At 71.7% G+C, this 57,671-nt stretch carries 48 protein-coding genes, 1 tRNA gene and 3 pseudogenes (1 of these 52 running past the window's edge); 28 read left to right on the forward strand and 24 right to left on the reverse strand.

Going from position 1 to position 57,671, the window contains the following annotated elements:
- The 5 genes and pseudogenes from F1721_RS08785 to F1721_RS08805 form a co-directional block, all read right to left on the reverse strand.
- Positions 1-814, reverse strand: a pseudogene (locus F1721_RS08785) (Fe-S oxidoreductase); the annotation flags it as partial.
- A 107-nt stretch (positions 815-921) separates the two neighbouring features.
- A complete protein-coding gene (locus F1721_RS08790) occupies positions 922-1,428 on the reverse strand; it encodes a pyridoxamine 5'-phosphate oxidase family protein (RefSeq protein WP_170301415.1) in 507 nt (168 codons plus the stop codon).
- Entirely contained in the window at positions 1,395-2,705 is a 1,311-nt protein-coding gene (locus F1721_RS08795) for an MFS transporter (protein WP_246154568.1), read from the reverse strand. Before F1721_RS08795 ends, F1721_RS08790 begins: the two co-directional genes overlap by 34 nt.
- Positions 2,706-2,887: 182 nt before the next feature.
- Positions 2,888-4,354: an MFS transporter gene (locus F1721_RS08800; RefSeq protein ID WP_246154634.1), complete on the reverse strand. Its 1,467-nt coding sequence runs from the start codon at positions 4,352-4,354 to the stop codon at positions 2,888-2,890.
- Positions 4,355-4,359: 5 nt separating this feature from the next.
- Positions 4,360-5,991, reverse strand: a complete 1,632-nt coding sequence (locus F1721_RS08805) for an amidohydrolase (RefSeq protein WP_150066104.1) — start codon at positions 5,989-5,991, stop codon at positions 4,360-4,362.
- Between the two features lie 303 nt (positions 5,992-6,294).
- On the opposite strand from F1721_RS08805, the gene F1721_RS08810 reads away from it, so the two are divergent.
- The 3 genes from F1721_RS08810 to F1721_RS08820 all read left to right on the forward strand — a co-directional run bounded on the left by F1721_RS08810 (position 6,295) and on the right by F1721_RS08820 (position 10,525).
- On the forward strand, positions 6,295-7,944 hold the full coding sequence (locus F1721_RS08810; protein ID WP_211840391.1) for a sigma-54-dependent Fis family transcriptional regulator: 1,650 nt from the start codon (positions 6,295-6,297) through the stop codon (positions 7,942-7,944).
- Between the two features lie 307 nt (positions 7,945-8,251).
- Complete coding sequence (locus F1721_RS08815; protein ID WP_150066105.1) at positions 8,252-9,361, forward strand: NDMA-dependent alcohol dehydrogenase; 1,110 nt, start codon at positions 8,252-8,254, stop codon at positions 9,359-9,361.
- A 279-nt stretch (positions 9,362-9,640) separates the two neighbouring features.
- Complete coding sequence (locus tag F1721_RS08820; protein ID WP_150066106.1) at positions 9,641-10,525, forward strand: PstS family phosphate ABC transporter substrate-binding protein; 885 nt, start codon at positions 9,641-9,643, stop codon at positions 10,523-10,525.
- A gap of 27 nt (positions 10,526-10,552) precedes the next feature.
- On the opposite strand, the gene F1721_RS08825 is transcribed toward F1721_RS08820, so the two are convergent.
- Positions 10,553-11,344, reverse strand: a complete 792-nt coding sequence (locus tag F1721_RS08825) for a universal stress protein (RefSeq protein ID WP_150066107.1) — start codon at positions 11,342-11,344, stop codon at positions 10,553-10,555.
- Positions 11,345-11,449: 105 nt separating this feature from the next.
- Positions 11,450-12,547, reverse strand: coding sequence for a 3-deoxy-7-phosphoheptulonate synthase (locus tag F1721_RS08830; RefSeq protein ID WP_150066108.1), 1,098 nt, complete (start codon positions 12,545-12,547; stop codon positions 11,450-11,452).
- 502 nt (positions 12,548-13,049) lie between these two features.
- On the opposite strand from F1721_RS08830, the gene F1721_RS08835 reads away from it, so the two are divergent.
- A tRNA-Sec gene (locus F1721_RS08835) sits at positions 13,050-13,142 on the forward strand.
- Between the two features lie 18 nt (positions 13,143-13,160).
- Here F1721_RS08835 and F1721_RS08840 read toward each other — a convergent pair.
- On the reverse strand, positions 13,161-13,805 hold the full coding sequence (locus F1721_RS08840) for a TetR/AcrR family transcriptional regulator (protein ID WP_150066109.1): 645 nt from the start codon (positions 13,803-13,805) through the stop codon (positions 13,161-13,163).
- 65 nt (positions 13,806-13,870) lie between these two features.
- Between F1721_RS08840 and F1721_RS08845 the strand changes: the two genes are divergently transcribed.
- Positions 13,871-15,370 (forward strand): monooxygenase, encoded by a 1,500-nt coding sequence (locus F1721_RS08845; protein WP_150066110.1) that lies wholly within the window; start codon positions 13,871-13,873, stop codon positions 15,368-15,370.
- Between the two features lie 20 nt (positions 15,371-15,390).
- On the opposite strand, the gene F1721_RS08850 is transcribed toward F1721_RS08845, so the two are convergent.
- A complete protein-coding gene (locus F1721_RS08850; RefSeq protein ID WP_150066111.1) occupies positions 15,391-16,644 on the reverse strand; it encodes a C39 family peptidase in 1,254 nt (417 codons plus the stop codon).
- A gap of 276 nt (positions 16,645-16,920) precedes the next feature.
- Between F1721_RS08850 and F1721_RS08855 the strand changes: the two genes are divergently transcribed.
- Positions 16,921-17,841, forward strand: coding sequence for a glycoside hydrolase family 16 protein (locus tag F1721_RS08855; protein WP_211840392.1), 921 nt, complete (start codon positions 16,921-16,923; stop codon positions 17,839-17,841).
- Positions 17,842-17,881: 40 nt separating this feature from the next.
- On the opposite strand, the gene F1721_RS08860 is transcribed toward F1721_RS08855, so the two are convergent.
- Complete coding sequence (locus F1721_RS08860) at positions 17,882-18,505, reverse strand: TetR/AcrR family transcriptional regulator (protein ID WP_150066112.1); 624 nt, start codon at positions 18,503-18,505, stop codon at positions 17,882-17,884.
- Between the two features lie 112 nt (positions 18,506-18,617).
- On the opposite strand from F1721_RS08860, the gene cysD reads away from it, so the two are divergent.
- The 6 genes from cysD to F1721_RS08890 are packed head-to-tail and all read left to right on the forward strand — an operon-like array spanning position 18,618 to position 24,954.
- The gene (gene cysD / locus F1721_RS08865) at positions 18,618-19,514 is read left to right on the forward strand and encodes a sulfate adenylyltransferase subunit CysD (RefSeq protein ID WP_150066113.1); all 897 of its coding nucleotides are present in this window, start codon (positions 18,618-18,620) and stop codon (positions 19,512-19,514) included.
- Entirely contained in the window at positions 19,514-21,364 is a 1,851-nt protein-coding gene (cysC, locus tag F1721_RS08870; protein WP_150066114.1) for an adenylyl-sulfate kinase, read from the forward strand. Before cysD ends, cysC begins: the two co-directional genes overlap by 1 nt.
- Before the next feature lie 56 nt (positions 21,365-21,420).
- Positions 21,421-22,578 (forward strand): DUF1214 domain-containing protein, encoded by a 1,158-nt coding sequence (locus F1721_RS08875; protein WP_150066115.1) that lies wholly within the window; start codon positions 21,421-21,423, stop codon positions 22,576-22,578.
- Entirely contained in the window at positions 22,575-23,720 is a 1,146-nt protein-coding gene (locus tag F1721_RS08880; RefSeq protein WP_150066116.1) for a sulfotransferase family protein, read from the forward strand. The genes F1721_RS08875 and F1721_RS08880 overlap by 4 nt, the downstream gene beginning before the upstream one ends.
- On the forward strand, positions 23,717-24,499 hold the full coding sequence (locus tag F1721_RS08885) for an SDR family oxidoreductase (RefSeq protein WP_150066117.1): 783 nt from the start codon (positions 23,717-23,719) through the stop codon (positions 24,497-24,499). Before F1721_RS08880 ends, F1721_RS08885 begins: the two co-directional genes overlap by 4 nt.
- Positions 24,496-24,954, forward strand: a complete 459-nt coding sequence (locus F1721_RS08890) for an SRPBCC domain-containing protein (RefSeq protein ID WP_150066118.1) — start codon at positions 24,496-24,498, stop codon at positions 24,952-24,954. Before F1721_RS08885 ends, F1721_RS08890 begins: the two co-directional genes overlap by 4 nt.
- Positions 24,955-24,970: 16 nt before the next feature.
- On the opposite strand, the gene F1721_RS08895 is transcribed toward F1721_RS08890, so the two are convergent.
- The 3 genes from F1721_RS08895 to F1721_RS08905 form a co-directional block, all read right to left on the reverse strand.
- Positions 24,971-26,062, reverse strand: a complete 1,092-nt coding sequence (locus F1721_RS08895; protein ID WP_150066119.1) for a hypothetical protein — start codon at positions 26,060-26,062, stop codon at positions 24,971-24,973.
- Positions 26,063-26,431: 369 nt separating this feature from the next.
- Entirely contained in the window at positions 26,432-26,950 is a 519-nt protein-coding gene (locus F1721_RS08900; RefSeq protein ID WP_150066120.1) for a hypothetical protein, read from the reverse strand.
- A gap of 55 nt (positions 26,951-27,005) precedes the next feature.
- Positions 27,006-28,154: a lactonase family protein gene (locus F1721_RS08905; RefSeq protein WP_150066121.1), complete on the reverse strand. Its 1,149-nt coding sequence runs from the start codon at positions 28,152-28,154 to the stop codon at positions 27,006-27,008.
- A 268-nt stretch (positions 28,155-28,422) separates the two neighbouring features.
- Between F1721_RS08905 and F1721_RS08910 the strand changes: the two genes are divergently transcribed.
- Together F1721_RS08910 and F1721_RS08915 are read left to right on the forward strand one after the other, a co-directional pair.
- A complete protein-coding gene (locus tag F1721_RS08910; protein WP_150066122.1) occupies positions 28,423-29,538 on the forward strand; it encodes an SPFH domain-containing protein in 1,116 nt (371 codons plus the stop codon).
- Positions 29,539-29,560: 22 nt separating this feature from the next.
- Positions 29,561-30,643 carry a TFIIB-type zinc ribbon-containing protein gene (locus F1721_RS08915; protein ID WP_150066123.1) on the forward strand — a complete coding sequence of 361 codons (1,083 nt, stop codon included), beginning with the start codon at positions 29,561-29,563 and terminating at the stop codon, positions 30,641-30,643.
- A 7-nt stretch (positions 30,644-30,650) separates the two neighbouring features.
- Here F1721_RS08915 and F1721_RS08920 read toward each other — a convergent pair whose 3' ends face one another.
- Positions 30,651-31,463 (reverse strand): methyltransferase domain-containing protein, encoded by an 813-nt coding sequence (locus F1721_RS08920; RefSeq protein WP_150066124.1) that lies wholly within the window; start codon positions 31,461-31,463, stop codon positions 30,651-30,653.
- Between the two features lie 75 nt (positions 31,464-31,538).
- Here F1721_RS08920 and pdxR point away from each other — a divergent pair, with 75 nt between their 5' ends.
- On the forward strand, positions 31,539-33,017 hold the full coding sequence (pdxR, locus tag F1721_RS08925) for a MocR-like pyridoxine biosynthesis transcription factor PdxR (RefSeq protein ID WP_150066125.1): 1,479 nt from the start codon (positions 31,539-31,541) through the stop codon (positions 33,015-33,017).
- 8 nt (positions 33,018-33,025) lie between these two features.
- Here pdxR and uvrA read toward each other — a convergent pair whose 3' ends face one another.
- Entirely contained in the window at positions 33,026-35,461 is a 2,436-nt protein-coding gene (gene uvrA / locus F1721_RS08930; RefSeq protein WP_150066126.1) for an excinuclease ABC subunit UvrA, read from the reverse strand.
- A gap of 436 nt (positions 35,462-35,897) precedes the next feature.
- Here uvrA and F1721_RS08935 point away from each other — a divergent pair, with 436 nt between their 5' ends.
- Entirely contained in the window at positions 35,898-36,656 is a 759-nt protein-coding gene (locus tag F1721_RS08935) for a S1 family peptidase (protein WP_246154571.1), read from the forward strand.
- A gap of 54 nt (positions 36,657-36,710) precedes the next feature.
- Here the strand turns inward: F1721_RS08935 and F1721_RS08940 are convergent, their stop codons facing one another.
- Positions 36,711-37,460, reverse strand: a complete 750-nt coding sequence (locus F1721_RS08940) for an IclR family transcriptional regulator (RefSeq protein ID WP_150066128.1) — start codon at positions 37,458-37,460, stop codon at positions 36,711-36,713.
- A 92-nt stretch (positions 37,461-37,552) separates the two neighbouring features.
- Here F1721_RS08940 and F1721_RS08945 point away from each other — a divergent pair, with 92 nt between their 5' ends.
- From F1721_RS08945 to F1721_RS08970, 6 genes are all read left to right on the forward strand, one after another.
- Complete coding sequence (locus F1721_RS08945) at positions 37,553-38,716, forward strand: pyridoxal-phosphate-dependent aminotransferase family protein (RefSeq protein WP_150066129.1); 1,164 nt, start codon at positions 37,553-37,555, stop codon at positions 38,714-38,716.
- 21 nt (positions 38,717-38,737) lie between these two features.
- A complete protein-coding gene (locus F1721_RS08950) occupies positions 38,738-41,689 on the forward strand; it encodes an FAD-binding and (Fe-S)-binding domain-containing protein (RefSeq protein WP_150066130.1) in 2,952 nt (983 codons plus the stop codon).
- A gap of 103 nt (positions 41,690-41,792) precedes the next feature.
- Positions 41,793-43,076: an SLC13 family permease gene (locus F1721_RS08955; RefSeq protein WP_150066131.1), complete on the forward strand. Its 1,284-nt coding sequence runs from the start codon at positions 41,793-41,795 to the stop codon at positions 43,074-43,076.
- Between the two features lie 219 nt (positions 43,077-43,295).
- A complete protein-coding gene (locus F1721_RS08960; protein ID WP_150066132.1) occupies positions 43,296-43,493 on the forward strand; it encodes a hypothetical protein in 198 nt (65 codons plus the stop codon).
- A 251-nt stretch (positions 43,494-43,744) separates the two neighbouring features.
- Positions 43,745-46,045: a molybdopterin cofactor-binding domain-containing protein gene (locus F1721_RS08965; protein WP_150066133.1), complete on the forward strand. Its 2,301-nt coding sequence runs from the start codon at positions 43,745-43,747 to the stop codon at positions 46,043-46,045.
- Positions 46,046-46,095: 50 nt separating this feature from the next.
- On the forward strand, positions 46,096-46,572 hold the full coding sequence (locus tag F1721_RS08970; RefSeq protein WP_150066134.1) for a (2Fe-2S)-binding protein: 477 nt from the start codon (positions 46,096-46,098) through the stop codon (positions 46,570-46,572).
- A 52-nt stretch (positions 46,573-46,624) separates the two neighbouring features.
- Here the strand turns inward: F1721_RS08970 and F1721_RS08975 are convergent, their stop codons facing one another.
- The 3 genes from F1721_RS08975 to wrbA form a co-directional block, all read right to left on the reverse strand.
- On the reverse strand, positions 46,625-47,242 hold the full coding sequence (locus F1721_RS08975) for an alpha/beta hydrolase (RefSeq protein WP_150066135.1): 618 nt from the start codon (positions 47,240-47,242) through the stop codon (positions 46,625-46,627).
- Positions 47,239-48,225: a ring-cleaving dioxygenase gene (locus tag F1721_RS08980; protein ID WP_150066136.1), complete on the reverse strand. Its 987-nt coding sequence runs from the start codon at positions 48,223-48,225 to the stop codon at positions 47,239-47,241. The genes F1721_RS08975 and F1721_RS08980 overlap by 4 nt, the downstream gene beginning before the upstream one ends.
- Positions 48,226-48,316: 91 nt before the next feature.
- Positions 48,317-48,928 carry an NAD(P)H:quinone oxidoreductase gene (gene wrbA, locus F1721_RS08985; RefSeq protein WP_150066137.1) on the reverse strand — a complete coding sequence of 204 codons (612 nt, stop codon included), beginning with the start codon at positions 48,926-48,928 and terminating at the stop codon, positions 48,317-48,319.
- A 209-nt stretch (positions 48,929-49,137) separates the two neighbouring features.
- On the opposite strand from wrbA, the gene F1721_RS08990 reads away from it, so the two are divergent.
- Positions 49,138-49,611 carry a carboxymuconolactone decarboxylase family protein gene (locus F1721_RS08990; RefSeq protein WP_150066138.1) on the forward strand — a complete coding sequence of 158 codons (474 nt, stop codon included), beginning with the start codon at positions 49,138-49,140 and terminating at the stop codon, positions 49,609-49,611.
- Between the two features lie 402 nt (positions 49,612-50,013).
- Positions 50,014-50,943, forward strand: a complete 930-nt coding sequence (locus tag F1721_RS08995; RefSeq protein WP_246154573.1) for an RNA polymerase sigma-70 factor — start codon at positions 50,014-50,016, stop codon at positions 50,941-50,943.
- A gap of 60 nt (positions 50,944-51,003) precedes the next feature.
- On the opposite strand, the gene F1721_RS09000 is transcribed toward F1721_RS08995, so the two are convergent.
- Both F1721_RS09000 and F1721_RS09005 read right to left on the reverse strand, forming a co-directional pair.
- A complete protein-coding gene (locus tag F1721_RS09000) occupies positions 51,004-51,957 on the reverse strand; it encodes a hypothetical protein (protein ID WP_150066139.1) in 954 nt (317 codons plus the stop codon).
- Between the two features lie 335 nt (positions 51,958-52,292).
- Complete coding sequence (locus F1721_RS09005; RefSeq protein WP_150066140.1) at positions 52,293-52,490, reverse strand: hypothetical protein; 198 nt, start codon at positions 52,488-52,490, stop codon at positions 52,293-52,295.
- Positions 52,491-52,777: 287 nt separating this feature from the next.
- Between F1721_RS09005 and F1721_RS09010 the strand changes: the two are divergent.
- From F1721_RS09010 to F1721_RS09020, 3 genes and pseudogenes are all read left to right on the forward strand, one after another.
- Positions 52,778-52,987: pseudogene (locus F1721_RS09010) on the forward strand (ArsR/SmtB family transcription factor); the annotation flags it as partial.
- A gap of 11 nt (positions 52,988-52,998) precedes the next feature.
- Positions 52,999-53,241 carry a methyltransferase domain-containing protein gene (locus F1721_RS09015; protein WP_150066141.1) on the forward strand — a complete coding sequence of 81 codons (243 nt, stop codon included), beginning with the start codon at positions 52,999-53,001 and terminating at the stop codon, positions 53,239-53,241.
- Positions 53,242-53,307: 66 nt separating this feature from the next.
- A complete protein-coding gene (locus F1721_RS09020) occupies positions 53,308-54,486 on the forward strand; it encodes an MFS transporter (RefSeq protein WP_150066142.1) in 1,179 nt (392 codons plus the stop codon).
- 40 nt (positions 54,487-54,526) lie between these two features.
- Here F1721_RS09020 and F1721_RS09025 read toward each other — a convergent pair whose 3' ends face one another.
- Entirely contained in the window at positions 54,527-55,288 is a 762-nt protein-coding gene (locus F1721_RS09025; protein WP_150066143.1) for a hypothetical protein, read from the reverse strand.
- A 267-nt stretch (positions 55,289-55,555) separates the two neighbouring features.
- Between F1721_RS09025 and F1721_RS09030 the strand changes: the two genes are divergently transcribed.
- Entirely contained in the window at positions 55,556-56,413 is an 858-nt protein-coding gene (locus F1721_RS09030; RefSeq protein WP_150066144.1) for an alpha/beta hydrolase, read from the forward strand.
- Between the two features lie 3 nt (positions 56,414-56,416).
- On the opposite strand, the gene F1721_RS09035 is transcribed toward F1721_RS09030, so the two are convergent.
- Together F1721_RS09035 and F1721_RS09040 are read right to left on the reverse strand one after the other, a co-directional pair.
- The gene (locus F1721_RS09035) at positions 56,417-57,169 is read right to left on the reverse strand and encodes a thioesterase II family protein (protein WP_150066145.1); all 753 of its coding nucleotides are present in this window, start codon (positions 57,167-57,169) and stop codon (positions 56,417-56,419) included.
- Positions 57,166-57,671: pseudogene (locus F1721_RS09040) on the reverse strand (thioester reductase domain-containing protein) (its annotated part continues 5,755 nt past the right edge of the window); the annotation flags it as partial. The gene F1721_RS09035 and the pseudogene F1721_RS09040, both read right to left, overlap by 4 nt.

Raw genomic sequence — 57,671 nt, forward strand, 5'->3', positions numbered from 1 at the left:
CCTCGAAGTCCAGCGGCTTGCCCGCCGACATCATCGGCCTGACCGCACCCAGCGCGACACCACCGTCGTCCTCGCGCTTGAAGTAGATGTTGAAGAACGCGCTGAACCGGTGCCAGGCGATGCCCATGGTGATGATCCGCGCGATGACCATCAGCCAGATCATCGCCGAGAGGATCTTGAACGCGGCGAAGACCGACACCGCCGCAGTGCTCGCGGGCAGGATCCCGCCCAGCGCGTGGGTGACCGGCGCAGCCCACACCGGGGCTTCGAACAGGCCCGAAGCCTGCTTGAACGCCCGCAGGCCCATGATGCCGATCCCTTCGAGGACCACCACGGCCTCGACGAAGTAGGCCTGCCCGAAGTTGGAGCCCAGGAACCGCGACACCCGATCCGCGCGCCGCGGGTGGTTGACCTGCCGGACCCCGATCAGCCAGAAACCGCCGAGGACCGTGCCGATCCCGAGCAGCTCGACCACCAGGTTCCACACCGGCCAGGTGCCGATCAGGGGCAGGTGGGACGGCGGGTGGAACACCTCGAAGTAGGCCTCCAGCACCGTCAGGCTCAGCCCGATGAACCCGGCCATCACCAGCCAGTGCGCGACGCCGACGTGCCCCCACTTCAGCATCCTGGTGTGGCCCAGGACCTCCACGACCACGTTCCGCAGGCGCGCCGCGACCGGGCCCGTGCGGGTCGGGTCCGGCTGGCCGATCCGGATGGACGACACCATCCGTCGAACGGTCCTGACCACCATCACCACCGCGACGACCGTCGCGGCGAGGCAGATCAGCCCCAGCACGAGCTGCAGGGCACCCATGTCACGGCCCCTCTCCTCGATGTTCTGCCGGTTGCACGTCGTCCGGAGGGGCGGAGCAGCGTTCCACGCCGATTCTCCTCACCGCTCGACACCGCAGCCAGCGGGGTTCACCGGCCGTCGTGGGAGGCGGCCGTCGTGCCGCCGAGGGGCATCGGGGGCAGGCCGAGCTTGCGGTGGTCCCAGGACCGCGTGCGGTCGACGTGCAACCGCACCGCGACGCGCTTGTGGAGCATCGTCTCCACCAGCGGCTTGACCTCCTCGCCGTACGGACCGTGGTAGCGCTCCCACATGTCCACCCCGACGGTCCAGAGCGCCTCGGCGTCGTCGACGAGCTCGGCCCGCCCTTCCATCGAGACGCCGCGCAGCACGTCGTAGGTCAGGCCGTCCTCGATGAGCACGGTGACCCTCGGGTCGCGGCGGATGTTGACCGCCTTCTGCGCCTTGGCCTTGGTCTCGAACCACAGGGTGCCGTCGACGACGGCGAACCACATCGCGACCGCGTGCGGGTGCCCGCTCGGGCCGAGCGTGATCAGCGTGGCGGTGCGCTGGGCGGACACGAAGGCGGCGATCTCCTCCGGTGTCATCTGGACTTCGGACCGCTGGTTGCGTCCCACTGCTCCCCTCCCTGCTCCGCGGGTTCGTCCCGGAGGTCCCGGCCGCGGGTCTCGGCGATCAGCAGCACCGCGGTGGTGCTGATCCCGACCGCGACCACGATGATCCAGCTCAGCGGCAGGCTCGACCCGCCGGTGGCCGCCACCAGCGCGGCGGCGGCCATCGGGGTGAACCCGGCGCCGAGCAGGCTGGCCACCTGGTAGCCGAGGGACACCCCGGTGTAGCGGACGCGGGTGCCGAACATCTCGGACAGCATCGGGGCCAGCGGCGCGTACATCAGGTTCTGGAAGACCTGGGCGATCACCAGCGCGGCGGTCATCGCCGCCACCGAGCCGGTCCCGACCAGGGCGTACATCGGGAAGGCGAAGGCGACCGCGCCGATCGCCCCGGCCAGCAGCACCCGGCGCCGCCCGACGCGGTCGGACAGCGCCGAGAACAGCGGGATGCCGACGAGCCCGGTGAGGCTGATCAGCAGGTGGGCCCGCATGATGTCCGGCAGCTCGTAGCCGAGGCCGGAGGCGTAGGCCACGCTGTGCGACCCGATCAGGGCGGTCAGCGCGAACGGGCCGATGCCCGCCGCGCAGGCGAGCAGCACCGCGCGCGGCTTCTTGAGCACCCGCACCAGCGGTACCGGCTCCCGCGCGCGGACCTTCCCGGCCGCGACGGCTTCCCGGAACAGCGGGCTCTCCACCACGCTGAGCCGGACGTAGAGCCCGAGGACGAGCAGCGCCGCGCTGGCCAGGAACGGGATCCGCCAGCCCCACGCCAGGAACTGGTCCTTGGGCAGCAGCGTCACCAGCGCCACCGCACCGTTGGACATCAGCGACCCGAGCGGTGAGCCCATCTGCATGATGCCCACCCACGCACCGCGCCGCCGCGGGTCGGCGTGCTCGATGACCATCAGCGCGGCTCCGCCGTACTCACCGCCCACCGCGATGCCCTGCACGACGCGCAACAGCACGAGCATGATCGGCGCGGCCAGCCCGAAGGTCGCGTAGGTGGGCAGCACGCCGATGAGCACGCTCGCCACACCCATCAGCACCATGCTGGTCACCAGGGCGGACTTTCGGCCGAGCCGGTCGCCGAAGTGCCCGAACAGCAGGCCGCCGAGCGGCCGCGCCACGTACCCGGCCGCGAGGGTGCCGAAGGCCGCGATCGTCGAGGCGGCCGGGTTCGACGCCGGGAAGTACAGCGTGCCGAAGACCAGCGCGGCCATCGTGCTGTAGAGCAGGAAGTCGTAGTACTCGATGACGGTGCCGAGCAGGCCTGAGACGGCCACCCTGCGCACCTGACGAGCGCGATCGCGCTCCTCCTCCGCCCCGGGAGCAACCGGTTCCCGCCCCGCCATCGGCACCACCGCTCTCCCGGGCAAACCAAGCGCTTGCTCGATGCAAGCTACGCACCCGCTCACCCCCGGTCAAGACCCGGAACCGGCCGGGCACCAACGAGATCCGCGCCCGGTCAGCCGGTCGGCGGTGCTCCGAAGCTCTGCAGGCGTCCCTGCTTGACCATGAGCAGGTGCACGCCGATCGCGCAGAGCGCGACGAAGCCCGCGATGCAGAGCATCACCTCGGTGAATCCCGCGATGATGGCCTCGCGCCCGGTGGCCCCCGAGGAGCGCAGCACGCCCACGACGATCGGCACGACGACGCCCAGCCCCAGCCCCATGCCGAACTGGCCGACCGCGGGCTTGACCGCGCCGACCGAACCCACCATCTCCGCGGGCGCGGCGGACATGATCACCGCCGACTCGGAGTTCTGCGCCCACATGATCCCGAAGCCCACGACGAACGCGCAGACGCCGAAGTACCAGGAGCCGGTGGTCGTGCGCACCAGCCCGAGCAGCAGGATGCCCAGCGCGATCGTGAGCAGGCCGCTGGTGAAGATCGTGCGGGCGCTCAGGTGCAGGCGCTTCTGCGCCTCGCCCGCCGCGAGGGTGCCGAACAGCATCCCCACCGACATCACGGTCAAGGCGATCGAGACGACGAAAGCGCTGCGGCCCAGCACGCTCTCGAGCACGGTCGGCAACTGCATCGCGATCACGCCGTTGGCGAAGTTGAACACGATCCCCACCACGCAGGCCGCGGTGAAGGCGGGCACCGCGAACAGCCGGATCGGGAAGCCGGGCTGAGCGCTGCGCGCCTCCCAGAGCGCGAACGCGGCCAGCAGCACCACCGCCAGCAGCAGACCGCCCAGCACCACGGGATTGCCCCAGCCGAGCTCGCCCGCCAGCGTGAACCCGCCCATCAGGCAGATCAGCGCCACGGCGGCGAGCGCGACGCCGACGACGTCGAAGCGCCGCGGGTGCGCCGCCCGGCTCTCCGGCACCGCCAGCGCGCCGAACGCGGTGAACGCCACGGCCAGGACCGGGATGATCAGGCAGGTGGCGCGCCAGCCCAGCGCGGCCTGCAGGGCACCGCTGCCGAGCGTGCCGAGCACGCTGATCGCCGACTGCACCCCCAACCACGCGCCGAACACCCGTGGCAGCTCCTCGGGCCGGAACAGCGTCGGCAGGATCGCCAGGCTCATGCCGAAGCTCGCCGCCGTGCTCACCCCCATCACCATGCGGCCGAACACGTAGAGCCCGGCCACCGGGGCGGTCGCGCACAGCACCCCGCCGACGGCCATGCCGAGCGTGCCGACCAGCAGCACGCGGCGTCGTCCGCGCAGGTCGCCGAGGATCCCGATCCCCAGCATGGCCGCCGCGAGCAGCAGCGTGCCGACGCTGGAGGCGAAGGACCGCACGCTCGGGTCCATGCCGAGCTCCCCGGCCACCTCGGGCAGCGCCAGCGAGTTCAGCGTGGGGTCGAGCACCTGCAGGGCGGACAGCAGCGACAGGCCGACCAGCGCGTACGCGCGCCGGTGGTGGCTGTCGGCCACCTTCACCGGCCACCGCTGCGGGACCGGCGTGTCCGGCGCGCTCGGCATCCCGCTCACCGCTGGAAGGTGCAGCGGCCGTCGAGGTAGGTCGCGCGGACCGGGATGTCGCCGATCTCCTCCGGCGGCACGGCGTGCGGGTCGGCGTCCAGGACGACCAGGTCCGCCCGCTTGCCGACCGCCAGCGACCCCACTTCGTGCTCGGCGAAGAGCTGCCAGGCGGCGTCGATCGTCTCGGCCCGCAGCGCCTGCTCGACCGTGATCCGGTGCTCCGGTCCGATGACGCGCCCGCTGCGGCTGGTGCGGGTGACGGCGACCTGGACGTTGCGCAGCGGTTCCGGCGGGGTGACGGGCGAGTCGTTGTGGAACGAGATCGGCACCCCGGCCCGCAGCGCGGCTCCCGCGCAGGTCCACGACTCGGCGCGGGCCCCGAACAGCCCGTCCACCAGCACGTCGCCCCAGTAGTACAGGTGGTCCACGAAGAGGCTGCAGGTCACGCCCAGCCGCGCGGCGCGCCGGTACTGCTCGGGGGTCATGGCACCGCAGTGCTCCAGCCGCAACCGCGCGTCCGTCCGCTCCGGGTGCGCGGCGAGCGCTTCCTCGAACACGTCCAGCACCATCTCGACCGCCTCGTCGCCGTGCACGTGGCAGGCGATCTGCCAGCCGGGCGGGAAGTAGGCCCCGACGACCTCGGTGAGCTGCTGGCGGGTGTAGTTGGTGCCGCCGCGGTGCCCCGGGGACAGCCCCATCGCGCGGGTCTGCGGGGTGTCCAGGTACGGGAAGCTGGTGGCGATGTTGCCGACCCACGGCGACCCGTCGGCCCAGATCTTGATCCCGACCTGCTGGAACATCGGTTCGTCGCGGTCCTCGCCGGGAACGACGTCCGTGCGCTTCTCGGGCACGCTCACCTCGTAGACCCGCATCCGCACCTTCGCCTCGCCGGAGCGGCAGAAGGCCTGGACGCGCTCGCGGGCGTCGCGGCGGAACCCCAGGTCCGCGACGGTGGTGATGCCCGCCCGCGCGAGCCGGTCGTGCTCGTGGCGCATCAGGGCGGCGAAGTTGTCCGCGTTCGGCGGGCGGATCGCGCCGCCGAGCACCATCGCGGTCGCGGGCGCCTCGAAGGCCGCGCCGGTGGGCTCCCCCGCGTCGTCGCGCTCGAACCGGGATCCGAACGGGTCCGGGGTGTCCCGGGTGATCCCGGCTCGCTCGATCGCCAGCGTGTTGCCCCAGGCGCTGTGCCCGCTGTTGTGCATCACCGAGAGCGGGAGGTCGGGGCTGAGCTCGTCCAGGAAGTCCCGGCCGATCGTCGGCAGGCCCTCCTGCAGCAGCGGGTCCCAGCCGAACGCCCCCACCCAGGAGCCGGGTTCGGCGGTGGCCACCGCTGCTCGCAACCGGGACAGCACCTCCTCGGCGGTCGCGCAGGTGACCGGGCGGATGTCCAGGACGTCCGGACCGGCGATCACCATCTCCAGCGTGGGATGCCCGTGCGCCTCGACGAAACCCGGCAGCACCGTCCGGCCGCCGAGCCGGACGAGCTGGGTACCCGGGCCGCACCAGCGCTTCACCTCCTCGTCCGAGCCGACCGCGGCGATCCGGCCGCCGGACACCGCGAGCGCGCTCGCGCGCGGCTGGCCGGTCGTCATGGTGAGCACGTTCCCGCCGATCAGGACGAGTTCCGCTTCGGGCATCGGCCACCTCTCCCGGTTGGAAACGCCAGCACCACCGATCCTGTCCGCCAACCGGCCCGCACGCACCCGGAACCGTTCGTCCACATAGGACCAGAAGAGCGCGCGACCCGCCCGTTCCGCAGCGTGAACCGGCGATGCGCCAGCAACGGCCACCCGGCACACCACCGCAGGTCGGAGCGGTCGGTGTCGCGCAAACGGACGCAGGGGCTTGATCCAGGTGGCGGGAGTCACACATAATCCGTCGTTAACTTCCGTTAACACGGGTGGGCCCGGCCCGCCTCCGCGCATCGCCGGGAGGACGCGGTGAACGCAAGCACTGCCCAGGCCAGCCGTGCGGTGCGCGCCGAGATCGCGTCGTCCTGGCGCCGCGCCACGCTGAGCGGGCTGCGACCGGAGTCGCCGCTGGACCGGTTGACCATCGCCGAGATCGACCCCCGCAGCAGGCTCCTGGTGGCGGCCACCCCGGTGCTGGACGAACTCGCGGTGCGGCTGACCGGCACCACCTTCTGCGTCGCGCTCGCCGACAGCGCCTGCCGGATCGTGGACCGCCGGTTCACCGACGTGCGCACCGAGCGGGCGCTGGACCGGATCAGCGCGGTCCCGGGCGCGCAGTTCACCGAGGACATCGCGGGCACCAACGCGCTGGGCACGCCGCTGGAGGTCATGCGAGGCGTCACCGTGCACGGGCGGGAGCACTTCGTCGAAGCGCTGAAGATGTTCAGCTGCTACGGCCACCCGATCCGCAACCCGGTGACCCGGCGGATCGAAGGCGTCCTGGACATCACCGGCGTGGGCCCCGAGGCGAACCCGCTGTTCGCGCCGCTGCTGCAGCGCGCCGTCGAGGACATCGAGCAGCGCCTGTGGGAGGGCGCGCGGCAGTCCGAGAAGCGGCTGCTGCAGGCGTTCCAGCACGCCACCCGGCGGCGGTGCCGGGCGGTGGTCGCCTTCGGCGACGAGGTCGTGCTGAGCAACCGGGCGGCCCTCGACCTGCTGGAGCCCTCGGACCACGCGGTCCTGCGCGACATCGCCGAGACCGCGCCCACCTCCGGCGAACTCTCGCGCGACCTGGTGCTGGGGTCGGGCGCGCCGGTCAGCCTGCGCGCGCTGAAGGTCGGCAGCGCGCCGGACGGCGTGCTCGTCGAGCTGACGCCGCGCACCCGCACCCGGGTTCCGCGCGGTCGCACCACCGGACCACGCAGGTCCACTCTGGACAGTCGGCTGGCGGAGCTGCGGGCTTGCGGCGAACCGGTGCTCATCGCCGGTGAACCGGGCTCCGGGCGCACCCGCGCCGCGCACCTCGTCGTCGGCCCCCGCGCGGACGTCCTCGACGCCGCGGACCTGGTCGTGCTGGGCGAGCGGGAGTGGGCCGAGCGGCTGGACTCGGCGACGGCGGACGCGCTGATCGTCGAGCGGATCGAGCTCCTGCCCGACGCGCTGTGCGCCCGGCTGGCCCGCAGGCTCGCGGAGCGACCGCGCGTGGTGCTCACCTCCGCCCCGCAGTCCGACCTGCCCGACGGGGTGCGCAGCGCGGCCGCGATCTGCCCGGCCCGGGTGGACCTGCCGCCGCTGCGCAACCGGGACGACGAGTTCGCCGGACTGGCCCGCGCGATGCTCGCCGAACTCCGCCCCGGGGCCGATCTGCGGATCACCCCGAGCGCGCTCGAGGCGCTGATCGCGCAGCCGTGGCCGGGAAACCTGCGCGAGCTGCGCGGAGTCCTCCGGGTGACCGCCGAACACCGCACGACCGGCGACATCACCGTCACCGACCTGCCCGCCGCCTACCGCAACACCGGGCGCGGCGCGCGGCTGACCGGGCGCGAACGCGCCGAGCGGGACGCCATCGCCGAGGCGCTGCGGGTCACGGGCGGCAACAAGGTGCACGCCGCGCAGCGCCTCGGCATCAGCCGCACCACCCTGTACAGCCGGATGCGGGCCTTCGGCCTGCCGCGCTGAGGTGTGCAGAAGTTGAACAGTTGACGAGCCGCTCCGTCCGCGATCATGAGCCGGGTCACGACGACGCGAGGAGGCCGGGTGGCAGCGGTCGGAGGACGCCGAGGACCGCCGGCCGCCGCGGCGGCCGGTCGCCGGGTGCGGACGCGGGGCCCGCACCGGGCGGCCGAGCGGCTCGACGTCGGATCGGCGGGACCCTCCCGTTCGGCGGTTCCGCGCGAGCCGGTCGACGGCGTGCACTGGGAGCTGGAGCCATCGACCGCAACACCCGGACCAAAGCAGTCAACGTCGCTGTGATCGGAGGCCGGAATTGAAGACGAAGGCAGCAGTCCTGCGGGATGTCGGCAAGCCGTTCGAGATCGTCGAGCTGGACCTCGACGGCCCGCGGGAGGGCGAGGTGCTGATCAAGTACACCGCCGCCGGGCTGTGCCACTCGGACCTGCACCTCACCGACGGCGACCTGCCGCCGCGCTTCCCGATCATCGGCGGCCACGAGGGCGCCGGGGTCATCGAGGAGGTCGGGCCGGGCGTCACCAAGGTCAAGCCCGGCGACCACGTGGTGTGCAGCTTCATCCCCAACTGCGGCACCTGCCGCTACTGCTCCACCGGCAGGCAGAACCTCTGCGACATGGGCGCGACGATCCTGCAGGGCTCGATGCCCGACGGGTCCTACCGGTTCCACGCCGACGGCGAGGACATCGGCGCCATGTGCATGCTCGGCACCTTCTCCGAGCGGGCCACCATCTCGCAGCACTCGGTGGTGAAGGTCGACGACTGGCTGCCGCTGGAGACCGCGGTCGTGGTCGGCTGCGGGGTGCCCAGCGGCTGGGGCACGGCGGTCAACGCGGGCAACGTCCGCGCCGGGGACACCGTGGTCATCTACGGCATCGGCGGGCTGGGCATCAACGCCGTGCAGGGCGCGGTGCAGGCGGGTGCCAAGTACGTCGTGGTGGTCGACCCGCTGGAGTTCAAGCGGGAGAAGGCGCTGGAGTTCGGCGCCACCCACGCCTTCGCCGACGCCGACGAGGCGCAGGCGAAGATCACCGAGCTGACCTGGGGCCAGGGCGCGGACGCGGCGCTGATCCTGGTCGGCACCGTGGACGAGACCGTGGTGGCCAAGGCGACCGCGGCGATCGGCAAGGGCGGCACCGTGGTCATCACCGGGCTGGCCGATCCGGCCAAGCTCACGGTGCACGTCTCCGGCGCCGACCTGACGCTGAACGAGAAGACGATCAAGGGCACCCTGTTCGGCTCGTCCAACCCGCAGTACGACATCGTGCGCCTGCTGCGCCTCTACGACGCCGGGCAGCTCAAGCTGGACGAGCTGATCACGACCCGCTACAGCCTCGAACAGGTCAACGAGGGCTACCAGGACCTGCGCGACGGCAAGAACATCCGGGGCGTGATCGTGCACGACTGAGAGACGCCGCGCGGACCGGCCCACCGACCAGGGCTTGCGCAGTCCAGCCGATCCGCGTGACGCACGAAGGGGCCGAGCCCGCCGCGCGACTGCAGCCGCGCGGCGGGCTCGCTGTGTTCTCCGGCGCCGCAACCCACCGCCACGCGAAACCAGCTGCGCCGGACGGGGAAACCCGTGTGGTCGCGATCATGAACGTCTCCCCCGCGCACCGCCTCGTGCACCTGCACCGGGGATAATGGGCGTCGCTGCGCGCCGTGCGGAGCGGTGGAGGATGCCGAGATGACCGAGGGGACCGGGGCGGCCGCCCGGCGGCGGAACCTGCGGGACACCATCACCCTGGTCTGCGTGCTGGCGCTGGCCCCGCTGGCCCCGGCCGCCGTCCTGGTGAACCGGGTCGCGGACCGCCTGTCGTGCTCCGACGGCGAGCTCACCGTCGTCGGATCGGCCGTCTACGAACCGGTCCTGCGGAAGGCGGCCGAGGACTACGCGGCGACGTGCCCCGGCAGCCGGATCCGGATCGACACCGGAGGGTCGGCCGAGGGGCTGCAACGCCTGGTCGCCGAGGTGGAGGCGCTGGACCGGGGCCAGGACGACCGCACCCGCCCCGAGCTGCTGGCCATCTCGGACGGTCCTCGCGGCCGCGACCTCCCGCACCTCAGGGAGAAGCTGTTCGCCTCGGCCGTGTTCACCTTCGTGGCCAACCCGGCGGCCGGGGTGAGCGACCTCTCCCGGCAGCAGATCAGGGACATCTACGCCGGGCGCATCACCTCGTGGGCGCAGGTCGGCGGGAACGACGTGCCGATCGCCGTCGCCGACCTCGGCGACAGCAGCGCGAAGCGGATCCTCCGCTACCGGATCCTCAACGAACCCGAAGCCGCCTGCGAGAACCCGTCCGACGGCTCCTGCCAGCCGCGGGCCGACTCGCTGCGCAGCGTCGCGGAGAACCCGGGCGGGTTCGGCTTCGCCGAGGTCGGCGCGGCCGCCGACCACCCCGGCGTGCGCCCGCTGCGGATCGACGGCGAGCCCGCCCCGGAGGAGGCCACCGGCATCGGGCGGTACCCGTTCCGGCAGGCCGGGTACGGCTACACCTACGACGACGCCCGCTCCGGTTCGCTGGCGACCGGTTTCCTGAACTACTTGGTGAACAACCCGAACGATCGCTGACACCGCTGGGGCGCAGCGCGTTCGGCGCTAGCGGATGTCGCTGCAGATCACCGCGACCGGGCAGTGCGCCCGGTGGAGGACTCCGGAGGCGACCGAGCCGAGGAGCAGCGCGGCGAACAGGCCCTTCCGGTTCCGGTGCCCCACGACGAGCAGTTGCGCTTCGCGCGCGCGTTCGGTCAGCGCCGCGACGGGGTGGCCGCGCGGGGTGTGCCTGCGCACCGCGACGTCCGGGTACTGCTCGCGCCACCCCGCGAGCTGGGTGCGTAGGCTGCGCTCGGCCTCTCCCCTGGCTTCGGCCAGCTCCTCCGGTGGTGCCAGCACCACTGAGCCCTCCGCGCCCGGGGCCTCCCAGACCTGCATCACCGCGAGCTCCGCCCTGCGGGCCGCTGCCGCTTCGAAGGCGAACTGGAGGACGTGCTGGCCGTGCGGGGTGCCGTCCACGCCCACCAGCACCGGACCGCTGCCGCTCCGGTGTTCGCGGACGACCACGACCGGGCAGCGGGCGTGCATGGCGACCTTGGTGCTCAGCGAGCCCAGCAGCATCCCGCGCCCGCGCGCGCCCAGCACCAGGAGCTGGGCGCGTTCGGAGCACCGGATCAGCTCGGTCGCCGGTCGGCCGCAGGCGATCTCCGCGCTGACCTCGGTCGCCAGGTTCGTGCTGCGGAACCGATCTGCGATGCTCCCGGCCGCGCTGTCGTCGATGACGACGATGCGCACCGCCGCCCCGCGGAGCTCTGCTTCCCCGACCGCCCACGCCAGCGCTGCGACGGACTGCTCGGAGCCGTCCACACCGACGACCACGGGTTGCTCCGCGCGCATGCGACCCCCTCGATCGTCGATAATCGGACAAATCGACCACAGCGATGCGCCCAGGATCGCAGAACCAACGCCGTCGAGCCCATCATCAGGGCTTCTGACCAGCCGTTATCGCCGCCTGCGGCGCGCGGCTTCGGCGAGGACCGCCAGGCAGTCCGCGGTCGTGGGCCAGTCCAGGCAGCCGTCGGTGACGCTGACGCCGTAGCGCAGCGGCTCCGCCCCGACGTCCTGGCAGCCCGCCCCCAGGAAGGACTCGATCATCACCCCGCGCAGTCCCCGGTTCCCGGCCGCGACCTGCATCGCCAGGTCGTCGACCACGCCCGGCTGACGCCGGTGGTCCTTCCCGCTGTTGCCGTGCGAGGCGTCCACCACCACGCCGGTCCCCAGGCCCGCGGCGTCGAGCTGGTCGAGCGTCGCACCGACGGACCCGGCGTCGTAGTTGGGCCGCGCACCCCCGCGGAGCACGACGTGGCAGGCGGAGTTCCCGGCACCGACCACCACCGAGGGCGCTCCGCTGATCGCCATGCCGGGGAAGGTGTGCGGTGCTCGCGCGGCGCGCACGGCCGCGATCGCGACGTCGACGTCCCCGGTCACCGCGTTCTTCATGCCGACCGGCATCGGCAGCGCCGAGGCGAGCTGGCGGTGCGGCTGGGAGGCGACCGTGCGCGCGCCGAGCGCACCCCAGGACACCAGGTCGAGCACGTACGGGGCGAGGAACGGGTCCACGAACTCGTAGGCCAGCGGGAGGCCGGTGGCCGCCGCGCGGACCAGGAAGTCGCGGCCGATCGCCAGCCCGGCGGCCAGGTCGCCCCGGCCGTCCAGGTGCGGGTCGTGCAGCAGACCCTTCCAACCGACCGAGGTGCGCGGCTTCTCCAAGTAGGCGCGCAGCACCACCAGGAGGTCCTGATCGTGCGCGGCAGCGGCCTTCGCCAGCTCGTGCGCGTAGTGCAGCCCGGCCTCCGGGTCGTGCACGGAGCACGGACCGACCACGACCAGCAGCCGGTCGTCGACGCCCTCGACGATCTCCCGAACCGCTCGCCGGTGCGCCGCCACCTGGCTGCGCAGGCGCTCGTCGCACGGGAACCGCTCGGCCAGTTCAGCAGGCGTGGGCAGCGGCCCCAGGACCTGCGCCGAGCCGTCCGGCCACGCCGGGGCGGACGGTTCGTCGACAACGGGCAGGTCGAGGGGTACTGCGGATCCAGCCATGCCGACGAGCTCCTCCTCCGTCGTGAGTCCTCCAGCGGCCGATTCCACCAAGCCGCTTGGGTTAGCCTAACCTAAGCAAGGCGGCGGCAGCGCCCGAGTGATCAAAGGCACGAAGGGGACCTGCCCGATCCACTGTGGACTTCCGAACGGGCTCAGCGCCGCAACGAGCACGTCAGCGGGTCGCGGTCGCCGCCGAGGAGGATCACCTGACCTCCGTCGGCCGCGGCCGTGCAGGCGATCTGGTCGACGGCCAGCAAGGAACTGCTGGTCGAGCAGCTGGCCGGGCGGTGTCCACACGAACAGCGCGCAGATCGCGCCGAGACCGATCAGGCACGCCGACGCCGCCAGGAGCAGCCCGTTCCCGTTGTGCGCGACCCGGATCGGGCGCGTCGGTTCCAAAACCACCCGGCCAGCATCGCCCGGTGATGTCCGCGCCAGGTGCTGGTCATGTCATGGTTCTGTCACGAAGCCCGGACGCGCTGCCCGCCTTATCGTCGACGTCGGAGGTGTGAGGGCGCCTGGTGGCCCCCGCGGTCTTCAAAACCGACGTGGCCGAGTACCTCGGTCAGGCGGGTTCGATTCCCGTCCACCTCCGCTCCCCGTCGGCGGTGGTTCAGCGCCGCGCCCGCAGTCCCCCGATGAGCAGGTCCAGGCCGAACTCGAAGAGCCGGGCGAAGTCCGTGCTGGTGAGCGCGGGCAGGCTGGCCGCGAGGTGCGGGTACGTCCCGGTCGCCACCGCCTCGGCGAGGACGTCAGGGCTGCTCGCCTGCTGGAGGGCGGCCTGCTCCTCCAGGGTGTGGCCCACGGTGAAGTTGACCACGGTGTAGAGCGCCCGCGCCGCGTCGTCGTCGGAGAAACCTGCTGCACGCATGACGCCGACGACCGCGTCGGCGAAACCCAGGACGTTCTCCCCCGTCGAGTGCGTACCGGCGAACACCCGCGCACCATCGCGACGGGCGAGCAGGGCTGTGCGCATCGCGCGGGCCAGGGCCGCCAGCTGATCGCTCCAGTCGCCGCTGCGCGCCGCGGCGTCCGCGACGCCGTCCATCATGCGCTCGGCCATCGCCGCCAACAGGTCCTGCTTGGTGGCGAAGTACCGGTACAGCGCACCGGCCTGCGCGTCCATCGCATCGGCGAGCCGCCTCATGGTCAACGCGTCGAGCCCTGACCGGTCCAGCAGGTCGAGGGCGGTCTGCAGGGTGCGCGCGCGGTCGAGTCGCGGGGGCCTGCCCCGGGCCGGTCTTGACGGGGAGCTCATGGACGTCACTATAGTGAACATCGTTCACGTGAACGCTGTTCACAAATCTGAGGAGGACGACACCGATGGACGTCGATGTGATCGTCGTTGGCGCGGGGCCGACCGGGCTGATGCTCGCGTGCGAGCTCGCGCTGGGCGGTGTGCGGACCCGGGTCCTGGAGCGCCGCGCCGAGCCGCAGCGGAACTCGCGGGCGCTCACGCTGCACCCGCGCAGCCTGGAGCTCTTGGACCAGCGCGGGTTGCTCGACCGGTTCCTGCCGCTCGGCCGGACCGCGCCCGGCTGGCACTTCGCCCAGCTCCCCACCCACCTGGACTTCTCCGCGCTGGACTCCCGGCTCGGCTGCACGCTCTTCCTCGCCCAGGCCCGCACCGAGGCCCTGCTCGCGGAGCGGGCCCGCGAGCTGGGCGTGGAGATCCGGTACGGATCCGAGCTCGTCGATCTGAGCCAGGACAGCGACGGCGTCGAGGCGCAGGTGCTGGGCCGCCGGGGCGTCGAGACCCACCGCGCTCGGTTCGCGGTCGGGTGCGACGGCGGGCGCAGCCGGACGCGGGAGGCTGCCGGGATCGGCTTCCCGGGCACGGACGAAACCCTCACCGGTGTGCTCGGCGACTTCGCCGCGATCGACGACGACCCGGCGGTCCTCGGTGCCGCCCGGGCTCGCGGCGTCCTGGTCGCACCGCTGGAGGGCGGTCTGACCAGGCTGGTCTACCTGGATCCGGAGCGGATGCGGGTGCCGTCCCGCGAGCCCGTGACCCTGGAGGAGTTCCGCGCGTCCCTGATCAGGGTGTGCGGCTCGGACTGCGGCGTCGCCGAGCCCCGTTGGCTCTCCCGCTTCGGCAACGCCACCCGCCTCGCGGAGCGCTACCGCTCCGGCCGGATCCTGCTGGCGGGCGACGCGGCCCACGTGCACTTCCCCGCGGCGGGCCAGGGGCTGAACACCGGCCTCCAGGACGCCGTGAACCTCGGCTGGAAGCTGGCCGCCGCGGTCAACGGCTGGTCACCGCCCGGGCTGCTGGACAGCTACCACGACGAGCGCCACCCGGTCGGCCGGGCGGTTACCGAGAACACCGAGGTGCAGACGCTGCTCGCGGAGCTGACGCTGGTCCCGCAGTACCAGCGGCCCGGTGCGGCGCTGCGCGAACTCCTCGACGACCTCCTGAGCATCGAAGAGGTCAACCGCAGGCTCGCGGCCCAGGTTTCCGCGCTCGGCACCGCCTACCCGCCGACGAGCCCCGACGCCGATCCGCTGGTGGGACGGCGAATGCCCGACATCGGGCTGAGCGCCACCGCGTCCGGGGCGACGCGGGTCTACGAGCTGCTGCCCGAGGGCCGGTTCGCGCTTCTCGACTTCGCGGGCGATCCGGAGCTCGGGACGGGCTGGAGTTCCCGCGTCAGCGCCGTCTCCGTCTCGAAGCTGGACGACCACGCGGATCTGGACGGCGTGATCGAGGTCCTCGTGCGTCCCGACGGCCACATCGCCTGGGCCACGCGCACCGCCGACATCGCTGCTCGCCGCGACGAGCGGCACGAGGCGCTTTCCGCCTGGGCCGGAACACCGTCCTGAGCACCGCCGGGCGACCGGCGTCATGCCCGACCGGCCGGGACGATGAGGTAGGAAATCCCGCCGGTACCGCTCTTGACCTCGCCGTTCTCGTCCTTCCGCTTCGTCCGCAGCCAGACGTTCTCGAACTGCTCGCGCGGGTAGACGTTGCGCACCGCGGCGTCGTCGGACGACGCCGGGTCGTTGACGACGACATCGCCGTTCTCGGTGAACCCGACGAGGACCATGATGTGGCCCTCGGTGCCGTATCCCGCGCCGTCTAGCTCGCCCTCCCGGAACGATTGCGAGGTGATCAACGGGATGCCGCTGCGGATGTACTGCTCGGCCTCGGCCAACGACCGCAGGCGGGTGATGCGCGCTTCCAAACCGTAGGTGGCGGCGTAGGCGGCGTTGAACGACCAGTTGCCGGTGCCGTCGTAGGCGTGGTCGAAGGTCTGCCTCGCGGCGTGGTCCACCACCCGGTCCGGGTGGTCCGGGTCGATCCAGGAGAGATCCGCTTCCGACGGGTGCTTTCCCCAGTACTCCACGACCATCTGCGTGGAAGCGGGGCTGCACCACGCCTCGCCGCCCCCGCCGTACTGCGGGTAGTGTCCTTTGTGGATGTTCTGCGAGTAGCGCGGCACCGGGAGCTCGACGCCCCACGCCCCGCCGGGCCCCGAGGTGGGGACGTCGAACCGGTCCGGGATCGCCGAGGCCATCGCGCCGACCAGCGACAGCGCGGGCGACGCGGAGGTGCCGACGGCCCGGTGGAGGGTGACGCGCAACTGGTAGCCGACCAGCTCCGCACCGGGGTTCGCGGTGAAGGTGTCCACCGAAACCGCCCCTTGCGCGTCGGACTGGCCGTCGACGCTGGTGCGGTGGATGTCGGCGTCCCCCGACGCCCACCGGCCCATCACGTACCAGCCGGTGTCCGCGCCACCGGCGGTGCGCCCCCGCATCTCCACCTGCACCCAGGTGCCCGGCGGCGTCGCGGCGTTCCACGAGGTCACCAGCTCGGTGGCGGGGAAGCCGAGCCGGTGCAGCGGCGAGGTCCACCTGGCGTACTCGTAGTCGCGGAGCCCTCCGTCCGGCGCCGGGTGCTGGACGGTGCCGAGCGGACTGCCGATCTGGACGGTGTCCCCGTCGACGCTGGCCCCCTCGGCCGCGCCCGCCCGGAAGTCCGGCGCGGAGCTCCACTCGTGGAAGTCGACCTCGGCCTGCGGCGCGGGCTCCCCGCACCCCACCGCGGCCAGCGCCAATGCACCCACGACAGCGGTGAGCACTATCGTCCTGCGCATACCGACACCCCGCTCGCTCCACCGCACCGCTGCGGTCCGTCCCGACGAGTTCGGACCTCAGGTTCGCACGACTCACCCGGCTCCACTCGAAGAACGCGCTTCCCACCGCGGTCCGAGGCGCAGCACCCTCCACTGTGGCCGGATCAGGCTGCTGGGCCATCTGCCGGATCGCTCGTTGCGACACTGGGCACGTGCGTGAACGATGTCGGCCCGCACGGCCGTGGTCCTCCTAAGCGCTTTGCGCGCATCCGACGACCACCAACGCGGAGGACCGCCATGACCACGCGACACCGCATCGCCGCGGGCACCCTCGCTCTCGGCCTGAGCATCGCCAGCATCACCGTTCCACCTGCCTCGGCCGACATCCCGCCGCCGGAGGCGGGCTGGACGCTGACCTTCGGCGACGACTTCACCGGCGGCGCGGGCACCCCGCCCTCGCCGGACTGGATCGTCGACACCGGCACCTCCTACCCGGGCGGCCCGGCCAACTGGGGCACCGGCGAGATCCAGACCTACACCGGCGACCCGGCCAACCTCGCCCACGACGGCAACGGGAACCTGCGGATCACCCCGCTGCGCGACGACGCGGGCAACTGGACCTCGGCGCGGATCGAGACGCAGCGCGCCGACTTCAAGGCCGCGGAGGGCGGCGCGCTGCGCATCGAGGCGCGCCTGCAGGTCCCCAACACCACCGGCGAGGCCGCGCTCGGGTACTGGCCCGCGTTCTGGGCGCTGGGCTCGCCCTACCGCGGGAACTACTGGAACTGGCCCGGGATCGGCGAGTTCGACGTGATGGAGAACGTCAACGGCAAGAACGAGACGCACGGCGTCCTGCACTGCGACGTCAGCCCCGGTGGTTCCTGCAACGAGACCGAAGGGCTGGGCGGCAGCCGCCCGTGCCCCGGCGAGACCTGCCAGGCCGGTTTCCACACCTACCGCTTCGAGTGGGACCGCACCGGCGAGACCGAGGAGCTGCGCTGGTACGTCGACGGCGAGCAGTTCCACTCGGTGAGCGAGGCGCAGATCAGCCCGGAGGGCTGGGCGAACATGACCTCGCACGAGGGCTTCTTCCTGCTGCTCAACGTGGCGATGGGCGGGGCCTTCCCGGACAAGGACGCCGGTTTCGCCACCCCGACCGCGGCCACCGAGCCGGGCCACCCGATGCTGGTCGACTACGTGGCCGTCTACAACCGCTGATGCACCCCGGGGCCCGGCCCAGCACCGGGCCCCGGTCGAGCTAGACGACGATGCTGCGCTCGATGGCTCCGGTGGCGAACTCGACCAGCCGCTCCGGGCGGACGCGGCTCTGCCGGGCACCGCCGAGCAGCAGGTCGTCCGCGACGCCGACCAGCGCATCCCACACCCAGTGCGGCAGGGCCGGGTCGTCGACCAGGGTCTGCCCGCGCACCTCGGCCGCCTCCCGCAACGCACCGGCCAGCGCGTCGAGGGTCTCCCGGTACACCGTCGCCGAGGTCACCACGCCCTTGCTGCGCCTGCCCCCGGCCAGGACCTTCGCCTCCCACTGCGGCGCGGACCGGCCGAGCCGCCGCCACAGCTCGGTGATCTCCGGCAGCACCTCCCGCAGGATCCCGGCGATGCCGATCCCCCGGTCCACCTCCGCCAGCGCGGCCTGCACCCGCTGGAGCCGACGGGCGGTCAGCGCGACGAAGACGTCCTCCTTGCCGCTGAAGTACTGGTAGACGGTACCGGCGCTGACCCCGGCACCCGCCGCGATCGCGCGCACCGTCAGCGCCGCGTAGCCCGACTCCTCCAGCAGCTGCTCCGCGGAGGCCAGGATGTCGTGCCGCCGCCGCTCGGCGTCACCCCGCGCGGCCCGGTCCGGCTCGCCCCTCACTGCCATGCCCCGACCCTAGCGCAGCGCTGAACAACGTTCATTCCGAGTATTGAACGTTGTTCAATCTGCCGCTACCGTCGCCTCACGACGACGTGAGCGACCCGACGGGGGTGGCGCCGTGCTCGACCATCTGGACCGGCTGGAGTCCGAAAGCATCGACGTGTTCCGGGAAGCCGTCGCCGAGGGCGAGCGCCCAGTGCTGCTCTACTCGATCGGCAAGGACAGCTCGGTGCTGCTGCACCTGGCCCGCAAGGCGTTCCACCCGGGGCCGCCGCCGTTCCCGCTGCTGCACGTGGACACCACCTGGAAGTTCCGGGAGATGATCGCCTTCCGGGACCGGACCGCGCGAGAGCTCGGGCTGAAGCTCATCGTGCACCGCAACCCGGACTGCCTGGCCCGCGGCATCAACCCGTTCGACCACGGCTCGGCGGTGCACACCGACCTGTGGAAGACCCAAGGCCTGCGCCAGGCGCTCGACGCCCACCGCTTCGACGTCGCGTTCGGCGGCGCCCGCCGGGACGAGGAGGCCTCGCGCGCCAAGGAGCGGATCTTCTCCTTCCGCACCGCCGAGCACCGGTGGGACCCGAAGGACCAGCGACCGGAGCTGTGGCGGCTGTACAACGCGCGGACCGGCCCGGGCGAGAGCGTCCGGGTGTTCCCGCTGTCCAACTGGACCGAGCTCGACGTGTGGCGCTACGTCGAGCGGGAGCGGATCCCGGTGGTGCCGCTGTACTTCGCCGCCGAGCGGCCCGTCGTGGTCCGGGACGGCACGCTGATCGTGGTCGACGACGACCGGATGCCGCTGGCCGACGGCGAGGTGCCCGAGCTGCGCACCGTCCGCTTCCGCACCCTCGGCTGCTACCCGCTGACCGGCGCCGTGCCCAGCCGGGCCCGCACCGTGCCCGAGATCGTCGAGGAGATGCGGACCGCGACCACCTCCGAGCGGCAGGGCCGCGTGATCGACCGGGACCGGTCCGGCTCGATGGAGCGCAAGAAGCAGGAGGGGTACTTCTGATGGCCTCGACCACCGACCTGCTGCGGTTCATCACCTGCGGCAGCGTCGACGACGGCAAGAGCACGCTGATCGGCCGACTGCTGCACGAGTCCGGCGCGCTGCCCACCGATCAGCTGGCCGCGCTGACCGCCGACTCCGAGCGCCACGGCACCCGGGGCCCCGAGCTGGACTTCGCGCTGCTGGTCGACGGCCTGGCCGCGGAGCGCGAGCAGGGCATCACCATCGACGTCGCCCACCGGTACTTCGCCACCGGGCGGCGGCGGTTCATCGTCGCCGACACCCCCGGCCACGAGCAGTACACCCGCAACATGGTCACCGGTGCGTCCACTTCGGACGCGGCGGTGATCCTGCTCGACGCGCGCAAGGGCCTGCTCACCCAGACCCGCAGGCACACGAACCTGGTCGCGCTGCTGGGCATCCGGCACGTCGCGCTCGCGGTGAACAAGCTCGACCTCCTGGACTACTCCCAGGACGTCTTCGACGAGATCAGCGCGGAGTACCGCGCGTTCGCCGCGGGCTTGGACCTCACCGACGTCACCTGCGTCCCGGTGTCCGCGGTCGAGGGCACCAACGTGGTCGCCCGGAGCTCGCGAACCCCGTGGTACCGCGGCCCGGCGCTGCTGGAGTGGCTGGAGTCCGTCGAGGTGGGGGACGGCGCGGACGCGGGCCCGGCGCGGCTGCTCGTGCAGTGGGTGAACCGCCCGACCGAGGCCTTCCGCGGGTTCTCCGGGCGGGTGCTGCGCGGCACCCTCCGGCGGGGTGACCGGGTCCGGGTGGTCCCGGGCGGCCAGGAGTCCGCGGTGGAGCGGATCGTGACCATGGACGGCGATCTGCCGGAAGCGGTCCGCGGGCGGTCGGTCACCGCGGTGCTGGCCGACGAGGTGGACGTCAGCCGGGGCAGCGTGCTCGCGGCGGAGACCCCGGCCGAGGCCGCTGATTCGTTCCGGGCGCACCTGGTGTGGCTGGACGAGCAGGAGCTGCGGCCCGGCGCGCCGTACCTGGCGAAGTTCGGCGCCAGCACCGTCGGGATCACCGTCGACCGCCCGCACCACCTGATCGACGTCAACACCCAAGCGCACCAACCCGCGACGACGGTGCGGTGCAACGAGATCTGCTCGGCTGACGTGCACCTCGACCGCCCGGTGCCCTACGAGCCGTACCGGGTGAACCGCGATCTCGGCTCGTTCATCCTGGTGGACCGGGTGAGCAACCGGACCGTCGGCGCCGGGCTGGTCGACCGCGCGCTGGACCGCTCGGCCGACGTGCGGTGGCAGGCGGTGACCGTGGACAAGGCGGCGCGCTCCGCCCGCAACGGCCACCGCCCCTGCGCCGTGTGGTTCACCGGCCTGTCCGGGGCGGGCAAGTCGACCGTCGCGGACCTGGTGGAGCGCGAGCTGCACCGCCTCGGCGCGCACACCTTCCTGCTGGACGGCGACAACGTCCGGCACGGCCTGAACGGGGACCTCGGCTTCACCGCCGCGGACCGGGTGGAGAACGTCCGCCGCATCGCCGAGGTGGCCGCGCTGATGGTCGACGCCGGGCTGATCGTGCTCGTCTCCGCCATCTCCCCGTTCCGCGCCGAGCGCGCGCTGGCCCGGAGCCTGGTCGAACCCGGCGAGTTCTGCGAGGTGCACGTGGACGTCCCCCTGGCGGTCGCCGAACGACGCGACCCGAAAGGTCTCTACGCCAAAGCCCGCCAGGGCGAGCTGCCCGACTTCACCGGCATCGACTCACCGTACGAGCCACCACGAGAACCAGAACTGCGACTGGACACATCCACCTCGAGCGCCGAGAAGTCGGCCGGAGCAGTGCTCGCGAAGCTGCGCGCGATGGGCGTGATCGAGTCTTGAACATCGCCCGTTTTCGCGTAGCGTGAACCTAGAACGCGTTCTACCCGGGAGTCGTCATGAGCAACCCCGCGTCAACGCCAGCCCCGCCCAACCGCAACTCGACCTCCGACGCGACCACCACGAACCTCGGACTGGCAAAGGACTGGTCCGAGTTCTGCCGGGCGCTGGAGCGCGCCGGGGAGGTGGTGCTGCGCGACGCCGCCCCGGACACCCCGCTGGACCGGGCGGAGGGGTTCCGCTACCTGAGCCGCCTCACCCGCGAGATGCTCTACTCCTGCGTGGACAACGCGGATCCGGACTTCCCGCGGCTGCACGAGCTGGACCTGGTCAAGATCGGTGCCGACAACCCCGACAACGTGTACCTGTCGGCCAACATCCGCGGCGACCGCAGCTACCGGATCACCGGGAAGCGCGGCACCATCGCCTACTTCAGCATCGGGTCCAAGGCCAACCGGTACGCCAAGGACGGCACGATGGCCTCCACCGGCGAGCTGACCGACGCCGACCTGGTCGTGGAGCCCGACGGGACCGTCGAGATCATCGCCAGCGCGACCGAGCAGGGCCGCAACTGGCTGCCGCTGGCACCGGACTCCACCGGCCTGGTGGTGCGGCAGACCTACCTGGACCGCAGCACCGAAACGCCCGGTCAGTGGCACATCGAACGGCTCGACGCCCCGGCCGGTCCGGCCCCGCTGTCCCCCGAGTTCCTGGTCGGCGCGCTGCGCCGGGCAGCGCTGTCGGTGCACGGCACCGCCGCGACCTTCGCGGACTGGACCGAGCTGTTCATGACCAGGCCCAACGAGCTGCCGGACTTCGGCCAGGAGATGTTCCAGCGGGCCGGGGGCGACCCGGAGATCTACTACCTGCACGGCTACTGGACGCTGCGCCCGGACCAGGCGTGGGTGATCGAGACGGAGGTGCCGGACTGCCCGTACTGGAACTTCCAGCTGAACAACTGGTGGATGGAGTCGCTGGACCACCGCCGCCGGATCTCGGTCAACAAGCACACCGCGACCCTCGACGGCGGGACGCTGACCATCGTCGTCGCCGACCGCGATCCCGGCGTCGGCAACTGGATCGACACCTGCGGCCACCGCAGCGGGACCGCGCTGCTGCGCTGGCTCGGCGCGGACGCGCACCCGATCCCGCGGTGCCGGGTGGTGGACCTGGACTCGCTGGCGAGAACCCCGTCGAGCACCGGAGAGGACCGATGACCGCAGAACTGCGCGTGGACGACCTGCTGGCCGCCGCGCGATCCAAAGCAGGGCTGTCCGAGTTCGGCGACGACTGGTTCCTCGAACCGCTGCGCGTGCTGGTCACCGCGCTGAACGGCGAGGCGCGGCTGTCCGAGCTCGGGCTGGAGCTGACCCGGCGCAGGCTCACCGCGCTGCTGGTGGACCGGCTGCGGCTGCGCGCCCTGCAGCGCGAGCACCCGGAGATCCACGACGTCGAACCGGTCGTGGCCGGGGTGATCTGCGGCCTGCCGCGCACCGGTTCCACGCTGCTGCACCGGCTGCTCGCCTCGTCGCCGAAGCTGACCGCCACGCTGTCCTGGGAGACCTCCTACCCGATCCCGTTCCCCGGCGAGGGCCCGGACGCGGCTGAGCGCAAGCACCGCGCGCAGCAGCGCATGAAGGCGTTCCTCGAGCTCTCACCGGACTTCGGGGACATCCACACGGTGCAGTGGGACGGCCCGGAGGAGGACGTGATCCTGGTCGACCGGTCGTTCACCTCGATGAGCTTCGACTCGTTCTACCGGGTGCCGAGCTACGGCGACTGGCTCCGCGCCGCGGACCAGCGCAAGGCCTACGCGGAGCTGCGCCAGTGGTTGCAGGTGCTGCAGTGGCAGGACCCGGCGCGGGCGGGCAAGCGGTGGGTGCTGAAGTCGCCGCACCACCTGACCGCGGTGGACACCGTGCTGGACACCTTCGACGGCTGCCGGATCGTCATGACGCACCGCTCCCCGGTGCGCGCGGTGCCGTCCTACGCCTCGATGGTGCGCACGATGTCCGCGCAGTACAGCGACGAGACCGACCCGGTCGCGATCGGCCGGTACTGGAGCGACCGGTTCACCGCGAGCCTGCGCGAGTTCGGCGCGGTGCGCGCGAAGCGCCCGGAGCGGTTCGTGGACGTCCAGTTCGACACCATGCTGACCCAGCCGGTCGCCGGTGCCCGCAGCGTGCTGGACGCGCTGGGACTACCGGCCGACGCCGCCGACGACGCGGCTTTTCAGTCCTATGTGGACCGCGATCGCCGGGAGCGGCACGCGGCCCACTCCTACACCGCGGAGGACTTCGGGCTCTCGCCGGAGCAGCTGGCGCAGGACTTCGCGTTCTACCAGGAGGTCCGCTCATGATGCTCGACGGCGAAGTGGTGGTCGTCTCCGGCGTCGGCCCGGGGCTGGGCGCCCGGCTGGCGGCCGGTGCCGCGGCCGAAGGCGCGAAGGTCGTGCTGGCGGCCCGGTCCACCGAGGTGATCGACCAGCAGGTGCAGCAGATCACCGACTCGGGCGGCGAAGCGCTCGGCGTGCCGTGCGACGTCCGCGAACCGGCCGACGTGGCCCGGCTGGTCGATGCCGCCGTCGACCGGTTCGGCACGATCACCGGGCTGGTCAACTCCGCCTACGGGCACCCCGGCTTCGCCGATCTGCTCGACACCCCGGAGAAGGCGGTCCGCCGCACGATGGACATCGTCCTGTTCGGCGCCCTCAACATGACCCGCGCCGTGGTCCCGCACATGAAGGCGGCAGGCCGCGGGTCGGTGGTCAACATCGGCACCATGACCACCCGCAAGCCGATGCGCGGCGAAGGCGGTTACGCGGTCGCCAAGGCGGCGATGTCGGCGGCGACCCGGTCGCTCGCGCTGGAGCTCGGCGAGCACGGCATCCGGGTCAACCAGGCCATCATGGGCTGGTTGGACGGCCCAGGCGTGCGGTTCTACCTGAAGATGACCGCGGACGAACGGCGGGTGGCCGAGCAGGAGGTCTACGACGAGATCGCCGCGCGCAACCCGCTCGGCCGCATCCCGACCGACGAGGACTGCGCGGGCCCGGTGCTGTTCCTGCTGTCCCGCCACGCCTCCGAGGTGACCGGCGCGACGCTGGACGTCAACGGCGGGGAGTACATGCCGTCATGAGCGAGCCGACCGTCATCGAGTCCGTCACCGTCGAGATCGGCGCCCCCGCCCGGTTCGTGTGGGACGTGCTGGTGGACTACGCGAGCTACCCGGAGTGGAACCCCTACACCGTGCAGGTCGCGACCACGCTCGAGGTCGGCGCACCGATCGACCTCACGCTGCCGAACCCGGACGGCGCGGCGGGCACCTTCGTCAACCGCGAGCACGTCCGCGTCGTAGACCCGCCGCACCACCTGCGCTACGACACCGGTGCGGAGATCCCCGGCATCTTCGCGGTCCGCGACCAGTGGATCACCCCGCTCGGCGAGCACCGCTGCAGCTACCGCACCACCGACGCGTTCAGCGGGAAGCACGCCGCCCGGATGCTGGAGACGACCGGCCCGTGGATCAAGGCCGGGTTCGACGCGGTCGCCCACGCCTTGAAGAAGCGGGCCGAGCAGCTCTGGGAAGCGTGACGGCGCCGGTCCCGCGTCAGCGGTTCTGCACGACGGCGAACGGCTGCGGCTCGTACGAGTCACCGCCGCTGCCGGTGCCGACCAGGCGTCCGTCCGGGAGTTCAGCACCGTTGGTCAGCGCGCCCTCCTGCGGCCCGTCGACCTGCTGCCACCCGGTGCCGTCGTAGCGCAGCAGCGCGTCCGGGCCGAGGTTCCACAGCGCTCCCCCGGCCTGCACGAGCTTCCCGAGCTTGCGGACCTGCGCCGGGGCCTCCTGCCGACTCCACTCCGCGCCGTTCCAGTGCATCAGCACCGGCTGGCTGGCTTCGGGCGTGTCGTAAGGCGTCTGGGTCGCGGAGAGCCAGACGTCGTCCGGCCGGAACGCCGCGACGTCGTGCACGGTGAGGTAGTCGGACTCCGCGGTGTCCAGCGGCGGCACCGGGACGTGGCTCCACTGCGCGCCGTCCCAGTGCATCGAGACCAGCTGCTGCGGTCGGCCGACGGTGGTACCGGCCATCCAGAGGTCGTCCGGCGCCGCCCCGCCGATGCTGGCGAAGTTCTGCTCGTCGGTCCCGGGCGGCAGCGGAACCCCCTGCCAGCCGCCGTCGACCCAGCGCACGGCGAAGCTCCGCGAGATCGGGTCCTCGCCGTCGCGGTAGGCGCTGCCGATGGCCCAGACGTCGGGCCCGACCGCCGCGACGTCGCTGGGCGAGACGCGCGGCGCGTCCGGCACCTCCAGCGGCACCTCGGTCCAGGCCCGCCCGTCCCAGTGCAGCGTCCCGCCGCTGCTGACCTTCGAGAACCGGCTGACCACCCAGGCGTTGTCCGGCCCGGTCACCGCGGAGGAGACGACGTCGCCGATGTCCGGCAGCGGCACCTCGACCCAGCGGCCGCTCTCCTCGCGGTGGAAGCCCTGCGCGGTGATCGACGTCGGCGACCCGGGCGGGCTGTAGCTGCCGAACGCCCAGGTCTGCCCGCCACCGCTGGACACGGTGGTCACGTAGGACGCCATGTCGGGCCTGCCCGGGAACTCCTCCCCGGTCCAGCTGCCCTCCGCCAACGCCGTGCCCGCCACCCCGACGACCGCGACCACCGCGGCGACCACCGTCGCTCCGCTCCGCCTCGACATCGCTTCCTCTCAGCCGGTGAACCCCTACCCCTGGAAGACGCCGACGGCACCGATCAGGTTGCCCCCGCGGGCGACCGAGAGTCGGTGGAAGCGCCCGCGCTGGTTTCGTGAGCTTCCACTTCGATGCCCTGGTCGCCCACTTGCCGCATGCCCCCGTTTCACCAAACCCAGTAGATGGGGCCGTCACCGGACAGTCCGAGAGGACGAGGTGTGGCGTTTGGCCACCGACGTCGGCCTCGAACTCCGCAGCACGGACCCGATTTCGGACGAGCGCACGGCGTTGGAGTTCCGGGCGTCGGCGGGAGCGCCGTTTTCGGACGTTGAGATCTCGTGTCCGGGACCTAGGGAGCGGCCGAGGACGGCCCCGGGTTACGCGGGTTTCGGGTCCGGGTCGGTGAAGACCTCGTAGGGCTGACCGGACATGTCCCCCTCCACCCACACCTGCATCCCGTAGCTGACGGGATCGTCCGGGTAGATGGTGAGCAGTTCGCTGGTGGTGTTCTGGAAATCCGTCCGCACATCCCGCAGCTGGAGTTCTTCGCCGTGCCGGAGGGGTGGTCCGGCCAGGGCGGCCGGTACCGCGGCGTCGAACGCGGGCCAGTCGATGGTGATCTCGCCTTCAGCGCTCTCCTGGATGAACGGCCGCAGGTCGACATGGCCCGTGCGCCGACCGTGCTCGATCAGCCACAGGTCTGCGGTCTCGCCGCCGTCGTGACTGCTGATCTGGCCGTCGACCACGTCCGGGTCCGGGTTGTCCACGAACATGTCCTGCAGCAGAGCGCGGATGTGCTCGCGGCGGGAGTAGACGAAGAACAAGCTCCAGTCCATCTGACCGGAGTAGGTCTTCTCCAGGACGTAGGCGCTCCGGCCTCGCAGATCATCACTCACGACCCTGCATCCTGCCAAACACCCGCGACGCCCGGGCTGGCTTTCACGACACGGCCTAGCGCGTTCCGCCGAGCAGGAGGCACACCGGGCTCGGGGTGGGGAACGGCTCGCCCGCCGGGGAGAGGGCTCCGGTGTTGGGGTCGACCTGGAAGGTCGTCACCGTGTTCGAGTACTGGTTGCTCGCGAGCATCCAGCGGGCGTCCGGGGTGAGCGCGATGTGGCGGGGCCAGCTGCCTCCGCACGGGACCGCGTCCAGGAAGCGGAGGCGTTCTCCGCCGGGTTCGACGGCGAAGCGGGCGATGCTGTCGTGGCCGCGGTTCGAGACGTAGACGAAGCGGCCGTCGGGCGAGATCAGGATCTCGGCCGGGAAGTTGTCCGGGGCGCCCGGTGGGACGGTGGAGATCACCTGGCCCGGCACCACTTCCGGGCGGTCGGCGTCGTACGCGCAGACCGTCACCGTGGAGTCGAGTTCGTTCGCCACGTAGAGGAACGGCAACTCCGGGTGGAAGACAAGGTGTCGCGGGCCAGCGCCGGGGGCCAGCGGGGTTTCGCCGACCGGTTCGAGCTTCCCGGCGCTGGTGTCGAGGGCGTGCACGTGGATGCGGTCCGCGCCGAGGTCCGGCACCAGCAGGTGGCGGCCGTCGGGGGTGATGGCGACCATGTGCGCGTGCGGGCCCTCCTGGCGTCCCGGAACCGGGCCGCTCCCCTCGTACTGGACGAGATCGGTCTGCGGGCCGAGCGTTCCGTCCGCCAGGATCGGGAAGACCGCCGTGCTGCCGCTGCCGTAGTTGGCCACGACCAGGTGCTCCCCGCCGGGGTGCACCGCGAGGTGGGTGGGCATCGAGGCCTCGGCGGGCTGGCTGCCCAGCACGACGAGCCCGCCGTCCGGCTCCACGGACAGCGCGGTCACCCGGCCGTCCTCGGTGTCGTTGACCGCGTACATCCTGGTCCCGTCCGCGTTGAGGACCAGGAACGCCGGACTGTCCACACCGGACACCGATCCGGTGCTGGTCAGCTGGCCGGTCGTCAGGTCCAGCTCGGCCAGTTCGACGGCGGAGCTGAAGTTGCCGCTGTAGGCCGCGAGCGACTGCGGGGCCGCCCCCTCAGCGCGCACAGGCAGGGCTGAGCCCACCCCGACCGCGGCGATTCCCAGGCCGATCAGCCGGAGGAAACCGCCCCGGCCGATCCGCTGGCCACCGTTCATCGTGATCACCGTCTCCGCATCGCAGCAGCTGCCACCACGATCGCCTCCGGTGCGGCGGCGGACAAGACGGCGCTCGGCGCGAACGCGTACGGCGGATCGGCGCACCGATCACCCCGCAGCGCCAGACGATTACTCCTGGTTGCGCAGCGCTCCCGCGTCCTCGCCCTGTGATCAGCGGCACGCCACCCGCTCCACCTGATCGCGCGATTCGCCGGGTGGGTGGTTTGTTACGGTACGGCGGCAGTCCAAGCAGTCGGCGGGGGTTCCGGTGGGTTTCTTCGACAAGGTCCGCGGCGAGTTCATCGACATCATCGAGTGGACCGACGACAGCCGGGACACCATCGTCTGGCGCTTCCCCCGGTACGAGAACGAGATCAAGATGGGCGCCAAGCTCACCGTGCGCGAGTCGCAGGTCGCCGTCTTCGTCAACGAGGGGCAGGTCGCGGACGCCTTCCCGCCCGGCATGTACACGCTGCAGACGCAGAACATGCCCGTCCTGTCCACCATCAAGGGCTGGAAGCACGGCTTCAACTCGCCGTTCAAGGCCGAGGTGTACTTCGTCAACACCCGGCAGTTCACCGACCTGAAGTGGGGCACGCAGAACCCGGTCATCGTGCGCGACCCGGAGTTCGGCATGGTCCGGCTGCGCGCCTTCGGCGGCTACGCGCTGCGCGTGATCGAGCCGGTCTCGCTGCTGCGCGAGCTCGCCGGAACCGACCCGGCGTTCCGCACCGAAGAGGTCTCGGACCACATCCGGCAGATGATCATCGGCAAGCTCGGCCCGGCGCTGGCCAGCTCCGGCGTTCCGATGCTCGACCTGGTCACCCACCAGGAGCAGATCGGCGACCGGGTCGCGGTGGCGCTCAACGTGGAGCTGCGCCCGCTGGGCATCGAGATCTCGCGGTTCATCGTCGAGAACGTCTCGGTGCCGCCCGAGGTCGAGGCGATGATCGACAAGCGCACCCAGATGGGCATCGCTGGCAACCTCGACCAGTACGCGCAGTTCCAGGCCGCCAACGCGATGGAGCAGGCCGCGCAGAACGACGGCGGCGCCGGTGCGGGCATGGGCATGGGGATGGGCATGGCGCTCGGCCAGCAGGCCGCTGCCGCCGCGCAGCAGCCGCCGCAGGCCCCGCAGCCGCAGGCCGCACCGGCCGGTCCGCCGCCGCTGCCGCCGCAGGAGCAGTGGTACCTCGGCGCGAACGGCCAGCAGCTCGGCCCGTTCGACTTCGCCGCGCTCGGCCAGCAGGTCGCCAACGGCACGCTGACCCCGGACACCCTGGTGTGGAAGCAGGGCATGCCGGAGTGGGCGGCCGCGCGCCAGGTCCCGGCGCTGGGGTCGCTGTTCGGCCAGCTGCCGCCGCCGCTGCCGCCGCAGGCCTGATCCCGGACCCGAGGGGGAACCGATGTCCGACCCGCGAGGAGGCAGACCGGCCACCTCGGCCACCAGCTACCCCTGCGGTGGTTGCGGTGCCCGCGTCGAGTTCGCACCCGGCACGAACGTGCTGCAGTGCCCCTACTGCGGGTTCCGGCAGGAGATCCGGCCCAGCGGCCAGCAGATCCGGGAGATCGCGATCGACGAGCTGGCCGCGCTGCCCCGCAAGCCGGTCGGCCAGCTCGCCCCCTACACGCTGGTCTGCCAGCGCTGCTCGGCGCGGACCGAGACCACCGCGACCGCGGGCCTGTGCCAGTTCTGCGGCTCGCCGCTGGTGCTGGACCCGAACGCGACCGGGCAGATCATGCCGGAGGGCGTGCTGCCGTTCGCGGTGGACCACGACGGGATCCGGACCTCGCTGGGCAAGTGGGTGTCGTCGCGCTGGTTCGCCCCGAACTCGTTCAAGAAGGTGGTCAGCGCCGAGTCGACCAAGGGCACCTACGTGCCGCACTGGACGTTCGACTCGGAGACGTTCTCCCAGTACCACGGCCAGCGCGGCGAGCACTACTACGTCACCCAGCGGGACGGCAACGGCAACACCCGGCGCGTCCGCCGGACCCGCTGGTACGGCGTGACCGGCCAGGTCTCGCGCGCGTTCGACGACGTCCTGGTGCCCGCCAGCCTGGTGCTGCCGGTCGACCACGTGGACGCGCTCGGGCCGTGGCCGCTGCCCGAGGCCCAGCCGTACCAGCCGCAGTACCTGGCGGGCTACTACGCGCTGCGCTACGACGTGGAGCCCGAGCACGGGCTGGAGGAGGCCAAGTCGCGGATGTCGCAGGTGATCCGCGAGGACTGCCGACGCGACATCGGCGGTGACGCGCAGCGGGTGGAGCGGGTCAACACCAACTTCACCAACGTCACCTTCAAGCTGATGCTGCTGCCGATCTGGGTCGCCACCTACATGTACGCGGGCAAGAGCTGGCAGATCCTGATCAACGGCCGCACCGGCGAGATCCAGGGCGAACGCCCGTGGAGCAAGGTCAAGATCGCCCTCGCGGTCCTCGTCGGCCTGATCGCGCTGGCGATCCTGCTCCTGGTCTTCGCCAAGCGGTAGTCGGCTCCTAGGAACCGTTCACCGCGACTGCCTTGAAGAACGTGTACTGGAAGGTGCCGCCCGCTTCGGCGGTCCGCCGGAGGTCGGCCACGCCCCGGTGCCAGTCGTCCGGGGTGGTGAGACCGGCCGCCAGCGCGTCGTCCCCGACGGATTCGACCATGGCGATGAACGTGTTGCGGGTGAATCCCTCGACCAGCTCCGGCAGGTTCTGGTCCGCGTAGACCGGTCGCGCGCGGACGGTGATGCCGCCGTACCCGGCGTTCGCGAGCAGGGGCTGCAGCTTTCGGCCGGTGCACGCGTCACCACCGGCGAGCGCCTGCAGCCGCACCTGGCAGTCGATCGCCGCTCGGGCGTGGGCGCTGTCGGGGTGGAAGAGCACCGACCCGTGGTCGCCTTCGATCGCGGTGATGGTGCCACCGGGCCGCAGCAGGCGGCGCAGCTCGACCAGGGCCCGGTGCGGGTCCGCGAGGTGCTCCAGGACGAAGCAGACGAAGAGGTGGTCGAAGGACGCGTCGGGGAAGGGCAGCTCGAACAGGTCGGCGCAGTGCCACTCCACCTCGGCGTCCGGCGAGGTCGCAAGCACCCGATCACGGGCCTGCGCCAGGGAAGCCTCGTTCACGTCGACCGCGACGATGCGCGCGCCGGGGCTGCTCGCCACGAGGTGCGCGGTCTGCGCGCCGATGCCGCACCCGACTTCCAGCACCCGGCTGCCCGCGGGGTACGAGGTTCCTCCGTGCAACAGCGCCGCCAACGCGTTGGCCTGGTCGCCCAGCCGACGGGATTCCAGCTCCGAGTACCCGTGCACGTAGTCGATCGTCATGCTCCTTCTCCGCATCTTCCCGGCAGGACGGCTCCCGCTCGGCGCCTGCCCCCACCCTCGCGCCACAATGGTCCGATGCCCAGGTCCAATGATGGCTCTTCCGACTGGTCCAAAACCCCGGGCGCGGACTTCCTGCAGCTGAACGCGGAGGACGCCCCGGCGGGCGGGCTGTCCACGTGGCTGGCCGACCGGCTCCGGATCGCCATCGCCGACGGCCGCCTGCCGGTGGGCAGCAGGCTGCCCGCCACCCGGACGCTGGCCGCGGAACTGCGCGTGTCCCGCGGAGCGGTCACCGAGGCCTACCGGCGCTTGGGCGAAGACGGTCACGTGGCCGGCCGTGGGCGCAACGGGACGATCGTCGTCGCCACCCCGGTTTCGGCGCCCCGGCCCCCGACCCCCGACGAAACCCCTTCCGGGGCCGCGTTGTTCACCGCCGCACCCGGTGCCGACGTCTTCGACGCCTTGCGGGCGGTGCCCGCCCGGATCGACCTGTCCCCCGGCACGCCCGACCTGACGGCGTTCCCCCGAGCTGCGTGGTTGCGGGCGGAACGTGCCGCGCTCGGCGAGCTCGCGGCTTCCGGCTTCGGATACGGCGACCCCCGCGGCACACCCGCGCTGCGCGCGGCGGTGGCCTCGTGGGTGGCGCGCACTCGTGGAATCCTGGTGTCCCCCAACGAGGTTCTCATCGTCGCAGGCACCGCCCAGGCGCTCACCCTGACCGCGCAAGTGCTCCGCGAGTCGGGTATCGGCGAGGTCGCGGTCGAAGACCCCGGATCGCTCGGAGCGCGCCAGCACCTGAACAGCCAGCAGGTGGGCACTCCGCCGATCCCGGTCGACGGCGACGGGTTGCGCATCGACCACCTGCGCTCCTCCGGCGCGCCCGCCGCGCTGCTGACCCCCGCTCACCAGTTCCCCACCGGCGTGGTGCTCAGCGGCGACAGACGCCGCGAGCTCATGCGGTGGGCTGCTGGGGGCGGGCTGATCGTCGAGGACGACTACGACGCCGAGCACCGCTACGACCGACCGCCGGTCCCCGCCCTCCGCTCGATGCTTCCCGAGGAGGTCGTCTACGCCGGGAGCATCTCCAAACTCCTCGCCCCCGCGCTGAGAATCGGCTGGGTCCTGGCCCCGGAGCGCTACCGGGACGATCTCGTGGCCGCCAAGCGGTACGCGGACCTCGGGAACGCGGCGCTACCGCAGCTCACCCTGGCCCAGCTGATGGAATCGGGTGACCTGGAACGCCACCTGCGCCACCTGCGCCGCCGCCACCGACGACGCCGGGACACCACGGTCGAGGCGATCGAGGCGCACCTGCCGGGCGCGACCGTCCACGGCGCGGCAGCCGGGCTGCACCTGCTGGCCACGTTCGACGCGGACTTCTCCGACCGCGACCTCGCCACCGCCGCGCTCGCGACCGGGGTGAAGGTCCACCCGCTGTCGTGGCACGCCCAGCGCCCGCATCCACCGGGACTCGTCCTGGGCTACGCCGCCAGGACGACCACCGAGATCGACGAGGGAATCGCCGCCATCGGCAAGGCCTTGCGCCGCTTGTAGCGGGCGGTTCACCGCTGGCCGAGGGCCGCGCGCAGGTACGGCGCGGTGCGACCGACGTCCGCGCGGGCCACCTCCGCCGGGGTTCCGGCGGCCACCACCGCACCGCCCTCGTCACCGCCGCCGGGGCCGAGGTCGATCACGTGGTCAGCGGCCGCGACCACGGACATGTCGTGCTCGATCACCACGACCGTGTTGCCCGCGTCGACCAGCGCGTGCAGCAGGCGCATCAGCACCTCCACGTCGGCCGGGTGCAGGCCCGTGGTGGGTTCGTCGAGGACGAAGAGGGTTCGGCCGCGGCGGGTTCGCTGCAGCTCCGAGGCCAGCTTGATGCGCTGCGCCTCGCCCCCGGACAGCTCGGTGGCCGGTTGGCCGAGGGTGAGGTAGGACAGCCCGACGTCGCGGAGGGTGTCCAGGCTGCGCGCCACCGCGGGCACGTCGGCGAAGAAGTCGCGGGCCTCCTCGACGGTCATGGCGAGCACGTCGGCGATCGTCTTGTCGCGGTAGCGGACCTCGAGGGTCTCCGGGTTGTACCGGGCGCCGCGGCAGGCCGGGCAGGGCGAGTAGCTGCTGGGCAGGAACAGCAGCTCGACGGCCACCGCGCCCTCGCCCTGGCAGGTCTCGCACCGCCCGCCGTCGACGTTGAACGAGAACCGGCCCGCGGAGTACTTCCGGTTGCGGGCCTCCTCGGTGGCGGCGAACAGCTTGCGCACGCCGTCGAACAGCCCGGTGTAGGTGGCCAGGTTCGACCGCGGGGTGCGCCCGATCGGCCGCTGGTCGACCTCGACGAGCCGCTTGACCGCGTCCAGCCCGGCGATCTCGCGGACGTGGCGCGCGGACAGGTCTTCCGGTTCCTCCTCGTCGTCCGGGCGCGAGCTGGCCGCGCCGAGGTGGTCCCGGACCGCCGCGGCCAGGACACCGGTGACCAGCGTCGTCTTGCCCGAGCCGGAAACCCCGGTCACCGCGGTGAAAACGCCGAGCGGGAAGTCCACATCGGTCTCGACCAGGTTGTGCAGGCTGACGCCGCGCAGCTCGATCCGGCCGCTCGGCGTGCGCTGGCGGCTGACCGGGACCGGCGGGTCGAGCAGGTGCGCGCGGGTGACCGACTCCGCCGAGTCCGCCAGGTCCGCCAGCGGCCCGCTGTGCAGCACGCGCCCGCCGTGCTCCCCCGCGCCGGGGCCGACGTCGATCAGCCAGTCGGCGTGGCGGATCACCTCCGGCTCGTGCTCGACGACCAGCAGCGAGTTCCCGCCGTCCCGGATCCGGTCCAGGACTCGCAGCAGCGCCCGGGTGTCGTCGGGGTGCAGCCCGGCCGAGGGCTCGTCGAGCACGTAGATCACGCCGAAGAGCGTGGAGTGCAGCGTCGCCGCGAGCCGCAGCCGCTGCAGCTCGCCCGCCGAGAGCGTCGGCGTCGTGCGGTCCATCGCGAGGTAGCCCAGGCCGAGTTCGACCAGCGCCTCGATGCGGGCCAGGATGTCCGCGACGATGACCCGCGCGACCTCGTCGTCCTGCTCGCTGCGCAACTTCGCGGCGAGCACGGTGAGCGGGAGCGCGGCGAGCTCGGCGACGTTCGCCCCGGCGAAGGTCACCGCCAGCGCCTCGGGCCGCAGCCGCGAACCACCGCACGCCGGGCAGGGCAGCACCTCGGCGTACTGCAGCGCCCGGTTGCGCAGCGTCGTGCTCTGGGTGGTCGCCAGGGTGTGCAGGACGTACCGGCGGGCGCTCTGGTAGGTGCCCTGGTACGGGCGCTGGATGCGGCCCGCCTCGCGCTGCGGGTGCACGGTGACCACGGGCTGCTCGTCGGTGAACAGGATCCACTCGCGATCGGCCTGCGGCAGCTCGCGCCACGACCGGTCCACGTCGTAGCCGAGCTCGGCCAGGATGTCCCGGTAGTTCTTGCCCTGCCAGGCACCGGGCCACGCGGCGATCGCCTTCTCCCGGATGGACAGCCCGGGGTCGGGCACCAGCGACTCCTCGCTGACCTCGTGGATCCGCCCGAGCCCGTGGCAGCTCGGGCACGCCCCCGCCGGGGTGTTCGGCGAGAAGGCGTCGGAGTCCAGCCGCTCGGCGCCCTCGGGGTAGGTGCCCGCGCGGGAGAACAGCATCCGCAGGGAGTTCGACAGCGCGGTGACGGTGCCCACCGTGGACCGGGCCTGGACCGCGCCGCGGGCCTGCTGGAACGCCACGGCGGGCGGCAGTCCGGTGATCTCCCGGGCGTCCGGAACCCCGACCTGGTCGATGAGCCGCCGGGCGTACGGGGCGACCGACTCGAGGTACCGGGCCTGCGCCTCGGCGTAGACGGTGCCGAACGCCAGCGACGACTTGCCCGACCCCGAGACCCCGGTGACGGCGACCAGCGCGTCGCGCGGGAAGTCGACGTCGACGTCGCGCAGGTTGTGCACCCGCACCCCGCGCAAGCGCACCGTGGCGTTCTCGTGGTCTGGCACTGACAGCGTCCTCACAGGTCGGGCGGCGTCGCGATCCGTCCCACGCTACCGAGGAGGCGACGGGGCCGCGGCCGCGCCCTCCGCGGAACGTGACCTGCGAGGCACCACGACGGGTGGCCGGGCGCTGCACGGGCACCTCGGGATCGCGAGGGGACGACGGACTCGATCACGTTCGTCCACAATGGACAGCAACTGGAACGAAGATCCCTTGCCGGACAATGATTTTCACCGGTAGATCACCTCAGGTGCACACGCTCGATAGCCGATCGAACACTGCGCGCGATTAACCCATTCGGAGTAATGCCAATGCCCCTCTCGGCGGGGAGTATCTCCGCGTACCGCAAACGCCCCAGCTCACAGCGCTCTCCCCCGGCGCAGGGCTGGGCCGGAAGGAGAGAACATGCCCCGAAGTTCTCTGATTCGAGGATTTCTCGCGTTGGCCGCGACGACGCTGGTCGGCCTCGCACTCGCCACACCGGTGGCCAACGCCGCGGCCACGCCGCTCATCATCGGAGGTACCCAACCGGCGCAGACCTACAGCTTCATCGCGTCCATGCAGTCCACCGACGGCCAGCACCACTGCGGCGCATCGCTGATCGACCAGCAGTGGCTGGTCACCGCCGCGCACTGCGTGGACGGGCAGAAGCCCGGCGACGTCCAGTACCGGATCGGGACGTCCGACCGCACCAGCGGCGGCGAACTGGTCAAACCGGACAAGTTCATCGCCCACCCGAAGTCGAAGCAGCAGCAGGCCGGCTACGACATCGCCCTGGTCCACCTGTCCGAGCCCGCGCAGTCCGAACCGGTCGAGATCGCCGCCGAGCAGCCGCAGCCGGGCACCGCGCTGCACCTGCTGGGCTGGGGCCAGACCTGCGGAACGCCCAAATGCGGCGAACCGCCCGTGAAGCTGAAGGAGCTCGACACCAAGACCACCGCCCCGGCGAACTGCACCAGTTCGGACAACCCCTTCGACTCGACCCGCGAGCTGTGCATCGACAACCAGGGGGGCAAGGCCAGCGCCTGCTACGGCGACTCCGGCGGCCCGGCGGTGGTCCGCGAGGGCAGCGGGTACGCGCTGGTCGGCGCGACCAGCCGCGGGCAGGCCGAGAACTGCGCGGAGAAACCCGGCATCTACACCAGCGTCGTGGCGCACGCCGACTGGATCAGCCGGACCATCGGTTCCGGCGGCCATTAGCGCGCGGAACGACCTCGCACGGCCAGCCCGGCCGCGGCGCTCGCCGCGGCCGGGCTACTCCCGTTCGTAGCCGAGCCGGGCGGCGAGCAGCTTCGCCGCTTCGCCCACCGCCCGTCCGAGCGCCTCCTCGGACTCCCCGGTCAGGCGGCTCATCGGGATGTTGACGCTGAGGCTGGCGACGGGCTTGCCGGGCCCTTCGACGACGGCCGCCGCGACCGAGCCGACGTCGGTTCGCCACTCCCCGTGGTTGACCGCGTACCCGCGCGCCCGGATGCGGTCCAGCTCGGCGAGCATCTGGTCCGGGTCGGTGATCGTGCTGTCGGTATAGCGCGGCAGTTCGTCCGCGACAACGCGCTTGAGCACGTCGGCGCTGCTGTGCGCGAGGACCGCCTTGCCGTTGGCCGACGCGTGCAGCGGCAGCGCGTGCCCCAGCGACATGCTGATGCGCAGCGGCTTCGACGTCTCCAGCCGCTCGATCAGCACCACCTTGTCCTCCTCGGGAACGGTGAGGTGGATCGTCTCCTCGGTGCGGCGGCGCAGGTCCTCCATGATCGGCCGGGCCGCATCGCGCAACCCCAGGTCGCCGCTGGCGCGCCCGCCGATCGCGAGCGCCTTGGTGGTCAGCGCCCAGCGCTTGACCTCGCCCTCGGCCGGGCGGATCCACCCCGCTTCGTGCAGCGTGAGCAGCGCGCGCTGGACCGTGCTCTTCGGCATGCCCAGCACGCGGGCCAGCTCACCGACCCCGATCGGCTGCCGCGCGGCGACCTCTTCCAGGACCCGCAGCGCGTTCCGGACGTTGCGCACCGTCTTGACCCCCCATTTCCGGCCGCCTACCCTCTCGGCGCTTCAAATCGGCACAGCGTACCACCTCACGGCACAGAAGGGCTCGGTGTGCGATGAGCGCCAGCAGCGGACGGCACTTCCTGCAGATCCCCGGACCGACCAACGTCCCCGACCGGGTCCTGCGCGCCCTCGCGCAGCCCACGATCGACCACCGCGGACCGGACTTCGCCGAACTCGCGCTCGACGTGCTGCGCCGGGTCGAGCCGGTGTTCGGCACCAGCGGCCCGGTCGTGATCTACCCGTCCTCGGGCACCGGTGCCTGGGAGGCCGCGCTGGTCAACACCCTCTCGCCCGGCGACCGCGTGCTCGCCTTCGAGACCGGCCACTTCGCCACCCTGTGGCGCGACATGGCCGAAGGTCTCGGGCTGGTCGTGGACTTCGTCCCCGGCGACTGGCGGCACGGCGTCGACCCGGCGGTGGTCGCCGAGCGGCTGGCCGCCGACGAGCAGCACCGCATCGCCGCCGTGATGGTGGTGCACAACGAGACCTCCACCGGCGTCACCAGCCGCGTGCCGGAGATCCGGGCGGCCATCGACGAAGCCGGACACCCCGCGCTGCTGCTGGTCGACACGATCTCCTCGCTGGGGTCCATCGACTACCGGCACGACGAGTGGGGCGTGGACGTCACGGTCAGCTGCTCGCAGAAGGGGCTGATGCTGCCGCCGGGGCTGGGTTTCAACGCGATCAGCGCGAAGGCGCTCGCCGCTGCCGAACGGGCGCGGCTGCCGAAGTCGTACTGGAACTGGGCGCCGTTCCTCGAGGCCAACGAGCGCGGCTTCTACCCGTACACCCCGCCCACCAACCTGCTCTACGGATTGCGGGAGGCGTTGTCCCTGCTCGAATCCGAGGGGCTGCCCGCCGTCTTCGCGCGCCACGACCGGCACGCCGCAGCCACCAGGGCCGCCGTGCGCGGCTGGGGTCTGGAGGTGCTGTGCGCCGACGAGCGCGAGCACTCCAGCTCGCTGACCGCCGTGCTACTGCCCGAGGAGCACGACGCGAACAAGGTCCGCCAGATCATCCTGGACCGCTTCGACATGTCGCTGGGCGCCGGGCTGGGCAAGCTCACCGGCCGCGTGTTCCGCATCGGCCACCTCGGCGACCTCAACGACCTGACGCTGGCCGGAACGCTCGCGGGTGTCCAAATGGGACTCGAACTGGCCGGGGTGCCCGTCGACCCCTCCGGGCTCCGGGCCGCCCTCGACGTGCTGCGCGGCTGACCTCCTCGGAAAGGACGTGAGATGACCGCTTCGACGACCGGCACCTCCGCCGCCCTCGGTGCACGTCTGGAGCGCGCGCTGCGCGCCGAGCTCGACGGCGAGGTCGCCTTCGACGACTACACCCGCCACCTCTTCTCCCGCGACGCCAGCATGTACTCGATCACGCCGCTGGGCGTCGCGTTCCCGCGCCACGCCGACGACGTCGCCGCCGCGGTGCGGATCGCCGCCGGGCTCGGCGTGCCGATCGTGCCCCGCGGCGCGGGCACCAGCCTGGTCGGCCAGACCGTCGGTCCCGGCCTGGTGCTGGACATGTCCCGGTACATGAACCGGATCCTGGAGATCGACCCGGTCGCGCGCACCGCGCTGGTCGAGGTCGGCGTGGTGCAGGACCGGCTCAACCAGGCCGCCGCCGCGCACGGGCTGATGTTCGGCCCGGACACCTCGACCAGCAACCGGGCCACGATCGGCGGGATGGTCGGGAACAACTCCGCGGGCAGCGGCTCGCTGACCTACGGCATGACGATCGATCACGTGCGGGCGCTGGACGTGGTGCTCGCCGACGGTTCGCGCACCCGGTTCGAGCCCGTCGGCGAGGCCGAGCGGGAGCGCCGGGCAGCGGCGGACACCCTGGAGGGGCGGCTCTACCGGGAGCTGCCGGAGCTGGTCGCGGCCAACGCCGACGTCGTCGAGGCGAAGATGCCCGCGTTCTGGCGCCGCGCTTGCGGGTACCGGCTCGACCGGCTGGCGAAGTACCTCGGCGGCGAGCCGTTCGACCTGGCGAAGTTCGTGGTGGGCGCCGAGGGAACGCTGGTCATCGCCACCCGGGCGCTGGTGGACCTGGTGCCCAGACCGGCGCGGACGGTCTACGCCGTCGGGCACTTCACCGACGCCGCCAGCGCCATCTCGGCCACCACCGACGCGCTGGCCTGCGACCCGCACCAGGTCGAGCTGATGGACCGGACGATCCTGGAGCTGTCCCGGCAGAAGATCGAGTTCGCCGACCTCGGCGAAGTGCTCGTCGGCGATCCGGGTGCGCTGCTGTTCGTGTCCTTCACCGGTGACGACGAGGCGCAGCTGATCGCCAAGCTGGACCAGCTCGACGAGCGCTGGCAGGCCAGCGGGCACGGCTACCACACGCTGCGCGCGGTCACCCCCGCCGAGCAGGGGGCGCTGCTGAAGGTCCGCAAGTCCAGCCTCGGCCTGCTGATGGCCGCCGGTGAGGGCACCCGCCGCCCGCTGGCCTTCGTGGAGGACACCGCGGTCGACCCGGTCCACCTGGCCGAGTACACCAAGCGGTTCAAGGAGATCCTGGACGAGCACGGCATGCGGGCCGGGTTCTACGGGCACTGCTCGGTGGGCTGCCTGCACATCCGCCCGTTCGTCGACCTGACCGACCCGGCCGAGGTCGCCCGGATGCGCACCGTCGCGGAGGCGGTCAAGGACCTGGTCGCCGAGTACGGCGGGGTGAACTCCAGCGAGCACGGCGACGGCCTGGCCCGCAGCGAGTTCAACCGGGAGATCTTCGGCGACCGGCTCTACGAGGCGATGCGCGAGGTCAAGCGCCTCTTCGACCCCGGCGGGGTGATGAACCCGGGCAAGATCGTGGACGCGCCGCCGATGACCGAGAACCTGCGCGACCGCGACGCGCTGCCGCCCGCGCCGCCGCTGCGGACCTCGCTGCAGTTCGAGGTCGTCGGCGGGATGCGCGGCGCGGCGGACCGCTGCATGAACATCGGCGCCTGCCGGAAGTCGACCGCGGGCGTGATGTGCCCGTCCTACATCGCGACGAAGAACGAGGAGCACTCCACCCGCGGCCGGGCCAACGCGCTGGTGAAGGCGCTGTCCGAACCGGACCCGCACGCCGCGCTCGGCGACGAGCGCCTGCACGAGATCCTCGACCTCTGCCTGATGTGCAAGGCGTGCAAGAGCGAGTGCCCGATGAGCGTGGACATGGCCTCGCTGAAGGCCGAAACGCTCGCGCACCACCACGAGATCCACGGAACCCCGCTGCGGTCGCGGGTGTTCTCCGCGATCCGGGCGCTCAACCGGCTCGGCTCGGCCACCGCGCCGCTGTCGAACCTGCCCGGCCGCATCGGTTTCCTGCGCCGACTCGCCGAACGCGCGCTCGGCATCACCGCGGCCCGCCCGCTGCCGGAGTTCCAGCGCACCAACCTGATCCGCTGGTTCCGCCGCCGGAACCCCGCGGCGAGCAGCGGAGCGCTCGGCGCGGTCACGTGGCTCGCGGACTCCTTCACCACCTACACCGAACCGCACATTGGCCGGGCCGGTGTCGAGCTGCTGGAGCGGGCGGGCTGGCGGGTCGACCTCGCCGCCGGTGGTTGCTGCGGGCGGTCGAGCATGTCCAAGGGAATGCTGGACGACGCCAAGCAGAAGGCCGCAGCGCTGGTCGCTTCGCTGCAGCGGGACACCGCGCCGGGCTCGCCGATCGTCGGCTGCGAACCGTCGTGCGTGCTGATGCTCCGCGAGGAGCACACCGCGCTGCTGCCGGGCGCTGCGACTGTGGCCGACCGGGTCAAGCAGGTCGAGGAGCTGCTCGTCGAGGCGATCGACGACGGTCGGCTGGCGCTGCGCGCCGATTCCTGGCTGGCCGGGCGGCGAATCGTGTTCCACGGCCACTGCCACCAGAAGGCCGAGGTCGGCACCGCTGCCACCCTCGCCCTGCTGCGCCGGATCCCGGGCGCGCAGGTCGTGGAGATCGACGCGGGCTGCTGCGGGATGGCGGGCTCGTTCGGCTTCGAGGCCGAGCACTACGAGACCTCCATGACCGTCGGCGGGGACCGGTTGTTCCCGGCGCTGGCGGCCGAACCCGACGCGGTGGTGGCCGCCACCGGGGTGTCGTGCCGCCAGCAGATCTTCCACGGCGCGGGCCGCACCGCCTGGCACCCGGTGGAGCTGGTGCGCGAGGCGCTGGCCGACGCCGAGGGGGTGGTGCCGCCCCGGACGACTTCCTGAACGCCCCCCGCGCACCGCACGCGGCTGGTTTCCCGCGCCGCACCAACGAGATCCCGCACATCCACCACCCCCTGCGAGCCACCGTCAGCCTCGAGGAGTGTCGATGTCCACACAGGTAGTCTCGATCATCGGCCTGGTACTGATCTTCGCGTTAGCCACGCTGCGCTCGGTGAACATGGGAGCCGTCGCGTTCCTGGGCGCCTTCCTGCTCGGCACGTTCGTGTTCGGCCAGTCCAGCGACGACCTGTTCGCCGGGTTCCCCGGCGACCTGTTCGTCACCCTGGTCGGCGTGACCCTGCTGTTCGCCATCGCCAAGGCCAACGGCACGGTCGACTGGCTCATCCACAGCGGGGTCCGGGCCGTGCGCGGGCGGATCGCCCTCATCCCGTGGGTGATGTTCGTGATCACCGCCCTGCTGACGATGGTCGGCGCGGTCGTCCCGGGCGCGGTGGCCATGATGGCGCCGATCGGGCTGAACTTCGCCACCCGCTACCGGATCAGCCCGCTGCTCATGGGTCTGCTCATCATCAACGGGGCGAGCGCGGGCGGGTTCTCCCCGATCAGCATCTTCGGCAGCATCACCAACGGCGTCGTGGAGCGCAGCGGCCTGCCGGGCGACCCGGTGCTGCTGTGGATCAGCTCGCTGCTGTTCAACGCGCTGCTGAGCGTCGCGGTGTTCTACCTGTTCGGCGGGCGGCGGCTGCTGGGTCGCCGGGTCAGCACCGAGCAACCGGACGAACCTTCCGGCGGCTCGGGCACGACGACCGCGACGCGGACGAGCACCACCACCTCGAACGCGCAGCGGATCACGACGGTCACCGGGCTGGTCGCGCTGGCGGTCGGCGCGCTGGCGCTGGAGTTCGACGTGGGCCTGCTGTCGCTGAGCATCGCCACGGTCATCGTCCTGCTGTGGCCCGAGGTCGCGAAGAAGTGCGTGTCCGAGGTCGCCTGGCCGACGGTCCTGCTGGTCTGCGGTGTGGTGACCTACGTGAGCCTGATGGAGTCGGTGGGGACCATCGAGTTCCTCGGCAACGGGGTCGTCGGCATCGGGATCCCGCTGCTGGCCGCGTTCGTGATCTGCCTGATCGGCGGCGGGGTGTCCGCGTTCGCCTCCACCACCGGCATCCTCGGCGCGCTGATCCCGCTCGCGGTGCCGTTCCTGCAGACCGGCCAGGTCGGCGCGGTCGGCCTGATCATCGCCCTGGCGCTCTCCTCGTCGGTGGTGGACTCCTCCCCGTTCTCCACCAGCGGCGCCCTGGTCGTCGCCAACACCCCGGAAGCGGAGCGCGACGCCACCTTCAAGGGACTGATGGCCTGGGGCATGAGCATGATCGTGATCGCCCCGGTCCTGACCTGCGCGATCTTCGTTCTGCCCGGCTGGCTCTGACCCGCCTCCCGAGTTCATCCGATCCGTGGACAAGCCCCCTCCCGAACCCTCGTTTTCCCTGGTCAGAATCCAGATACGGAGCGTGATCCGGGGGTGTCGGGGACCAGCGGGAGCGGGGCGTGACGGCCGGGTGACGTGGTGGTGACGGAGATCTGGCGTACTCGCCGTCAGCGGTTCGCGCCGCTGTTGGAATCTCGTGAACGCGAACTAGGGGGAACCATGTTCGAACACCTGTCGGTCGAGCTGCTGCCGGAGCGCAAAGCCCTCGGTGGCGGTTGGTGGAACGGCTTCGGCGACATCGACCAGGACCTGGACCTGACGCAGAACGTCGACGTCGACGTCGACAACAACTCCTGCTTCGGCGATGTCCACGTGACGGCCTTCAACAACGCCAACATCGACCAGAACGCCCGCTGACGGACGTCCTGATCGCTGGCCGCCCACCGCTGCTGCGCGCGGTGGGCGGCCAGCTCGTGCGATGACCGGGTAGCCCCGGACCTCGCCCGTCCCACCGATGCTCGCCGGAAGGAGCCGAACTCGACCCGCCGCTCGCGGGACCCCGGTGGACCCCGCCGGACCCGTGTACAAGATCTGAACAGTTAGCGGCGAGAAGTTCGGTCACGCTCAGCTCGCGTGAAATCTCATCCGGCAACGCGACGGGAGACGGCATGTCACAGCCAGGGACGAGCATGGGGCGACGGAAGTTCCTCGGCTACCTGATCGGCGGTACCGGGCTGGTCGCCGCCGCGAACGTGGGACTGCTCGGTTCACCGGGGCAGGCGGGCGCGGTCACCGCGCCGGTGCCCGCAGAGCTGTACGACCTCAACGACGTGCTCACCGCTGCCGCGCAGCCCACCTCGCAGCTGATCAAGGTCGAGGTGCACGAGGACGGCACGGCGTCCTTCGAGTTACCCCGCGCCGAAGTGGGCCAGGGCATCACCACGTCCATCGCGATGATCATCGCCGAGGAGCTGGAGCTGCCGCTGGACAAGGTGCGCATCACGCTGGCGCCCGCGCGCCCCGAGCTGCTGTTCAACCAGCTCACCGGCGGGTCGAACACCATCTTCGCGATGTACACGCCGGTCCGGGTGGCCGCCGCGCTGGCCAAGCAGGCGCTGCTGGAGGCCGCGGCCGCGCTGCTCGGCGACACCGTCGGCAACCTGACCACCAAGGCCGGCGAGATCATCGGCAGCACCGGCAAGCTGCCCTACGGGGAGCTCGTGCCGAAGGCCGCGGTGCCGCGGACCACCGCGCGCGAGGTGGAGCTCAAACCGGCGTCGGAGTTCCGCGTGGTCGGCACCCCGCAGAACCGCAAGGACGCCTACGCCGCGGTGACCGGGCAGAAGCAGTTCGCGATGGACCTGCAGGTCGAGGGCGCGCTGCCCGCGATGATCTGCCGCCCGCCGACGATCGGCGGCAGCGCCGCGGAGGTGCTGAACTCCGCCGAGGTCAAGGCGATGAACGGGGTCACGCACGTGGAGATCGTGCCGAGCGGCGTCGCCGTCCGGGCGCACACCTTCGGCCAGTGCATCGACGCCATCCGCGCGCTGCGGGTGAAGTGGAAGCCCGGCACGGCGGAGGACGCCTCCGACGACTCGATCCGCGCGGAGATCAAGTCCGCCGAGCTGCCTATGGTGGTGCCGCAGCTGCCCGCGCTGGCCGAGACGATGGACTTCGACTTCACCTTCTACTTCCGCAGCGGCTCCCCGCTGGAGCCGAACTCCGCCGTCGCCGACGTGCGCGAGGACAGCGCCACCATCTGGGCTTCGGCGAAGTCCCCGATCGCGGCCAAGCAGGAGATCGCCGCGACGCTGGGCATCCCGAGCGGCAAGGTGACGTTCAACGTGGTCGAGGGCGGGGGTTCCTTCGGGCGCAAGCTGTTCTTCGACGGCGCGCTGGAAGCGGCGATCGTCTCCCGCGCGTGCCGCGCACCGGTCCGGTTGATGTGGCACCGCGCCGACGAGCCCCGGCAGGGCCGGTCGCACCCGATGGTGACCGCGCGGGTCCGCGTCGCGCACCTGGGCGACCAGATCCTCAGCTTCGAGCACCGGCACACCGGGGTGGCCGTCGACTTCACCCACGGCCTGGGCGAGGCCATCACGGCCGCCGCGGGCAAGCTCCCGATCGCGGGCAACCTCAGCCTCGCCGAGACGATCTTCGAGACCACCCAGTTCATGCCCTACGACTTCGGCGTCATCAACCAGAAGCTGATGGAGACCGGCTCCTACGACCGGTTCCCGACCAGCGCGGTCCGCAACGTCTACTCCCCCGACGTCCGCGCCGCCAACGAGCTGGTCGTCGACCAGATCGCGAAGAAGCTGGGCAAGGACCCCTACGAGTTCCGGATGGCCTACCTGCGCAAGGAGCGGGTCAAGCGGGTGCTGCAGAAGGTCGCCGAGGCCGGTGGGTGGGGCAAGCGGATGCCGTCCGGCACGGCGCAGGGCATCGCGATCCACGAGGAGTACAAGGGCGCGTCGGCCTGCCTGGTGGAGATCGACTGCCGACCGGAGACGGTCAACCGGAAGGTGCGCGACGCGGTGACCGGTCCGCTGGTCAGGAAGGTCACCTTCGCCATCGACCCGGGGCTGGCCATCAACCCCAAGGGAGTGGAGGCCCAGATGCAGGGCGGCATCTGCGACGGCATCGCGCTGGCGCTGACCAACTCCAGCCACCTCGTCGACGGCCACTTCCTCGAAGCCAGCTGGGACAACTCGGCCTACACGCGGCAGTGGAACACCCCGCGTGAGATGCAGGTCTTCGTGATGCCGAGCGACAACCCGCCCGGTGGCGCGGGGGAGGCCGGGGTCGCCTCCGCGTTCGCCGCGACGGCCTGCGCCTACGCCCGGGCGGTCGGGAAGCTGCCGCAGTACTTCCCGATCAACCACCACGACCCGCTGCACTTCGAGCCGAAGTCCTTCGTCCCGCCGGTGCCCGCGTCGCCGACCGACGGCCTGAGCCACACCTACTGAGCAGTTCCCGGTCCGCGCCACACAGGTTTGAGTCCAGGAGGTCCCCGCTGATGCCCACCCACACCTTCAAGGTCAACGGCGAGACGGTGACGGTCGAAGCCGACGACGGCGAACGCCTTCTCTGGGTGCTGCGCGATCTGCTCGGCATCCGCGGCCCCAAGTACGGCTGCGGCATCAACGTCTGCAAGGCGTGCACGTCGCACATCAACGGCAAGGCGTTCAACCCCTGCGCGGTGCCCGTGGGCGAGCTCTCCCCCGAGGACGAGGTGACCACGATCGAAGGCCTGCCCAAGACGGTCGGCAAGGACCTGCACCCGATGCAGGAGGCGTGGCTGGAGCACGACGTCGCGCAGTGCGGCTACTGCCAGCCGGGGCAGATCATGGCGGCCGTGGCGAAGGTGAACCAGGCCCGCCGGGAAGGGCGCGAGATCGACGACGCGCTGCTGGACGAGATCCGCAACGTCTGCCGCTGCGGCACCTACTACCGCATCCGCGAGGCGATCAAGGCGGGCGCGGAGAAGATGTGACCGCGCAGGGCTTCCCCGTCCAGCCCCTCGTCGGACGGGGAAGCCCTGCTGCTCAAGGGGTTTCGCGCAGCCAGTCGCGGGCCGCGGCCACGCCGTCGAGCGTGATCTGGTGCCCGCCCGGGTGCCAGTGGGCCGTGACGCGGGCGGAGCGCTCCTCGAACTTCGCCACGAGGTCCTCCGCGGACTCCGTCGGCGCCATCGGGTCGCGCGTCCCGTTCGACAGCAGCACGCGCGTGCCGGTCAGGTCCAGCGCGGGCGGCTCCGGGACCGGCAGCATCGCCGCGAACGCCACGACTTCCGTGATCGCGTCGGGCCGCAGCAGCGCGGTTGCGGCGGCGATGTTCGCGCCGTTGGAGAAGCCCACGGCCACCAGCCGCCGCGTCCCCAGCTGGTAGCTGGTGCGCGCTTCGCGGACGAATTCGGCGAGCTGGTCGGCCCGGCGCACTACGTCCTCGTGGTCGAAGACGCCTTCGCGCAGGCGCCGGAACCACCGCGCCATCCCGTTCTCCGACACCGGCCCGGCCGGGGCGAGCAGTGCTGAGCGCGGGCTGATCTCCTTCGCCAGCCCCACCAGGTCGTCCGGGCTCCCGCCGGTGCCGTGCAACAGCAGCAGCACCGGCTCGTCCGGATCTCCCTCGTGGAAGCGGTGCGGCCAGGCCGGGGTGCTCATCGGCGCTCCGCCAGGATCTCGGCGACCTCGGGGTTGTTCTCGTCCGGCAGGTCCAGCTCCGGCAGCCCTTCCTGGATCTCCTCGCGCTTGGGCTCCAGCCACGGCGGCAGCTTCAGGGCGCGGCCCAGCTCCAGCAGCGGTTCGTCGACGCCGAACCCGGGGGCGTCGGTGGCGATCTCCTGCAGCACGCCGCCGGGTTCGCGGAAGTAGATCGAGTGGAAGTACTGCCGGTCCAGGATGGACGTCACGTCGTAGCCCTTGCCCACGAGCTCCTCGCGCCACGCCAGCTGGGTGGCGTCGTCGGGCACCCGCCAGGCGATGTGGTGCACCGTGCCACCGGCGACCAGCCCGCGCGGGGCGTCCGGGGAGACCTGGACGTCGACCAGCGCACCGGGGCCGCCGTCACCGGCGGCGAAGCGCAGCCGGTTGCCGTCCTGGTGCACGAACCGCAGCCCCAGGTCGTCCACGAGCGTCGCAGCGGTCGCGTCCTCCTTCGCGACGGTCATGGTCACCGAGTGCAGGCCCCGGATCGCGTGCTCGCCCGGAACCAGCGGGGTGTCCCACGGGTCGCGCGGGTCGCCCTGCGGGTGCGCCACCAGGGCGAGCCCCAGGCCGTCGGGGTCCTGGAAGCTGAGCGCGTCCTCCTCGTCGGAGTTGGTGATCCGGCTGGTCCGCACCCCGGCCGCTTCGAGGTGCTGCTGCCACCAGCCGATCGAGTTCGCCGGGACGGAGAACGCGGTCGTGGTGGCCTGGCCGGTCCCCCGGCGGCCGTCCGGGACCCCGTCCCACGGGAAGAAGGTCATCAGCGTTCCCGGCCTGCCCTCGGCGTCGCCGTAGTACAGGTGGTAGGTGCCGGGATCGTCGAAGTTCACCGTGGTCTTGACCAGGCGCAGCCCCAGGGTGCGCAGGTAGAAGTCGGCGTTGCGCTGCGGGTTCCCGCCGATGGCGGTGACGTGGTGCAGACCTGTGGTGCTGATCGACATGACCGCCTCCTGCGGTTCGGGCCGGTGGGGATCGGGTGGTCTCCTCGGCTGGGCACCCGGGTTCGCCGGATGCCCAGCCGAGGAGGTTCGGTCAGGCGCGGCCGTTCTTCAAGGCCTGGGCCACACCCACAACACGGCGGGCCTGCACAGCCGCAGCCGCACGCGTGGTGTCATCGACCTTGTTCGCGCCCTGCGCGTCCACGTGGCTGGTGCCATACGGGTTGCCGTCGGCGAACTTCGCACCATCGGTGTAACCCGGAGCCACCACGATCCCACCGAAGTGGTGGAAGGTGTTGTACAGCGCCAGCAGCGTCGACTCCTGACCGCCGTGCGTGGTCGAGGTCGAGGTGAACCCGCTGTAAACCTTGTCCGCCAGCAGACCCTGCGCCCACTGCCCACCCAACGTGTCGATGAACTGCTTGAGCTGAGAAGAGATGTTGCCGAACCGGGTCGGCGAACCGAACAACACCGCATCGGCCCACACCACGTCATCCGCGGTGGCCTCCGGAACCGAACGAGTCGCCTCCACATTCGCCCGCCACGCCGGATTGCTGTCGATCGCCGCATCCGGAGCCAGCTCGGCCACCCGCCGCAACCGCACCTCCGCACCCGCCGCCTCAGCCTCCGCGGCCAACGTGTTCGCGATCTCCGTACCAGTACCGGTCGACGAGTAGTAGATGATGCTGACCTTGACGTTGCCCACGACATGACTCCTTGCACACGAAGACGGGCGACCAAACACCCCGCCGATCTCTTACGAGCAAGACACTACTCGACACTTCTCTTCCACGCAAGAATTCATCGCGAGAGAGTTGGAGCGCGAGACGCGGGTCACACGCGCCGATGTCACAGGGCGCCGGGACATCTCGTCTCGGGAGGTGCAGGGACCGGAACTCCACGGAGGAGCACACGATGGACGCGCGACTCGACTACCTCGCCAGCCCGACCGCGGGCAAGATCATCAAGTACGTGATGTCGACGGGCCGGGCGCTCAAGGAATCGCCGCTGCCGAGCACGACCACGGAGCTGGTGGCGCTGCGCGTGAGCCAGATCAACGGCTGCGCCGTCTGCATCGACATGCACACCAAGGACGCCGCGCACGCCGGTGAGAGCGCCGTGCGGCTGAACCTGGTCGCGGCGTGGCGGGAGGCCACGGTCTTCACCGAGGCCGAGCGCGCCGCGCTGGAACTGGCCGAAGCGGGCACCCGGGCCGCGGAGGTGCCCGGCGGGGTGAACGACGAGGTGTGGGAGCGCGCCGCCCAGCACTACGACCAGGAGCAGCTGACCGCGCTGGTGGTCCTGATCTCCTTCATGGGCATGGTGAACCGGCTCAACATCATCACCCGGCAACCGGCGGGCAACTACGAGCCCGGCCAGTTCCACTGAGGACGGACCCGACCCGGACCGACGCGATTTCAATGAGGTTTTTCCAACCTCGTTCTGCGCGGCGGTGCCGGTGGCGGAACCTCAGCGCCCGCCTGGACTCCGGGGTCCCTGACTTATGTATGACCAATACACGGTGTCAGGGCCGTCCTCGCCGGAAGGAACCCCAGAGGGGTGGGCACCGTGAACCCGCGGCGGTGCAAGCTGCGAGGGTGGGCTATGCGCCTAGCGGCGCATGCGGCACCTGCCGACCGGTGCAGTTCGCCCTTCTCAGCTGCGGTCCACGGACAGGATGAACAAGTTCAATGGAAATCGGAGGTCCGATTTCCATTGAAATCGCGGAGGGCGTGCACCGGAGGCCGCCGGTCGGAGGATCATCCGGGGATCAGCTGACGGGAGAACGGAGTGGGAGTGGACAAGGTCGAGGAGTTCGAGGAGCTGCGGCCGCTGCTGTTCTCGATCGCCTACCGGATCCTGGGCAGCGTGGGCGAGGCCGAGGACGCCGTGCAGGAGACGTGGCTGCGCTTCGACCGCTCGACGACGCGGCCCGAGTCGACCAAGGCGTACTTGTCCGCCGTGGTCACCCGCATCTCGATCGACGTGCTGCGCTCGGCGCGGGTGCGGCGGGAGGAGTACGTCGGGCCGTGGTTCCCCGAGCCGCTGCTGGAGGACCCGTACCAGGACCCGGGACGGTCGGCCGAACTGGCCGATTCGGTGTCGATGGCGGCGCTCCTGCTGCTGGAGCGGCTCAGCCCGCTGGAGCGGGCGGTGTTCGTCCTGCGGGAGGTGTTCGCCTTCGGCTTCGACGACGTCGCCGCAGCGGTCGGGCGGTCGGAGGCGGCGTGCCGACAGCTGGCGGTGCGGGCGCGGCAGCACATGCAGGACGGCCGGCCCCGGTTCGCCGCGGACCGCCAGCGGCGGCAGGAGCTGGCGACCCGCTTCTTCGACGCGCTGCAGAACGGCGACGTGGGCGGGCTCCAGGACCTGCTGGCCGCCGACGTGCAACTGGTCGGCGACGGCGGCGGCAAGGCCCCGCAGCTGGCCCGGACCGTCGTGGGCGCGGAGAAGGTGGCCCGGTTGCTGGGCACGGCCTTCCCGCCGCTGCTCCGGATCGAGGTGACCTTCGAGCCGCGCGAGATCAACGGCCAGCCCGGCGCCGTCTTCCGCGACCGCCACGGCAAGGTGCTCAACGCCTTGGTCCTCGACGTGCTCGACGACAAGGTCCAGGCCATCCGCGGGGTGCTCAACCCGGACAAGCTCGGCCACCTCGGCCCGGTGGCCGACGCCTGGGCGGTCAACCAGGAGCTGCGGCAGTCCCGCCGCCAGGCGCGCTGACCGCGCGTCCGGTGGTCATCGCTGATGACCACCGGACACGTCCGCCTCAGCGAGCAGCGGTCAGCTCCGCTTGCGCGCGGCCATCTCCTGCAGGCGCGCGAAGGCCTCGGAGCGGGGCGCTTCGACCGGCGGGACCAGGGGTTCCGACTCCTCCAGGACCTGCGGGCCGCCCAGCAGCGCGACGCGGTCGTGGTCGATCCGGCGGTACGGCTGCACCAAGCGCACCCCCGCCGGGCGGCCCAGCTCGTAGGCCTCGACGAACACCGCGCCCTCCTGGTCCTCGTCGTCCGGGATGTCGCCACCCCAGACCAGCGCGGCGCAGCGGGTGCTCCGGTCCAGCGAAGCCAACTGGTCTCGGCCGAGGTCCAGGCTGCCGCCCACCGTGGGGTCCAGCTCGTCGTCGACCAGGCGCCACAGGTCGCGCGAGCCGTCCTCGGCCAGAACCGCGGCGAACGGCTGCACGACGCACGCCTCCGGCTCCACGTCCTCGATCCCGACCGCGATCGCCCCCAGCGCGAACTCCTTGGCCTCCGGGCCGAGGTGGGGGTACTCGACCGGCTGCCGGTCCGGCGACACCAGCGGTGGCACCACGTCGTCGAGCAGCATCGGGTTGCCGATGAGGTGGACGTCGCCGCCGCGCCGCTCGTAGCGCTGGCACATGTGCACCCCTGCCGGGCGGCCCAGCTGGTAGGCCTCGACGAACACCGCTTCGGTCCGCCCGCCGTCGCCGGTGAAGTAGCCGTCGTAGATCAGCGTCACGCAGTGGGCGTCCTCGTCGAGGTCGTGGAGCTTCTCGCGGCCGAGCGCCACGCCCTGCTCCTGCGTCCACGACCCGTCCTCGTCGCCGACGAGCTTCCAGATGTGCTTCTGACCGCCCGGCCCCAGGACGGTCGCGAGCGGGACGAAGCCGTCCTCGAACTTCGCGTACTCCATCCCGAGATCGACGGCTTCGAAGAGGAATGCGGTGGACCCGTCGTCGAGGTTGTCGAGCGTGGGGCATCCGGCCGAGCTCATGCGGTCACCTCCGGCCTTCGCGCACGCGTAATCGGGTGCGGGGTTCGTTGATCAACATGCGCGCCACGGTAACAACACCGGGCGACGCCGAAGGCCGTTTTCGACGAAGCGTCCGCAGAAGGCGGTCGCGGCCGAAAACCGCCCGGCCGCAACGCGATCCGGGTCAGGAGTTCGTGCGCGACACCAGCAGCACCTCGCTCTCGTCGTGCGCTGAGACGGTCCTCGCGGTGAACGCCGCACACGATCGCCGGACCCGGTGGCGGCGCGCACCCGCGCGAACCTGGCCGCCCACCGAGCGCAGCAGCGGTGGGCGGCCAGGAACTGGGGTTGCCGACTCAGAAGCCGTTCTGGTCGATGTTGGCGTTGTTGAAGGCCGTCACGTTGACGTCACCGGCGAAGGACCAGTTGTTCACGTCGACGTCGACGTCCTGCCACACGTCCAGGTTCTGGTCGATGTCGCCGAAGCCGTTCCACCAACCGCCACCGAGGGCTTTGCGCTCCGGCAGCAGCTCGACCGACAGGTGTTCGAACATGGTTCCCCCTAGTTCGCGTTCACGAGATTCCGACAGCGGCGCGAACCGCTGACGGCGAGTAGGCCAGCCGCCCGTCACCACCCCGTCACAGCACCGTCACAGCCCACCGTGCATCACCCGCGAAAACACCGGGACAACACTCCGTGTTCATCTTCTGCGCAGCAGGAACGCGGGTTTGGGGACTTGCTCATCGACGGATCGGATGAACTCGCAGATCCGCCGAGCACGATGCGGAACAACCGGCAAAACAACCTTCGTACACTACTCCGTGGAAGATCGGAGCAATCATGGGCGACCGAGGCGCGAAGGCGGCCCTGTTCGACCAGTTCGCCCGGGTCGGCAAGGCGCTGGCCAGCGGGAAGCGGCTGGAGCTGCTCGACCTGCTCGCGCAGGGCGAGCGCACCGCCGAGGCGTTGGCGCGCTCGGCGCAGCTGGCCATGACCACCGCCTCCGCGCACCTGCAGACCCTCAAGCAGGCGAACCTGGTCGCTGCCAAGCCCATCCCCACATGTACGGCGACGAGCCGTCCGAACCCGCGCGGCACGCCGCCGGAACCGTCCTCGATCTGGGCGCCGGTCACGGCCGGGACAGCCTGCACTTCACCCGCCGCGGTTTCGCCGTGCACGCCGTGGACTCCAGCCGCGACGGACTGGCCCGCCTCCGCGCTCAGGCGGACCGGGAGGGCTTGTCCGACCGGATCACCGCGACCGTCCACGACCCGACCCCGCTCCCCGACGCCAAGCCCCGCTGATCCGCCCCGCCCGAAAGGCCTTCCGTGCGCGCTGCCGCCCACCCCGCCCAGAGACGCATCCTCGCGGTGCTCGTGTCGGCCCAGATCCTCAGCGGAGCCGGGCTCGCGGCCGGTATCACCGTCGGTGCGCTGCTGGCGCAGGACATGCTCGACAGCACCAGCCTGTCCGGGCTGCCCAGCGCGCTGTTCACCATCGGCTCCGCTGCCGCGGCGGTCCTCATCGGACGCACTTCGCAACGCCTCGGCCGCCGCGTCGGGCTCTCCGCGGGCTACGCCACCGGCGCCGTCGGGAGCCTCGGCGTCGTCATCGCCGCCACCACCGGCAGCGTCGTCCTGCTGTTCCTCTCGCTGTTCGTCTACGGCGCGGGCAGCGCCACCAACCTGCAGGCCCGCTACGCCGGAGCCGACCTCGCCCCGCCGCACCAGCGGGGCCGGGCGGTGAGCACCGTTCTGGTGGCCACCACCGTCGGAGCGGTCGCCGGGCCGAACCTGGTCACGGCGACCGGCCGACTGGCCGAAGCCCTGGACATCCCGCGCCTGTCCGGTCCTTTCGCCCTCGCGGCGGTGGCCTACGCGGCGGCAGCAGCCGTGCTCTGGGTCATGCTGCGCCCCGATCCCCTGACCACCGCGCGCGCGGCAGCCGCGGAAACCCCGCAGCCCGCCGAGAAGTCGCAGGACCCGGCAGCGACCGGGAACCACCGCGCCCACCTGGTGCTGGGCGCCTCGGTCATGGTGCTGACGCAGCTCGTCATGGTCGCCATCATGACCATGACGCCGATCCACATGCAGCACCACGGCCACGACGTCGGCGCGGCGGGGCTGGTCATCGCCGTCCACGTGGCCGGGATGTACCTGCCGTCGCCGTTCAGCGGCCTGCTCGTCGACCGCTTCGGACGGCTGGCGGTCGCCGCCGCCTCCGGGGTCACCCTCCTCGGCGCGGGGCTGCTCGCGGCCCTGGCGCCGCCGGACTCGACCGGGCTGCTCGCGGTCGCGCTCGGCCTGCTGGGGCTCGGCTGGAACTTCGGCCTGATCAGCGGCACCACGATCATCGCCGACACCGTCCCGCTGGCCACCCGGGCGAGGACGCAGGGCAAGATCGACGTGTCGATCGCCCTGGCCGGAGCCGGTGGCGGCATGGCGTCCGGCATGGTCGTCGCGGCCACCAGCTACTCGGTGCTCGCGATCACCGGCGGAGTTCTCGCCCTGGCGATCATCCCCGCCGTCGCCCGCACCGCCCGCGCCTGACTGCTCACCGACCCGAGTGGTGGACCTCCGGGGGCGCTGTTCAGCTGGCGGTAGCGGTGAACTGGGCGGTGCGGACCTCTCCGGCGTGCTTGAAGTCGAGGAACAGCCGGTAGGTTCCCGGGCCCGGGACCGCTGCGTGGAAGGCGATCTCCGGCCCCGGGCGGGTCGCGCCGCCGTCCGGGTGGACGTGGAGGTACGCGAGGTCGCCGAGGCGGAGGGCCACCAGGTGCCCGTACGCGCCGAGGTACGGCTGGAGGTCGGTCACCGGTTCGCCGTTGCGGTGCACCGCGAGGGCGATGCGGTTGGCCTGGCCCGGCACCAGCTCGCCGTCGAGCACGACCTCGTAGCCGTCGACCGCCGACACCGCGGCGGGTTCCGGCACCGGGCGCGGTCGGTAGTCACCGGCGACCGCCAGGTCCGCGCCGAGCGTGAGCCCGGCGGCACCCTCGGGTTGGAAGTCGACGAGCACCCGGTACTCCCCTGCTTCCGCCAGGTCCAGCGGCACGGTCCAGGTCCCGGCGCCGTCCTCGACCGGGTGCAGGTGCCAGAAGGCGGTGAGGTCCCGGCGGACCACGATGAGGTGGATCTTCTTGCCGTGCACCTCGGCCAGCGCGGTCACCGCCGCCCCGTCAGGTCCGAGGATGCGGAACCGGTAGTCGGCGGCGGCCCCGGCGGTCAGCCGCGCGGTCTCCGGCGCGAAGGTGTAGCCGTCCTCGGTGATCTGCAGCCCCTCAGGAGCGCCCCCGTGCCCGCGGTGCGCAGCGGTGTGCGCGTGGTGACCGGCGTGCGTCGACTCGTTCATCGGGACCTCCTCATATATACCCCTAGGGGGTATTGGTTCAACACCGGGAACTATGCCGACGCTCGAGCACTCGCGCAACGTGATCCGCACCATACCCCTATGGGGTATGCGGTCGCCGCACTTGAACCCAAAACCCCCGGCGAAGCGCACGAAACTCCCCCGGGCGCTCAGCGAGAAGATCAGGTCAAGCGCCCGCGGAGTTGCCAGGGGGCGATCAGCCGACGAGGCTGGCGCGGAAGTTCGCACGCACGGCCGGGAAGGTGCTCGATGACCAAGCCCCACGACGACGCGCTGCCGAAGGCATCGCACTCCGAGGGAACCCTGCCCTCCGGGCAGTACTGGCAGAGCTGGACCGTCGAGCGACCCGCCGGGGTCGTCGTGCTGGTCCACGGCGTGCACGAGCACAGCGGTCGCTACCGGCACGTCGCGGAGCGGTTCAACGCGGCGGGCTACGCGGTGTACGCCCTGGACCACCCCGGGCACGGCCGGTCGCCGGGTGCGCGCGGCAACATCGGCAGCATGGCCGCCGCCGTCGCCGGGGTCGACCTCCTGGTGCGGCTGGCCGCGCAGCGCCACGACGGGGTGCCGCTGTTCGTCCACGGGCACAGCATGGGCGGGCTGATCTCGCTGCAGTACCTCACCGGCACACCGCTGGACCGGATCGCCGGTGCCGTGATCTCCGCCCCGGCGCTCGACGCCGGGCCGGTGTCCGCGCCGGAGCGGGTGCTCGCGCCGCTGCTGTCGAAGCTGCTGCCCGACCTGGGAGTGCGGACCATCGACGCGAACACCATCAGCCGCGATCCCGAGGTGGTCCGGGCCTTCCGCGCCGATCCGCTCAACCACAGCGGGAAGATGCGGGCGCGGACGGCCGTGGAGATCATGCGGACCGCCGAAGCCATGCCGCAGCGCCTGCCGTCGCTGACCATGCCGCTGTTCGTCCTGCACGGCGGCGCGGACCGGCTGATGCCGCCGACCGCCAGCGAGCTGGTGCGCGACCGCGCCGGATCGGCGGACCTGACCCTCCGCATCCACGAGGGCCTGCACCACGAATCCCACAACGAGCCGGAGCAGGACCAGGTGCTCGACGAGATCGTGGACTGGCTCGACGCGCACCGGACCGCTTGAGGCCTACCGGTCCCCCAGCTCGTCGGAGATCGCCCGCACCACGGCCTGCCAGTGCTCCAGCAGGTAGAAGTGCCCGCCGGGGAACACCCGCAGCGAGAACGGCCCGGTGGTGTGCGACGCCCAGCCCCGGGCCTCGGCCACGGTGACCTTCGGGTCGCGGTCCCCGGTCAGCGCCACGACCGGACAGGTCAGGTCGTTGCCGCTGCCCCGGTAGGTGTAGGTCGCCGCCGCCCGCAGGTCGTTGCGCACCACGGGCAGCACCAGCTGCACGATCTCCGGGTCCAGGGCGGCGGCGTCCGGGATCCCGCCGTCGGCCAGCAGATCGGCCACCAGCGCGCGGTCGTCCGCCTGGTGGGCGTTGTCCGGCCGGTGCAGGGACGGCGGGCGCCTGCCGGACACGAACAGCGCCCGGACCCGGACGCCGCGCTGCTCCAAGCGCCGGGCCACCTCGAACGCCACGCTGGCGCCCAGGCTGTGGCCGAACAGCGACAGCGCGGCACCTCGCAGCGGCAGCAGGGATTCGGTGGCCCGGTCGGCGAGCTCGTCGACCGAGCCGATCAGCGGTTCCGCACGCCGCTCCTGCCGCCCCGGGTACTGGACGGCCAGCATGTCGGTGCGGTCGGGCAGCGCCGCCGACATCGGGAAGTAGTAGCTGGCCGACCCACCGGCGTGCGGGAAGCACGCGAGCAGGTCCCGGCCGTCCGGTTTGGGGTGGAAGCGGCGGATCCACGCGTCGGCGGCGCCGGTGGCGGTCATCCCTCGTCCCCTCCGTTCGGCGGTGCCGGGAAGTAGCCGCTGCGGATGAAGAACCGCAGGTAGACGTCCACGAGCTCCCGGCTGACCGGCGGGCAGCCGACCGAGGTGCCGGACAGCGCCGCGTCGAGCTTCTTGGTGTCCATGTCAGGGTATCCGCCGCCGGTGAAGGCGGTCTCGAAAACGTCGAGCAGCGGGGTCAGCGAGTTCGCCGGGTCGCGGCGGATCAGCTCGCTCCACTCCTCGGGCGGCAGCTCGGCGAGCTGGTAGCCCAGGTCCCGCAGCTGGTCGACGACCTGCGCGAAGGTCAGCGTGTCCGGGTTGGACACGTTGTAGGTCTCGCCGAGGCTCTCGGGTCGCCGGGACAGTGCGACGATCGCGCCGCTGACGAAGTCCACCGGCGTGGGGTGGAAGCCGAAGGCGGCACCGGCCGGTGCCGCCCCGGCCTGCAGCATGCCGCGAACGCTCAGCCACACGAAGTCCTGGGTCTGGCAGGCGCCGCGCT

The organism is Saccharopolyspora hirsuta (genome assembly GCF_008630535.1).
GTDB classification, from domain to species: domain Bacteria; phylum Actinomycetota; class Actinomycetes; order Mycobacteriales; family Pseudonocardiaceae; genus Saccharopolyspora; species Saccharopolyspora hirsuta.

Coding starts and splice junctions, on each gene's coding strand:
- F1721_RS08975 (WP_150066135.1), bottom strand. CDS start 47,242: ATGAGCACCCCGGCCTGGCCGCACCGCTTCCACGAGGGAGATCCGGAC.
- F1721_RS08825 (WP_150066107.1), bottom strand. CDS start 11,344: ATGCGCGCGGAGCAACCCGTGGTCGTCGGTGTGGACGGCTCCGAGCAG.
- F1721_RS09030 (WP_150066144.1), top strand. CDS start 55,556: ATGACCAAGCCCCACGACGACGCGCTGCCGAAGGCATCGCACTCCGAG.
- F1721_RS08970 (WP_150066134.1), top strand. CDS start 46,096: ATGCCCACCCACACCTTCAAGGTCAACGGCGAGACGGTGACGGTCGAA.
- F1721_RS08845 (WP_150066110.1), top strand. CDS start 13,871: ATGGACGTCGATGTGATCGTCGTTGGCGCGGGGCCGACCGGGCTGATG.
- F1721_RS08965 (WP_150066133.1), top strand. CDS start 43,745: ATGTCACAGCCAGGGACGAGCATGGGGCGACGGAAGTTCCTCGGCTAC.
- F1721_RS08820 (WP_150066106.1), top strand. CDS start 9,641: ATGACCGAGGGGACCGGGGCGGCCGCCCGGCGGCGGAACCTGCGGGAC.
- F1721_RS09025 (WP_150066143.1), bottom strand. CDS start 55,288: ATGAACGAGTCGACGCACGCCGGTCACCACGCGCACACCGCTGCGCAC.
- F1721_RS08990 (WP_150066138.1), top strand. CDS start 49,138: ATGGACGCGCGACTCGACTACCTCGCCAGCCCGACCGCGGGCAAGATC.
- F1721_RS08905 (WP_150066121.1), bottom strand. CDS start 28,154: ATGAACGGTGGCCAGCGGATCGGCCGGGGCGGTTTCCTCCGGCTGATC.
- F1721_RS08945 (WP_150066129.1), top strand. CDS start 37,553: ATGAGCGCCAGCAGCGGACGGCACTTCCTGCAGATCCCCGGACCGACC.
- F1721_RS09015 (WP_150066141.1), top strand. CDS start 52,999: ATGTACGGCGACGAGCCGTCCGAACCCGCGCGGCACGCCGCCGGAACC.
- F1721_RS08805 (WP_150066104.1), bottom strand. CDS start 5,991: ATGCCCGAAGCGGAACTCGTCCTGATCGGCGGGAACGTGCTCACCATG.
- F1721_RS08855 (WP_211840392.1), top strand. CDS start 16,921: ATGACCACGCGACACCGCATCGCCGCGGGCACCCTCGCTCTCGGCCTG.
- F1721_RS08960 (WP_150066132.1), top strand. CDS start 43,296: ATGTTCGAACACCTGTCGGTCGAGCTGCTGCCGGAGCGCAAAGCCCTC.
- F1721_RS09000 (WP_150066139.1), bottom strand. CDS start 51,957: ATGAGCTCGGCCGGATGCCCCACGCTCGACAACCTCGACGACGGGTCC.
- cysC (WP_150066114.1), top strand. CDS start 19,514: ATGGCCTCGACCACCGACCTGCTGCGGTTCATCACCTGCGGCAGCGTC.
- F1721_RS08800 (WP_246154634.1), bottom strand. CDS start 4,354: ATGCCGAGCGCGCCGGACACGCCGGTCCCGCAGCGGTGGCCGGTGAAG.
- F1721_RS09005 (WP_150066140.1), bottom strand. CDS start 52,490: ATGTTCGAACACCTGTCGGTCGAGCTGCTGCCGGAGCGCAAAGCCCTC.
- F1721_RS08920 (WP_150066124.1), bottom strand. CDS start 31,463: ATGACGATCGACTACGTGCACGGGTACTCGGAGCTGGAATCCCGTCGG.
- F1721_RS08885 (WP_150066117.1), top strand. CDS start 23,717: ATGATGCTCGACGGCGAAGTGGTGGTCGTCTCCGGCGTCGGCCCGGGG.
- F1721_RS08980 (WP_150066136.1), bottom strand. CDS start 48,225: ATGTCGATCAGCACCACAGGTCTGCACCACGTCACCGCCATCGGCGGG.
- F1721_RS08880 (WP_150066116.1), top strand. CDS start 22,575: ATGACCGCAGAACTGCGCGTGGACGACCTGCTGGCCGCCGCGCGATCC.
- pdxR (WP_150066125.1), top strand. CDS start 31,539: ATGCCCAGGTCCAATGATGGCTCTTCCGACTGGTCCAAAACCCCGGGC.
- F1721_RS09035 (WP_150066145.1), bottom strand. CDS start 57,169: ATGACCGCCACCGGCGCCGCCGACGCGTGGATCCGCCGCTTCCACCCC.
- F1721_RS08840 (WP_150066109.1), bottom strand. CDS start 13,805: ATGAGCTCCCCGTCAAGACCGGCCCGGGGCAGGCCCCCGCGACTCGAC.
- F1721_RS08915 (WP_150066123.1), top strand. CDS start 29,561: ATGTCCGACCCGCGAGGAGGCAGACCGGCCACCTCGGCCACCAGCTAC.
- F1721_RS08890 (WP_150066118.1), top strand. CDS start 24,496: ATGAGCGAGCCGACCGTCATCGAGTCCGTCACCGTCGAGATCGGCGCC.
- F1721_RS08860 (WP_150066112.1), bottom strand. CDS start 18,505: ATGGCAGTGAGGGGCGAGCCGGACCGGGCCGCGCGGGGTGACGCCGAG.
- F1721_RS08955 (WP_150066131.1), top strand. CDS start 41,793: ATGTCCACACAGGTAGTCTCGATCATCGGCCTGGTACTGATCTTCGCG.
- F1721_RS08830 (WP_150066108.1), bottom strand. CDS start 12,547: ATGGCTGGATCCGCAGTACCCCTCGACCTGCCCGTTGTCGACGAACCG.
- F1721_RS08850 (WP_150066111.1), bottom strand. CDS start 16,644: ATGCGCAGGACGATAGTGCTCACCGCTGTCGTGGGTGCATTGGCGCTG.
- F1721_RS08895 (WP_150066119.1), bottom strand. CDS start 26,062: ATGTCGAGGCGGAGCGGAGCGACGGTGGTCGCCGCGGTGGTCGCGGTC.
- F1721_RS08875 (WP_150066115.1), top strand. CDS start 21,421: ATGAGCAACCCCGCGTCAACGCCAGCCCCGCCCAACCGCAACTCGACC.
- F1721_RS08950 (WP_150066130.1), top strand. CDS start 38,738: ATGACCGCTTCGACGACCGGCACCTCCGCCGCCCTCGGTGCACGTCTG.